The sequence below is a fragment of the Desulfocurvus sp. DL1XJH-121 genome, assembly GCF_054819825.1.
The window spans coordinates 1-55949 of record NZ_JBTVWW010000022.1 but is presented as its reverse complement, the minus strand read 5'-3'; the positions used below and the strand labels follow the sequence as shown (position 1 = coordinate 55949).

The 55949-nt window shown below is 64.9% G+C and carries 49 protein-coding genes, 1 tRNA gene and 2 pseudogenes (1 of these 52 running past the window's edge); 37 read left to right on the top strand and 15 right to left on the bottom strand.

Features of this window, described 5'->3' with window-relative positions:
• The 4 genes from ACYYG1_RS14155 to ACYYG1_RS14140 all read left to right on the top strand — a co-directional run.
• On the top strand, positions 1-314 hold the 3' portion of the coding sequence (locus ACYYG1_RS14155) for a hypothetical protein (protein WP_461210977.1). It extends 529 nt beyond the left edge of the window; the window shows 314 of its 843 coding nt (coding positions 530-843); the start codon falls outside the window, past its left edge; its stop codon occupies positions 312-314.
• A 19-nt stretch (positions 315-333) separates the two neighbouring features.
• Positions 334-1530 carry an S-layer homology domain-containing protein gene (locus ACYYG1_RS14150; protein ID WP_461210976.1) on the top strand — a complete coding sequence of 399 codons (1197 nt, stop codon included), beginning with the start codon at positions 334-336 and terminating at the stop codon, positions 1528-1530.
• A gap of 145 nt (positions 1531-1675) precedes the next feature.
• A complete protein-coding gene (locus tag ACYYG1_RS14145) occupies positions 1676-2734 on the top strand; it encodes a hypothetical protein (protein ID WP_461210975.1) in 1059 nt (352 codons plus the stop codon).
• A gap of 22 nt (positions 2735-2756) precedes the next feature.
• Positions 2757-3326 (top strand): CDP-alcohol phosphatidyltransferase family protein, encoded by a 570-nt coding sequence (locus tag ACYYG1_RS14140; protein ID WP_461210974.1) that lies wholly within the window; start codon positions 2757-2759, stop codon positions 3324-3326.
• A gap of 196 nt (positions 3327-3522) precedes the next feature.
• Here the strand turns inward: ACYYG1_RS14140 and ACYYG1_RS14135 are convergent, their stop codons facing one another.
• The gene (locus ACYYG1_RS14135) at positions 3523-4158 is read right to left on the bottom strand and encodes a cyclase family protein (RefSeq protein WP_461210973.1); all 636 of its coding nucleotides are present in this window, start codon (positions 4156-4158) and stop codon (positions 3523-3525) included.
• A 116-nt stretch (positions 4159-4274) separates the two neighbouring features.
• On the bottom strand, positions 4275-4757 hold the full coding sequence (locus ACYYG1_RS14130) for a hypothetical protein (protein WP_461210972.1): 483 nt from the start codon (positions 4755-4757) through the stop codon (positions 4275-4277).
• 161 nt (positions 4758-4918) lie between these two features.
• On the opposite strand from ACYYG1_RS14130, the gene uvrB reads away from it, so the two are divergent.
• Together uvrB and ACYYG1_RS14120 are read left to right on the top strand one after the other, a co-directional pair.
• Positions 4919-6940 carry an excinuclease ABC subunit UvrB gene (gene uvrB, locus ACYYG1_RS14125; protein WP_461210971.1) on the top strand — a complete coding sequence of 674 codons (2022 nt, stop codon included), beginning with the start codon at positions 4919-4921 and terminating at the stop codon, positions 6938-6940.
• 241 nt (positions 6941-7181) lie between these two features.
• The gene (locus ACYYG1_RS14120; protein ID WP_461210970.1) at positions 7182-8261 is read left to right on the top strand and encodes a potassium channel family protein; all 1080 of its coding nucleotides are present in this window, start codon (positions 7182-7184) and stop codon (positions 8259-8261) included.
• 93 nt (positions 8262-8354) lie between these two features.
• Here the strand turns inward: ACYYG1_RS14120 and ACYYG1_RS14115 are convergent, their stop codons facing one another.
• Positions 8355-9863, bottom strand: coding sequence for a glycosyltransferase family 2 protein (locus tag ACYYG1_RS14115; protein WP_461210969.1), 1509 nt, complete (start codon positions 9861-9863; stop codon positions 8355-8357).
• A 121-nt stretch (positions 9864-9984) separates the two neighbouring features.
• On the opposite strand from ACYYG1_RS14115, the gene ACYYG1_RS14110 reads away from it, so the two are divergent.
• The 3 genes from ACYYG1_RS14110 to dapB are packed head-to-tail and all read left to right on the top strand — an operon-like array spanning position 9985 to position 13604.
• A complete protein-coding gene (locus ACYYG1_RS14110; protein WP_461210968.1) occupies positions 9985-10716 on the top strand; it encodes a glycosyltransferase family protein in 732 nt (243 codons plus the stop codon).
• A complete protein-coding gene (gene ligA, locus ACYYG1_RS14105; RefSeq protein ID WP_461210967.1) occupies positions 10713-12806 on the top strand; it encodes an NAD-dependent DNA ligase LigA in 2094 nt (697 codons plus the stop codon). The genes ACYYG1_RS14110 and ligA overlap by 4 nt, the downstream gene beginning before the upstream one ends.
• Positions 12807-12824: 18 nt before the next feature.
• On the top strand, positions 12825-13604 hold the full coding sequence (gene dapB / locus ACYYG1_RS14100) for a 4-hydroxy-tetrahydrodipicolinate reductase (protein WP_461210966.1): 780 nt from the start codon (positions 12825-12827) through the stop codon (positions 13602-13604).
• 252 nt (positions 13605-13856) lie between these two features.
• Here the strand turns inward: dapB and ACYYG1_RS14095 are convergent, their stop codons facing one another.
• Positions 13857-15371: a GNAT family N-acetyltransferase gene (locus tag ACYYG1_RS14095; protein WP_461210965.1), complete on the bottom strand. Its 1515-nt coding sequence runs from the start codon at positions 15369-15371 to the stop codon at positions 13857-13859.
• The gene (locus ACYYG1_RS14090) at positions 15364-16554 is read right to left on the bottom strand and encodes an MFS transporter (protein ID WP_461210964.1); all 1191 of its coding nucleotides are present in this window, start codon (positions 16552-16554) and stop codon (positions 15364-15366) included. Before ACYYG1_RS14090 ends, ACYYG1_RS14095 begins: the two co-directional genes overlap by 8 nt.
• Before the next feature lie 332 nt (positions 16555-16886).
• Here ACYYG1_RS14090 and ACYYG1_RS14085 point away from each other — a divergent pair, with 332 nt between their 5' ends.
• From ACYYG1_RS14085 to ACYYG1_RS14075, 3 genes are all read left to right on the top strand, one after another.
• Positions 16887-18527, top strand: a complete 1641-nt coding sequence (locus tag ACYYG1_RS14085; protein ID WP_461210963.1) for a sensor domain-containing diguanylate cyclase — start codon at positions 16887-16889, stop codon at positions 18525-18527.
• 145 nt (positions 18528-18672) lie between these two features.
• Entirely contained in the window at positions 18673-19137 is a 465-nt protein-coding gene (locus ACYYG1_RS14080; protein ID WP_461210962.1) for a hypothetical protein, read from the top strand.
• Between the two features lie 18 nt (positions 19138-19155).
• Positions 19156-19716 carry a BON domain-containing protein gene (locus ACYYG1_RS14075; RefSeq protein ID WP_461210961.1) on the top strand — a complete coding sequence of 187 codons (561 nt, stop codon included), beginning with the start codon at positions 19156-19158 and terminating at the stop codon, positions 19714-19716.
• A 265-nt stretch (positions 19717-19981) separates the two neighbouring features.
• Here ACYYG1_RS14075 and ACYYG1_RS14070 read toward each other — a convergent pair whose 3' ends face one another.
• The 3 genes from ACYYG1_RS14070 to ACYYG1_RS14060 form a co-directional block, all read right to left on the bottom strand.
• Positions 19982-20710, bottom strand: a complete 729-nt coding sequence (locus tag ACYYG1_RS14070) for a hypothetical protein (protein ID WP_461210960.1) — start codon at positions 20708-20710, stop codon at positions 19982-19984.
• Positions 20711-20828: 118 nt separating this feature from the next.
• Positions 20829-21578: a DUF72 domain-containing protein gene (locus ACYYG1_RS14065; RefSeq protein WP_461210959.1), complete on the bottom strand. Its 750-nt coding sequence runs from the start codon at positions 21576-21578 to the stop codon at positions 20829-20831.
• A gap of 38 nt (positions 21579-21616) precedes the next feature.
• Positions 21617-23041 (bottom strand): RtcB family protein, encoded by a 1425-nt coding sequence (locus tag ACYYG1_RS14060; RefSeq protein ID WP_461210958.1) that lies wholly within the window; start codon positions 23039-23041, stop codon positions 21617-21619.
• 375 nt (positions 23042-23416) lie between these two features.
• Between ACYYG1_RS14060 and ACYYG1_RS14055 the strand changes: the two genes are divergently transcribed.
• The 9 genes from ACYYG1_RS14055 (at position 23417) to ACYYG1_RS14015 (ending at position 33757) form a co-directional block, all read left to right on the top strand.
• Complete coding sequence (locus ACYYG1_RS14055; RefSeq protein ID WP_461210957.1) at positions 23417-24814, top strand: TolC family protein; 1398 nt, start codon at positions 23417-23419, stop codon at positions 24812-24814.
• Between the two features lies 1 nt (position 24815).
• On the top strand, positions 24816-26174 hold the full coding sequence (locus ACYYG1_RS14050) for an efflux RND transporter periplasmic adaptor subunit (protein ID WP_461210956.1): 1359 nt from the start codon (positions 24816-24818) through the stop codon (positions 26172-26174).
• A gap of 15 nt (positions 26175-26189) precedes the next feature.
• Positions 26190-29378: an efflux RND transporter permease subunit gene (locus ACYYG1_RS14045; protein WP_461210955.1), complete on the top strand. Its 3189-nt coding sequence runs from the start codon at positions 26190-26192 to the stop codon at positions 29376-29378.
• 18 nt (positions 29379-29396) lie between these two features.
• Positions 29397-29834, top strand: a complete 438-nt coding sequence (locus ACYYG1_RS14040) for a hypothetical protein (protein WP_461210954.1) — start codon at positions 29397-29399, stop codon at positions 29832-29834.
• Between the two features lie 143 nt (positions 29835-29977).
• A complete protein-coding gene (locus ACYYG1_RS14035) occupies positions 29978-30745 on the top strand; it encodes a dimethylarginine dimethylaminohydrolase family protein (protein WP_461210953.1) in 768 nt (255 codons plus the stop codon).
• Between the two features lie 84 nt (positions 30746-30829).
• Entirely contained in the window at positions 30830-30994 is a 165-nt protein-coding gene (locus tag ACYYG1_RS14030) for a hypothetical protein (protein ID WP_461210952.1), read from the top strand.
• A gap of 62 nt (positions 30995-31056) precedes the next feature.
• The gene (locus ACYYG1_RS14025) at positions 31057-31881 is read left to right on the top strand and encodes a transporter substrate-binding domain-containing protein (protein WP_461210951.1); all 825 of its coding nucleotides are present in this window, start codon (positions 31057-31059) and stop codon (positions 31879-31881) included.
• A 133-nt stretch (positions 31882-32014) separates the two neighbouring features.
• Positions 32015-33019, top strand: coding sequence for an amino acid ABC transporter permease (locus tag ACYYG1_RS14020; RefSeq protein WP_461210950.1), 1005 nt, complete (start codon positions 32015-32017; stop codon positions 33017-33019).
• Positions 33020-33025: 6 nt separating this feature from the next.
• Positions 33026-33757 carry an amino acid ABC transporter ATP-binding protein gene (locus ACYYG1_RS14015; RefSeq protein WP_461210983.1) on the top strand — a complete coding sequence of 244 codons (732 nt, stop codon included), beginning with the start codon at positions 33026-33028 and terminating at the stop codon, positions 33755-33757.
• A 69-nt stretch (positions 33758-33826) separates the two neighbouring features.
• Here ACYYG1_RS14015 and ACYYG1_RS14010 read toward each other — a convergent pair whose 3' ends face one another.
• Positions 33827-34195, bottom strand: coding sequence for a PilZ domain-containing protein (locus ACYYG1_RS14010; RefSeq protein WP_461210949.1), 369 nt, complete (start codon positions 34193-34195; stop codon positions 33827-33829).
• Between the two features lie 161 nt (positions 34196-34356).
• On the opposite strand from ACYYG1_RS14010, the gene ACYYG1_RS14005 reads away from it, so the two are divergent.
• From ACYYG1_RS14005 to ACYYG1_RS13995, 3 genes are read left to right on the top strand one after another with little or no spacing between them, the layout of a single operon-like run.
• A complete protein-coding gene (locus ACYYG1_RS14005) occupies positions 34357-34602 on the top strand; it encodes a hypothetical protein (protein WP_461210948.1) in 246 nt (81 codons plus the stop codon).
• A 38-nt stretch (positions 34603-34640) separates the two neighbouring features.
• Positions 34641-34916, top strand: a complete 276-nt coding sequence (locus ACYYG1_RS14000; RefSeq protein WP_461210947.1) for a hypothetical protein — start codon at positions 34641-34643, stop codon at positions 34914-34916.
• Between the two features lie 58 nt (positions 34917-34974).
• Complete coding sequence (locus ACYYG1_RS13995) at positions 34975-35178, top strand: hypothetical protein (RefSeq protein ID WP_461210946.1); 204 nt, start codon at positions 34975-34977, stop codon at positions 35176-35178.
• Positions 35179-35255: 77 nt separating this feature from the next.
• On the opposite strand, the gene ACYYG1_RS13990 is transcribed toward ACYYG1_RS13995, so the two are convergent.
• Complete coding sequence (locus tag ACYYG1_RS13990) at positions 35256-36167, bottom strand: LysR substrate-binding domain-containing protein (protein WP_461210945.1); 912 nt, start codon at positions 36165-36167, stop codon at positions 35256-35258.
• Between the two features lie 106 nt (positions 36168-36273).
• Here ACYYG1_RS13990 and ACYYG1_RS13985 point away from each other — a divergent pair, with 106 nt between their 5' ends.
• From ACYYG1_RS13985 to ACYYG1_RS13965, 5 genes are all read left to right on the top strand, one after another.
• On the top strand, positions 36274-36654 hold the full coding sequence (locus ACYYG1_RS13985; RefSeq protein ID WP_461210944.1) for a carboxymuconolactone decarboxylase family protein: 381 nt from the start codon (positions 36274-36276) through the stop codon (positions 36652-36654).
• Between the two features lie 471 nt (positions 36655-37125).
• Entirely contained in the window at positions 37126-38874 is a 1749-nt protein-coding gene (locus ACYYG1_RS13980; RefSeq protein WP_461210943.1) for a YeiH family protein, read from the top strand.
• A gap of 59 nt (positions 38875-38933) precedes the next feature.
• Positions 38934-39194 (top strand): hypothetical protein, encoded by a 261-nt coding sequence (locus ACYYG1_RS13975; RefSeq protein WP_461210942.1) that lies wholly within the window; start codon positions 38934-38936, stop codon positions 39192-39194.
• A gap of 152 nt (positions 39195-39346) precedes the next feature.
• Positions 39347-41782, top strand: a complete 2436-nt coding sequence (locus ACYYG1_RS13970; RefSeq protein WP_461210941.1) for a c-type heme family protein — start codon at positions 39347-39349, stop codon at positions 41780-41782.
• Positions 41779-43176 carry a sigma-54-dependent transcriptional regulator gene (locus ACYYG1_RS13965; RefSeq protein WP_461210940.1) on the top strand — a complete coding sequence of 466 codons (1398 nt, stop codon included), beginning with the start codon at positions 41779-41781 and terminating at the stop codon, positions 43174-43176. The genes ACYYG1_RS13970 and ACYYG1_RS13965 overlap by 4 nt, the downstream gene beginning before the upstream one ends.
• Here the strand turns inward: ACYYG1_RS13965 and ACYYG1_RS13960 are convergent.
• A complete protein-coding gene (locus ACYYG1_RS13960) occupies positions 43173-43856 on the bottom strand; it encodes a class I SAM-dependent methyltransferase (protein WP_461210939.1) in 684 nt (227 codons plus the stop codon). The genes ACYYG1_RS13965 and ACYYG1_RS13960 overlap by 4 nt on opposite strands.
• 159 nt (positions 43857-44015) lie before the next feature.
• Entirely contained in the window at positions 44016-46205 is a 2190-nt protein-coding gene (locus ACYYG1_RS13955; protein WP_461210938.1) for a glutamine synthetase III family protein, read from the bottom strand.
• A 369-nt stretch (positions 46206-46574) separates the two neighbouring features.
• Between ACYYG1_RS13955 and msrB the strand changes: the two genes are divergently transcribed.
• The gene (gene msrB / locus ACYYG1_RS13950) at positions 46575-47036 is read left to right on the top strand and encodes a peptide-methionine (R)-S-oxide reductase MsrB (RefSeq protein ID WP_461210937.1); all 462 of its coding nucleotides are present in this window, start codon (positions 46575-46577) and stop codon (positions 47034-47036) included.
• 3 nt (positions 47037-47039) lie between these two features.
• Here msrB and ACYYG1_RS13945 read toward each other — a convergent pair whose 3' ends face one another.
• Both ACYYG1_RS13945 and ACYYG1_RS13940 read right to left on the bottom strand, forming a co-directional pair.
• A complete protein-coding gene (locus ACYYG1_RS13945) occupies positions 47040-47435 on the bottom strand; it encodes a hypothetical protein (protein ID WP_461210936.1) in 396 nt (131 codons plus the stop codon).
• 108 nt (positions 47436-47543) lie between these two features.
• Positions 47544-49649, bottom strand: a complete 2106-nt coding sequence (locus ACYYG1_RS13940) for a molybdopterin-dependent oxidoreductase (protein WP_461210935.1) — start codon at positions 49647-49649, stop codon at positions 47544-47546.
• 244 nt (positions 49650-49893) lie between these two features.
• Here ACYYG1_RS13940 and ACYYG1_RS13935 point away from each other — a divergent pair, with 244 nt between their 5' ends.
• Positions 49894-50340, top strand: a complete 447-nt coding sequence (locus tag ACYYG1_RS13935) for a 4Fe-4S dicluster domain-containing protein (RefSeq protein WP_461210934.1) — start codon at positions 49894-49896, stop codon at positions 50338-50340.
• A 193-nt stretch (positions 50341-50533) separates the two neighbouring features.
• A complete protein-coding gene (locus tag ACYYG1_RS13930; RefSeq protein WP_461210933.1) occupies positions 50534-51076 on the top strand; it encodes a GNAT family N-acetyltransferase in 543 nt (180 codons plus the stop codon).
• 18 nt (positions 51077-51094) lie between these two features.
• Here the strand turns inward: ACYYG1_RS13930 and ACYYG1_RS13925 are convergent.
• A pseudogene (locus tag ACYYG1_RS13925) lies at positions 51095-51961 on the bottom strand (LysR family transcriptional regulator).
• A gap of 128 nt (positions 51962-52089) precedes the next feature.
• Between ACYYG1_RS13925 and ACYYG1_RS13920 the strand changes: the two are divergent.
• The 5 genes and pseudogenes from ACYYG1_RS13920 to ACYYG1_RS13900 all read left to right on the top strand — a co-directional run bounded on the left by ACYYG1_RS13920 (position 52090) and on the right by ACYYG1_RS13900 (position 55886).
• On the top strand, positions 52090-52551 hold the full coding sequence (locus ACYYG1_RS13920; protein ID WP_461210932.1) for a C-GCAxxG-C-C family protein: 462 nt from the start codon (positions 52090-52092) through the stop codon (positions 52549-52551).
• 101 nt (positions 52552-52652) lie between these two features.
• Positions 52653-52748: transfer RNA gene (locus ACYYG1_RS13915), tRNA-Ser, on the top strand.
• Between the two features lie 121 nt (positions 52749-52869).
• Positions 52870-53214, top strand: a pseudogene (locus ACYYG1_RS13910) (response regulator); the annotation flags it as partial.
• Positions 53215-53454: 240 nt separating this feature from the next.
• A complete protein-coding gene (locus ACYYG1_RS13905; protein ID WP_461210982.1) occupies positions 53455-54309 on the top strand; it encodes a sensor histidine kinase in 855 nt (284 codons plus the stop codon).
• Entirely contained in the window at positions 54309-55886 is a 1578-nt protein-coding gene (locus ACYYG1_RS13900; protein WP_461210931.1) for a response regulator transcription factor, read from the top strand. The genes ACYYG1_RS13905 and ACYYG1_RS13900 overlap by 1 nt, the downstream gene beginning before the upstream one ends.
• Positions 55887-55949: the final 63 nt, after the last annotated feature.

Sequence of the window (55949 nt, the reverse complement as noted above, 5' to 3'; positions counted from 1 at the left end):
CGCGGGGGCTGGGCGTGCGCCCGGCCATGAGCCCGCGCATCGTGGACGAGGCGGGCGCGGAGATATACGGCACCGCCGTGGTGGACCGCGAATACGCCATCCGCCAGGGCATGGCCGGATACGCCAAGGACCCCCAGGCCGCTGCCGCCAACCCGCGCGTGGCGGGCAACCCGCTGACCGTGGCCGCCGTGGGCGTCACGGGCCGCGCCGCCACCGACCTGGTGATCCCCACGGCCAAGGCCGACGAGATCCGCGCCCGGGAGGAGAGCTCCCGGATACTGAGCCAGGCGCGGGTCATGATTTTGCTGGATTGATCCCTCACCGGAGGACGAGATGACGAATACCGTGATGGCGCGTCTGCGCCCCGTTCACCTTTTGCTGCTGGCCCTGGCCTTGGCCCTGGGCGGCTGCGCCGGGCAGCAGCCCCGCACGCCCTCGGGCGTCATGGACAGCCCGTCCCACCACTTCCACAACGGACTGGCCGCCCTGGACAAGGGCGACGCGGCCCAGGCCGAGGCGGAGTTCCAGTCCGCCCTGTCCACGGGCGTGGAGTATCCCCCGGCCCTGGCCGGCCTGGGCGTGGCCGCGGCCATGCGCGGCAGCGAGAATGCCGAGGACCAGGCCCTGGATCTGGTGGACGAGGCCCGCGACGCGGCCGACGACTGGGACCCCTCGGTGCGCATGTGGCCCGAGGTCATGGAGATCCGCGCCCTCACGGAACTGTACCGCCGGGGCAAGCTGCCGCGCGAGGACTTCCTGGAGGGGCTGGAGGGCCCGTACAAGGACGCCGTGGATTTCGCTCCCTCCGCGCCCGAGCCGCCGTTCTACCTGGCCGAGGCCTACGTGGCGGCCCTGGAGTTCGGCCCGGCCGAGGAGATGTACTATCGGGTCCTGACCCTGGGCCACGGCTACGAGGACCGCGCCGAGAAGCGTTGGCGCCTGGTGCAGGACGTGAACCGCGCGGCCCCGGGCAGCGCCGTGGGCAAGGAGATCGCCCTGGTGGAGGAGCTGACCCGCGCCGACCTGGCCGCCCTCATGGCCGTGGAGCTGGACGTGGACAAGTTCTACACCCGCACCAGCGACAGGATCGCCCCGGGCTTCGCCGCCCCCGGGCGGAACGTCGCCGTCCTGGAGCCCGAGCACGCGGTCACGGACATCGCCACGCACCCCATGCGCGCGGACATCGAGAAGGTCCTGCGCTACGGCGTGCGCGGCCTTGACCTCTATCCCGACCGCACCTTCCGCCCCGACGCGCCCGTGACCCGGGCCGAGGCGGCCATGATCTTCGAGGACGTGGTGGTGCGCGCCACGGGCCGGGCCGAACTGGGCACCCAGTACATCGGCCAGGACAGCCGCCTGCCCGACATGCGCGGCGACCATCCGGCCTACAACGCGGCCATGCTCTGCATCACGCGGGGCATCATGGACGCGGACATCCGCAGCGGCGCGTTTAGGCCCATGGACCCGGTGTCCGGCGTCGAGGCGCTCCTGGCGGTCAAGGCCCTGCGGCGGGAGTTGAGCCTGTTCTAAGGCCGGTCCGGATACGGTTTTCGCACCCTTGCCGGGGCGGCCTCCAGGGGCCGCCCCTTTTTACTTTGCGCGGGAAAAGGTGTATGCGCTGCTGATTATGACTCGCCCCATCCGCACCTCCGCATACGGCCCCGCAATCCGGGCCTTGCTCGTGGTTCCGCTGTTGCTCTGCGCCCTGTCCGCCGCCGCGCCCCAGGCCCTGGCCCGCGTGGTGGAAGTGCCCCTGGCCGCCCCCACGGAAACGCCCGCCGCCGCGCCCCTGACCCGCGACCAAGCCCGGGACGAGGGTTTCAGGCGCGCGGTGTTCGCCGAGGCCCTGGACATCCTGCCTGGGACCCTGGCCCCGCGCCGTGCCGAACTCCTGCGCGACCACCTGGCCCCCAAGGCGGGCGAATACGTGCTCAGTTATTCCGAGGCCCTGATCGCCGCTCCCGAGGCCGTCGCGCCCGAGACAGCCGCGCAGGAAGCGCCCGCCGCACCCGCCATGGGGGAGGGCGCCGCCGCCGGGACTCCGGCCATGGACCCGGGCGCCGCTTCGGCCCGGCCCGAGGCCCCGGCGCCCGGCATCCTGCGCCTGGACGTGGCCGTGAACCGCGCGGCCCTGAAGAAGGCCCTCAAGCTCGCGGGCGTGTACTACACCCTGTCCGCGTCCCAGCCCTGCGACCTGAGCCTCACGGGCCAGGCCTCCTGGGCCTGGGACGAGATGGGCCGCCTGCAGGCCTTCACGGGCGTGTCCGTGGTGCGCGGGGCCGAGCCGCTCCTGGAGATCGACTCCAGCGTCACCGAGACCACGCCCGAGGAGCGCAAGGCCGGGCTCGACGAGTCCGCGCCCATGTGGTCCGCCTCGCTCACGGGCGCTGGCAACCGGTGGACCGCCGCGGGCCGCGACCTGGAAGCCGTGTGGCTGCGGGTCTGGAGCGGGTGGTTCTCGCGCCCCGGGGCCGAGGCCGGGCTGGTGGACGTGCTGACCCTCTCCGTGTCCGGCTGGTACGCCAGCGACGGGGTCAAGGCCTTCGCCGAGACCCTGGGGTCCTGGGAGAACCTCGTGGAAGGGGCCGAGCTGCGCGAGGTGCGCATGCTGCCCGACGGGCTCACCGGCATCTTCAGCGTGCGCACCTTGGATCGCGCCGCTCTGGAGGCCCGCCTGGGCGAGGAGCTGCCCCCGCGTGGTTTGAGCTGGAGATTCGTGGAAACCAAAAACTGAGAGATTTCAACGGAGGGAAGCCATGCGGGGCAAATTGCGGGAGAACAATTGGACGATTCCCAATCTGCTCACCGTGGTCCGCATCCTGCTCACCCCCGTCATCGTCACCGCCTTCATCCACCAGCGCGTGAACCTCGCGCTGTTGACCTTCGCCGTGGCGGGCGTCACCGACGCCCTGGACGGAACCCTGGCGCGCGTCCTGCGCCAGCGCACCACCCTGGGGGCCATGCTCGACCCCTTGGCGGACAAGGTGCTCATCGTGGCCAGCTTCCTGTGCATGGGCGTGCTGGACTGGGCCCCGGCCTGGCTGGTGGTCCTGGTCATAAGCCGCGACCTGCTCATCGTGGGCGGGCTGATCCTGGTCAGCCTCCTGGGCGTGGACGTGCGCTCGCGCATCCGGCCGACCTTCGCCAGCAAGACCAACACCACCCTGCAGATCGTCTTCATCCTGCTGATCCTGGCCGAGCGCGGGGGCTGGCTGGACGCGCCCAGGCTGCTGTACACCGTGCTCTATCTCACCGCCGCCTTCACCATCTACACGGGCGTGGACTACACCCTGCGCGGCTTGGCCTTGATGCCCTCGGGCGAATAGCAGGCCGCCCACAAACAGCGATCTGCGGCGTTGCTGCGGAAAATGCAACCCCTCGCGTAGCGAAAGCGCGGGGAGTACGCGTCGGGCCTGCATTTCCCTTGCGCCTTGCATCTCACTATTTTTGAACGGCCTGCGATCGGTCCCTGTTTCTAGGCTTTCTTTCGTGGCTTGGTCAGAAAGCGTGAGGTGTTCGGTTTCAACCGGATAGTGCGAAGGCCCGCACGGGCGAACCGTCCCCGTCGGCGATGGGCAGGGGCGGGGCGCAGAAGGTGAATTCCCCGTCGGGCAGGGCGTCCAGGTTGGCGAGGTTCTCCACGATGACCAGCCCGGCGGCGAAGAGCGCCTTGTGCACGGGGGCGTCCTCGTCCTCCACGCGGTCCACGCCGGGCGCGTCCAGGCCCAGGCCCGAGAGGCCGAGCCCGGCCAGCAGCGTCGCGGCCCCGGGCGTGAGCACGGGATAGCCCCGGAAATATTCGTCCCGCCCCCAGTGGGCTTCCCATCCGGTCCTGAGGATCACGAAGGCCGCGCCTGAGAGCGTGGGCAAGAGCGGGCGCACGAAGTCCTCTCCGACCTCGCGCACCCCGCGCAAATCCAGCACGCGCGCCGGACCCACGAAGCGCGACGCGGGCAGGTCCGAAAGGCAGGGGCCGCCCGGCAGCATGTGCGCGGGCGCGTCCAGATGGGTGCCCGTGTGCGTGCCCAGGGTCAGAAGCTTCAGGGCGTAGCCGTTCCCGGCCACGGTGGCGGCCTGCTCGAAGCGCGGGGCCGGGTCGCCCGGATACACGGGCATGCCCGGGGCCAGGGGGTGGGAAAGATCGATGACGCGGGGCATGGCTGGGCCTGCTGCCGGACGCCGCATCGACGCGGCGTCCGGATGATGAGTCTTAGATTGTTGCGACATCCAATTTACGCGGGCCGTCCACGCAGGCTGTTTTTCGGGGCGACCAGCTATTCTTGGACTTCTACCAAAGGCTCCGCTCGTGACAAATCGTAGAGCCCGGACATGGGCATGCCCATGTCGTAGTTGGGCAGCTCGGAGAAGCGGATCAGGCCGATGGTCTTGCCCTCGGGGATGGCCGACAGGGGCGTCAGGCCCAGGGGGATGGGGAAGTTCATGGGCTGGGCGTTGACCTCGGTGACGCGGTCCTCGTAGTGGGCCTTGAGGTAGTCCAGGATGGCGTCCCGCTCGGCCTTGGTGAAGGCCTCCAGGAGCACCTTGCGGCTGCCCACGGGGTCGTCCAGGCCGGGCTCCACGGGGTCGCCCAGGAGGCGATTCCAGTCCAGGGCCGACTCTTCGGCCGCGTCGTATTCCGGGCGGAAGAGGTGGACCTCCACGTTGCGGCGGCCCTTGAAGCTGCGGATGACCATGGAGATGACGAAAGCCCTGTCCGTGGGCAGGGGCTGGCTGGAAGCGGTACAGTGTATGCGCATGCCGTGGCTCCTTTCCGGCGCGCGGGGCGTCGGGTTTTTGGAAGTTGGCTGGCGTGTGGCGAGAGATTTTTTGATACGCAAAAAGCGTGGCCCTGTGAACCCTGTTTCCGGGGCTCATGCCGGGTGTTTACCTGGGCGCGCCGAGCGGGTACAAACCGGGCATGCCATCCTTCGCCAACGTCGACACCGACGTCCGTTTTCAGCTTGAGAGCCCCTTCGAGCCTCGCGGCGACCAGCCCGGGGCCATCGCCGACATCGCCGACAACCTGCGCGCCGGGGTGCGCGACCAGGTGCTGCTCGGGGTCACGGGGTCGGGCAAGACCTTCACCATGGCCAAGGTGGTGGAGGCCGTGCAACGGCCCACCCTGGTGCTCGCGCCCAACAAGACCCTGGCCGCCCAGCTCTACAACGAGTTCCGGGGCCTGTTCCCGCACAATGCGGTGGAATATTTCGTCAGCTATTACGACTATTACCAGCCCGAGGCCTACCTCCCGCACACGGACCTGTACATAGAGAAGGACTCGTCCATCAACGACGAGATCGACAAGCTGCGCCACGCCGCCACCCACGCGCTGCTCACGCGGCGCGACGTGCTCATCGTGGCCAGCGTGTCCTGCATCTACGGCCTGGGCTCGCCGGAATACTATTCGCGCATGGTGGTGCCCCTGGAGCCCGGCCAGCGACTGTCCCGCGACAAGCTGGTGGAGCGCCTGGTGGAGGTGCACTACGAGCGCAACGACTACGATTTCCACCGGGGCACCTTCCGCGTGCGCGGGGACGTCTTGGAGATCATCCCGGCCTATTCCAATCAGCAGGCCCTGCGCGTGGAGTTCTTCGGCGACGAGGTGGACTCCGTCACCGAGACCGACCCCGTCACCGGCGAGGTCCTGGCGCGCCTGGCCAAGACCATCGTCTTCCCGGCCAGCCATTACGTGTCCGACCGCGAGAACCTGGACCGGGCCGCGAGCGAGATCCGCGAGGAGCTGCGCGAGCGCCTGACGTACTTCAAGAACAAGAACATGCTCGTGGAGGCCCAGCGCCTGGAGCAGCGCACCCAGCTGGACCTGGAGACCATCGAGGAGCTGGGCTACTGCAACGGCATCGAGAACTACTCGCGCTTCCTGGACGGCCGCGCGCCCGGCGAGCCGCCGCACACGCTGTTGGACTATTTCCCCGACGACTTCATCCTCTTCGTGGACGAGTCCCACGTCACCGTGTCCCAGGTGGGCGGCATGTTCAACGGCGACCGCTCGCGCAAGACCACCCTGGTGGACTTCGGCTTCCGCCTTCCCTCGGCCCTGGACAACAGGCCGCTGAATTTCGAGGAGTTCCTCACGCGCCGGGGTCAGACCGTGTACGTCTCGGCCACTCCCGGCCCCTGGGAGCTGGACCGGGCCCAGGGCCTGGTGGTGGAGCAGATCATCCGGCCCACCTGGCTTCTGGACCCGGAGGTGGAGGTGCGCCCCACCACGGGGCAGGTGGACGACCTGATGACCGAGTGCCGCGCCCGGCGCGACGCGGGCGAGCGCGTGCTGGTCACCACGCTGACCAAGCGCATGGCCGAGGACCTCACGGAATATCTGCAGAACATGGGCATCGAGACCCGCTACCTGCATTCGGACATCGACACCCTGGAGCGGGTCTCCATCATCCAGGCCCTGCGCAAGGGCGAGTTCCACGTGCTGGTGGGCATCAACCTGCTGCGCGAGGGCCTGGACATCCCCGAGGTCTCCCTGGTGGCCGTGCTGGACGCGGACAAGGAGGGCTTTCTGCGCTCCACGCGCTCCCTGGTGCAGACCTTCGGCCGCGCCGCGCGCAACGTGCGCGGCAGGGTGATCCTATACGCCGACCAGGTCACGCGCTCCATGAACGAGGCCATGGAAGAAACCGCGCGCCGCAGGGAAAAACAGCAGGCCTTCAACCAGGAGCACGGCCACGAGCCCGAGACCGTGCATAAGGATTTGAACAATATACTGGATTCGTTGTATAGCCGTGCGGAAGAAGGCAAGGACGCGCTGCCCCCGGGCGACGCGGAGCTGGCCAGCGACCCCAAGGCCGCGGCCGCCGAGATCAAGCGCCTGGAGCGCGAGATGCGCGCGGCGGCCAAGGACCTGGAGTTCGAACGCGCGGCCGGGCTGCGGGACAGGATATCGCTGTTGCGGGAACTCTTGCGCTCCGTGTGACGTTCGGCTTGGGGTCCGAACGGCTGCGGCCCCAACGATCTGTGGATTTGGGCCGTTTGTTGAAACAGCTCTTTTGAGCAGGCCGTTCAAAAATAGTGAGATGCAAGGCGCAAGGAAAATTCAAGACCGAAGCGTACTCCCCGCGCTTGCGCTACGTGAGGGTTTGAATTTTTCGAAGCAACGCGGCAGATCGCTGTTTTTCAACGGCCTGTAGCGGGAAAACCTACTACTCGGGAAGCCGATGCACATCTGCAAGCTGGGCTCGGGCAAGAACGACAAGATAGGCCTGTGCGGCCTGCCCAAGATGAATCAGCTCCAGAGGCGCTACGGCAGCTTCTGGCCTCTGATCATGGGCTTCGTGTCCCTGATGGCGATCTTCTTCGCCGGGGTCTACGGCTACATGGTCGTGGAGGGTTGGACCTACCTCGAAAGCTTCTACATGGTGCTCATCACCCTGGCCACCGTGGGTTTCGAGGAGGTGCGCCCGCTTTCGGATAACGGCATGATCCTGACCAGCGTCCTGATCATCATGGGCGTGGGCAACTTTGCGTTTCTCGTGGGCGCGTTCTCCCAGATTCTGGTGGAGGGCCGCCTGCAAACCGTTTGGGGGAGGCACAGATTGCAGAAGTCCATCGACAAGCTGACCAATCATACCATCGTCTGCGGATACGGGCGCATCGGCTCCATCGCCGTGCGCGAGATCCGGCGCGAGGGCCTGCCCGTGGTGGTCATCGAGACCAACGAGGAATTGCTGCCCAGGATGGAGGAGGACGGGGTCCTGTACGTGTTCGGCGACGCCACGGACGACGAGATCCTGGAGCGCGCGGGCATCGATCGGGCCAAGTCGCTGATCACGGCCCTGTCCCACGAGGCGGCCAACGTCTACGTCTCCCTCACCGCGCGCCAGATCCGCTCGGACCTGACCATCGTGGCCCGGGCCAACGAGGAGGCCCACATCCCCAGGCTCAAGCGCGCCGGGGCCGATCGGGTCATGCTGCCGCACACCATCGGCGGCATCCGCATGGCCCAGTCCGTGCTGCGGCCCACGGTGACCAGCTTCCTGGAGCTCACGGTCACGGGCGAGGGCATGGAACTGTCCATGGAGGAGCTGACCGTCTCCGAGCGCTCGGAGCTCTGCGGCCTGAACCTCATCGACTCCAAGATCCGCCAGCGCTTCAACGTGATCATCATCACCATCAAGCGCGAGGACGGCGAGGTCATCTTCAACCCCGACGCGCGCACCGAGCTCAAGGCCGGCGACACGCTCATCGTGGTCGGGGGCAAGGATAATTTGGCCAAGCTGTGGGAGATCGTGGAGTAGGTAGACCGCCATCGGCTTCAGGCGCACGGGCAGGTGAGCCGAGGAAGTCTTTCAATCCCCGGGGCGCGGTCGCGTTCCGGGGCTTTTCATTGGCTACAGCCCCAGGTTTTCCTCTTTGGCCAACACGTCGTCCAGCGCGCGGCGCGCGGCCAGGCGGCGCAGGGCCGGGGCCGCGTCGGGGCCGTAGAGGAATTGCAGCTTCAGGAGGTTGCCTAGGGCGTTGCCCCCGGCCTGGGCGCTCGTGCCCGTGCCCGTGCGCCGGGCGTGGCGCACCGTGAGGTGCCCGGTGTACACGGCCCCGCCCCCGGCCCCGAGCATGCGCAGGTCGTGCTCAAGGTCGTCGAATTGGGTGGGGGAGAAGCGGATGTCAAACTCCCCGGCGGCCAGGAGCCGCTCCGTGGAGAACAGATGGCAGCAGCCCGTGACCGAGGCGCAGGGCCGCGTGTACGCGAACTGGCCCAGGTCCGGGGTCTGCAGGTGCAGGTCCGAGACGTCCAGGCCCGGGGCCTGCACGGTGCGCAGGGGATGCGCCTCGCGCGGTTCGCGCAGGTGCAGGTCCACGTTTTGCACGCGGCCGGGCGCGTCCCGGTCCACCACCTTGCAGCCCCAGGCCGAGGCCTCGGGGTACGCGGCCGCCGCCGCGCCCAGGCGGGCCAGCCAGTCGTGGGGCAGCTCGATGTCGTCGTCCAGGTACGCGGTCCAGCGCGAGGCGCGCACCTCGGGCCGGGACATGAGCCAGTTGCGCGCGGCCGGGGCCCCCACGTTGCAGGGCAGGGTCAGGGGCGTGAAGCGCTCGCCCAGGCGGTGGGCCCAGGCCGAAAGCACCGAGGGCGTGTCGTCGGTGCTGCCGTTGTCCAGGGCCAGGATCCGCGCGTCGTCCGTGTCCGAGGCCGCGAGGCTGGCCAGGGCCGCGTCCAGGTCCGCCGCCTTGTTCCAGGAATAGAGCAGGACGGCTATGGGCCCGCGCGGCATGGACAGGGCCATGTCCGCGCCCGAGGCCAGGTCGGCCAGGCGCAACAGCGCCCCGGCCTGCCAGGGCCGGGCCGCCAGGGACGCGCGCAGGGCGTCCATTGCCCGCTGCCGGTCTCCGGCGGCCAGGGCGCAGGCCGCGTGCAGGTTGGTCATGGTGGTGAGCGGCGCTTGCGCCTCCAGGGCCGCGCAGGCCTCCTCGCCGCGCGCCGCGCGCCCGGCCAGGAAGTGCGCCCGGGCCAGGAGCATGTCCGCGCCCAGGGGGAAGGCCTCGCGCACGGGCGCGGCGGCCCGCGCCAGGGCGTCGGCGTCGGCGTCGGCCAGGGCGGCATCCGCGTCGAGGCGCAGCGGGGCCAAGCGGGGCTTGGCCTTGGCGCAGGCCTGGAGCTGGGCCTTGAGGGCGTCGGGCAACAGCCGCATCCTGGCGTCCAGCCCTAGGATTTGCGCGGCCAGGTCCGCGTCCAGGGGATCGTGTTCCCAGGCGGCGGCCAAGAGGTCCAGGCCCAGGTCCGCGGCCCGGGCCTCCGGGGCCAGGGCCAGGCGGGCGCAGCGCGCGAGGTGCGCCTTTCCCGTGCTTCCGGCCAACAGCGCTTCCAGCAGCTCCGGGGGCAGGGCGGTCCAGGGAAAGGGCATGGGCGGTCCTCGTTCTGTTGCGGTTTCTGCGGCATGCACGTAGAGTGCTGGGTCAACGAAGTGTAGGGCCGCGCAGGCCAAAACGCAAAGAAAAACGGGCCCGCGCCCGCCCAAGGAACCCATGCCGTCCACGCCCCTGGCCGTCGTCATCCTGCACTACGGTGACCCGGACCTGACCCGCCGTCTGGCGGATCAGATCGAGGCCGGGGACCGGGCCGCGGCCCTGGTGCTGGACAACGCCGCGCCCGAGCCGTACCCGGGGGCCTGGGAGCGCCTGCCCGAGAACCTCTACTGGGCCGGGGCCTTCCAGTGGGCCATGGAGCGGCTGGCGGGCGAGGGCTGCGAGCGGGTCTGGTTCCTGAACAACGACCTGTATTTTGTGTCAAGGCCGCCCTTCGGGCCGCGCATCCTGGGGCGGCTGGCGCGCATGGAGCGCAGCCTGGGCCGGGTGGGGATCTGCTCCCCGGCGGTCACGGCCAGCCCCTACCATCCGCAGATGGTGCGCCGAGCGGGTGTGCAGTTCTCGCGCGTGGGGCTTTTGGACGGCATCGCGCCCCTGGTGCATGTGGATGCCTGGCGCGAGGCCGGGGGCCTGGACTTCGCGGACAACCCCTTCGGCTACGGGGTGGATCTGGACTTTTCCCTGCGCGTTGCCCGCGCCGGGTGGGCGCTGGCCGTGGACCACGAGGTCTGCGTGCGCCACGTCTACCACAGCACGGCGGGCGCGGTGGACGGCTTCATGAACCGGGCGGCCCACGCCCAGGACGCGTACCTGGCCGCGCGCCACGGCGAGGACTGGCGCGCCGCGATGGACGTCCTGAAAACCGAGACCACGGACTACGAGATTCCATGACCGAGACTACCGAGAGCGTCCGGGAGCGCGTGCGCGAACTGCGTGGGCTCCTGGAATACCATAACCGCCGCTACTACGTGCTGGACGACCCGGAGATCACCGACGCCCAGTACGACGAGCTGTTCCGCGAGCTGCGCTCCCTGGAGGAGGCGCACCCCGAGCTGGACGACCCCAACTCCCCCACGCGCCGCGTGGGCGGGGCCGTGCGCGAGGGCTTCGAGAAGCGCGCCCATACCATCGCCATGTACAGCCTGGACAACGCCTTCGACCTCGAGGAGTGGGCGGCGTTCATTGAGCGCATCCGCCGCGAGGAGCCCCACGCGCCCCTGGCCTTCTGGGCGGACCCCAAGCTGGACGGGCTGGCCGTGGAGCTGATCTACGAGCACGGCAAGCTCGCTGCGGCGCTGACGCGCGGCGACGGGAGCGTGGGCGAGGTGGTCACGGAGAACGCGCGCACCGTGCGCAACCTGCCGCTGGTCCTGACCCCGCCCGACGGCGAGGAGCCCCCGGCGCTGCTGGAGGTGCGCGGCGAGACCGTGATGCTCAAGGACGATTTCCACGCCCTGAACCAGCGCCAGGAGGAGGAGGGCGGCAAGGTCTTCGCCAACCCGCGCAACGCGGCGGCCGGTTCCCTGCGCCAGCTGGACTCCAAGGTCACGGCCGGGCGTCCCCTGCGCTTCATGGCCTACGGCGTGGGCGCGGCGCGTTGGGACGGCGGGCCCCAGGCCCCGGGCGAGAAGTGGGGCAAGCATTCCGAGGTCATGGGCTATCTGGCGGCCTGCGGCCTGCCCGTGCCGCCCCAGGCGGAGATCTGCGCGGGCCCGGAGCAGGTGGCCGCCAAGTACCAGGGGCTTTCCCAGGGTCGCGACGCGTTGCCCTTCGAGATCGACGGGCTGGTGGCCAAGCTGGACGACTTGCAGCTCCAGGAGGCCCTGGGCTTCACCGCGCGTTTCCCCAAGTGGGCCCTGGCCCTGAAATTCCCGGCGCACCAGGCCGAGACCGAATTGTTGGCCATCGAGGTCCAGGTGGGGCGCACGGGCGTGCTGACCCCGGTGGCGCACCTCGCGCCCGTGTCCGTGGGCGGGGTCACCGTGTCCCGCGCCACCCTGCACAACGAGGACGAGATCCGCGCCAAGGGCCTCAAGGTGGGCGACATCGTGCTGGTGCAGCGCGCCGGGGACGTGATCCCCGAGGTGGTGCGGCCGCTGGAGGAGCGGCGCACGGGCCGGGAGCGGGAGTTCGAGTTCCCCCACGTCTGCCCGGCCTGCGGGTCCGAGGCCGTGCGTCTGCCCGGCGAGGTTGCCTGGCGCTGCGTCAACGCCACCTGTCCGGCGGTGGTGCGCCAGCGCGTGGTGCATTTCGTGTCCAAGGCCGGGCTGGACATGCAGGGCGTGGGCAAGAAGCTGGTGGAGCAGCTGGTGGCCTCGGGCCGGGTCAAGACCCCGGCGGACCTCTTCACCCTGGGCGTGGGCGAGCTGTCGCTGATGGAGCGCATGGGCGTGAAGAGCGCCCAGAACGTGGTGGCGGCCATCACGGCGGCCAAGGGCGCGCCCCTGGACAGGCTGCTGGCCGCCCTGGGCATCCGCCACGTGGGCGAGCGCACCGCCTCAACCCTGGCCGGGGCCTTCCGCGATCTGGACAAATTGGCCGGGGCCGCGCAGGACGAACTCACGGCCCTGCCGGACGTGGGGCCCGAGGTGGCCCAGTCCGTGGGCGCGTTCTTCGGCAACCCGGACAACCGGGCGCTTCTCGCGTCCCTGCGGAACGCCGGGCTGTGGCCCGTGGCCGAGGAGAAGGCGAACGCCGGGGACGGGCCCCTCGCGGGCCTGACCATGCTCTTCACGGGCACCCTGTCCATGCCCCGGCCCCGGGCCGCCAAGCTGGCCGAGGCCGCCGGGGCCAAGGTGGTCAAGGCCGTCTCGCGCAACGTGGACTACCTCGTGGCCGGGGACAAGGCCGGGAGCAAGCTGGCCAAGGCCGAGTCCCTGGGCGTGAATGTCTTGACTGAACAGCAATTCATGGACCTGCTGGCGGGCGGAGCGGCCAAGGCCGCGCCCGCACCGACGCAGGATTCGTTACTGGATTCATAAGATTACCGGAGGGATATAATGAGTACTTCGATCATCGTCATGGGCGCCAAGGGGCGCATGGGCGGCATCATCGCCAATATGGTCAAGGCCGACCCGGAGCTGGAGCTGGCCGGGGTGGTGGAGCGCGCGGGCTGCGAGGACGGCCTGGACATGTTCGGCTGCCTGTGCAGCACGGACCTTGCCGCGCTGCTGCCCAAATGCCCGGGGGCCGTGGTCATCGACTTCACGGCCCCGGCCGTGTCCGTGGCCGACGCCAGGGCCTGCGCCCGGGCCGGGCACCCCATCGTCATCGGCACCACGGGCCTGGATGACGGGCAGAAGGCCGAGTTGGAGGAGATCGCCAAGACCGGCCCGGTGTTCTGGGCCCCGAACATGAGCGTGGGCGTGAACGTGCTCCTGAAGGTGCTGCCCCAGCTGGTGCAGCTCCTGGGCGAGAGCTACGACCTGGAGATGGTGGAGCTGCACCACAACCAGAAGAAGGACGCGCCCAGCGGCACGGCCCTCAAAATTGCCGAATGCCTGGCCCAGGCCCGGGACTGGGACCTCAAGGAGACCGGGACTTACTGCCGCGAGGGCATCATCGGCGCGCGCCCCAAGAAGGAGATCGGCGTGCAGACCATCCGCGGCGGCGACGTGGTGGGCGTGCACACCGTGTACATGATGGGCCCGGGCGAACGCATCGAGGTCACCCACCAGGCCCACTCCCGCGACACCTTCGCCGCCGGTTCCCTGCGCGCGGCCAAGTGGCTGGCCGGGCAGAAGGCCGGGAAGCTCTACACCATGGCCGACGTCTTCTAGCGCAAGCCGTCCACAAGGCGCCGTCTGCTTCGTTGCTGCAAACAAAACAGGCCCTCGCGTATGCCCTGATACGCGAGGGCCTGTTTTGTTTTTTGCGACTTGCATCCGACGCCTTCCGAACGGTTTGCGGGGTGTTTTACCATCCAAGCATTTTTTTGAGTTTGGGAAATGATAAAGTTCATTACGACCGCCGCTTCGTGGACGTGGCCAGGCTGTTCGTGGCGACCTCCTCCTGGGGGCGGTTCGAGCCCGCTATCGCAAGTCCTGCACGCGCTGTTGCTCTTTCATGACGTAGGCCTTGAGCTGGCGGGACATGTCGCCATACACCCTGATCGCATCCATATCGAGCGGTATGTCCACATACTGCATCAGCACCCTGTCGTGCCCGTCGTGGATGTGGGGCATGACTCCGGCAAAGAAGAACCGCAGGCGCTCGCACTGCTCGACCAGGTACGCCGCCGCCTTGTCGTTGGCCGGGAGGAAGAGGTAGACGGCGTCCATTCGATCCTTCCGGCATTGCCGCAACCCGTCGGCTATTTCCTTTACGGTGTCCGCCCCGATGGCGTGGACCACGATGAAGGCGACGTTGAGTTCGTCGGGCAGGGGAAACAGGCTGATCGACGACGCGCCCGAGGGCGGCTCCATGTCCGGCACGCCGAATTCCCTGGGGACTTCCATCCAGCGGTATATGTCGGCGACCATCTCCTGGTGATGCGCGGGGATGAAGATCGTTTCCGGCGACCGGTCGAAGGCGTAATAGTGGTTCACCACCGAGCCTTTTTCCTGCTTCGACGTGGCCAGCTCCTTGACCTGCATGCCGGAGGCGGCAATGCCCAGCATGAGGCAGCATGGCCTGGAGCCCATTACCTCCTGCAAGGCCTTTTGCGAAAAGGTATGCGTTGTGACCGAACAGTCGAAAACGCCTCTGTCTCCTTCGTCCCTGGCCATGTCGAAAAGCAATTGCGCCATCATCGGGGCAAGGTGCGGGGAGCGGTAGGCCGGATCGACAAAGGCAAGCCCCAATTCCGGGACCTTGACCGAAGGATCGTGGTATTTGAAGCCGGAGTGGCCGATTATGTTGCCGCTTTCGGGGTCGATGCCGATGACCGACTTGAATTCCCCGCTCTCGACCTTTTTGGTCAGTGCGTCGAGGTCGTAGAGGAAATCCTCCTGGGTGAAGCCGTAGCACCGCCAGGCAAGGCGGCACACTTCCGCCAGTTCATCGGGGCGGGTCAGGCGCACTTCCGGTTTTGCGACCGTGGGCCTCTTGGTTCGCCGCACGACGGGCTTGGTGTCCAGCACCTCGGCGGGCAGCGAGCCGTAGCGGATTTTTTTGGTCATGCGGACTTCCTTGCCCTCCCGCCCGTGCACGAAACGCTCTACCGAATCCATGCTCTGTTGCATCAGCAATGATCCCAGCCCCGGCATGTCCGCGCTATCCAGATCGGTTGGCATGAACCGCTGTGCCTGGGGATGGTCGAACGGGATGCCCCTTTCCCTGATGGAAATGACCAGGCGGTCCCCCTCGACATAGAATTCGAGATGGATTCGTTCGTCTTCTTTGGCAATGCCGGAGAAATGATCGACCGCATTGCAGAAGGCTTCCTCGACCGCCAGCTTGATGCCGCCTGTCTCACTGCTGTCGAAGGAAAGGGTTTCGGCCACCTGGCTGGCGCACTCGACCGCGGTCCGGACCATGATTTTGCGGACCGGGAGCATGAGCTGGGCAAGAAAAAAACGGACGGGGATTTCAGGTGTTTCAGTCATGACTTTGTGGTGTGTTGGAGTTTTTGAGAAGGCCCATCAGGCCGGCTGAAAGAACCAGGGCCGCAACGCAGGCGCCCCAAATGGACGTGAAGCCGAAACCGGCGGCCAGGGCCAAGCCGCATGCGGTGGGGCCGATGACGAATCCGGCGTCGACCATTTCGATCATCAGGTTGGTGTTGAGGCCGCGGTATTGCGGCGGGGAAATGGTGAACATCAAGGCGTTCATGAGCGGTGAGGCGGAGCCGACCCCCACGCCGAACAGGACGGCGGCGGCATAGAAAACCGCGAGGGAATTCATGGACCGGAGCATGAGCATGCCCCCGGCGAACAGCAGCAGGCTGGCCGCGCCCAGTATTCCCTTGTCGAATCTGTCGAAAAGCGGGCCGAGGAAGAGCCGGGTGGCGATCATCACACAGGTCGCGGCGGAAAAAAAGAGGCCGGGATCGCCGAGGCCGGCCGTGGCGCAAAAGGTTTTGAGAAAGAAGAACATGGAGGAAAAAACGCAGAAGACCAGTCCGTTGGCCAGCAGCAGCACAAGGATTTTCGGTCGGCGCAGGTTCGCAAGCAAGGGTCCCCGGGACAGGGGCTGTCGTGCTTCGGCGGTTTCGGTCCTGGCCTTTTGCACGTGTTTCGACAGCAGCGGAAGCAGGCAGCCCGGGACCAGCATCAGCAAGGCGGTGTACGTGTATATGGCGCCGCCGGCCACCGAGGACAGGCCGTGCCCCAGCATGTAGGGGATCACGGCGTAGGGGAGCAGGGTCATGATGGTGACGATGCCGAAGCCCTGTCCGCTCTTTTCCTCGGGCATGAAGATCGTCAGGAGCGCCACCGCAGCCGACATCATGATCACGTAGGCCGTTCCATGCACTATCCGCAACAGCAGCATGGGCACCAGGGAGGCGGCGTGCGCATAGAGCAGCAGCGAGGCCATCGTCAGGGCGAGACCCGCGGCGATGGCCCGGATCGCGTTATCCGCATCGAGCCAGGGGCTGATGAGGGGCCGGACGATCAGGGCGCTGCCCGAGAAGGCGCCGATGAGCACGCCATGCCATTGCGGGGAGATGGGAAGCTGGTTGAGGAAACTGTAAAAACTGAAAAAGACGGCCAGGTTGCTGAATGCGAACAGGACGAAGACGTTGAGGGTGGCGAAACCGAAATTGCAGAGCGTGCGGGGTATGGCCATGGTGTGAATTAGCTACCTCTCTGAGAGGAGAGAACGCAATGAAAAATTGTGTTTTTTTCTGATGCATGGACCAGGGAAGCATGATGAAACGGACTTCCGGCAGCGCCATGATCCTGCCGAAATGTCGCGTGGTCCCCGGGAGGGGCGTCGCAGCCCGCCTCGCGTGCGCCGCGTGCAAAAAATGCGGGGGCGGCCGCTTGGTCGCCCCCGGCGCTTCTCAATTACCTGCCGCTGTGCTAGATGTTGAACAATGGCCTCTCTTCCGTTCTGGCCCTGGCGGGGATGATGCGTTGTGCGAATCGGGTGAAGCGTAGCCGGGAAAGCAGCGATCCATGCAGAAAATAGCCTTGCGAAAAAGAATACCCTTCAGGTTGTCGTTCATCCTGGTTGGGTTGCTCCTGATGCTGTCCGCGCTGATCGAGGTCTTCATCTATCAGTCCGACATCTTGCGAATAAAGAATGAAATAAACCGCGTGCAAATGGCCAGCGCCCAGCACCTGGCCAGGAGCATCGACAGGAAGCTCACGCAGCGGACCAAGTCCCTTGCGGCCATCGCCGAGTTGTTGGCCGAATCGCATCTCCGGGATTTGGCCCTGCTGGATGGGTACCTGCAGAACTCCATGGACCTGGTGGAGTATTTCTCCCACGGGTTCGGCGTTGTGCGGCCAGACGGGAAGAGCCTGATGGCCGAGAGATTCTCCCTGCCTGCCAAGGACATCCTGCCCGCCGACCTTGAGCGGTGGTGTCGCCTTGCCGGGCGGGAGAAGGGGGTCGTCATCGGCAAGGCCTACCGGGCCCGGGGGACCGGCATCGCCATGTTGTTGTTCGCGGCGGCGATCCGCGACGCCTCGGGGGGGCTCCTGGGGGTGCTCGTCGCTCCCGTCACGCTGGATTCCCCCGATTTCCTCGGGTTCCTGCATGACGACAGCGTGGATTTTCCCAGCGATGTGCTGATAATTTCACGGCGGGATCGTCTGATAGTCGCCTCGTCCCGGGTCGACATGATCCTGAAGCCTGCGCTGGCGCCGGGGGTGATGCCCCTGCGCGACAGGGCCATGGAAGGCTATTCCGGCGTGGGGATCGCCGACGACAACCGCAACATCAGGAACATCGTCGCCATCGAAGGCATGCAATCCGCTGACTGGTTCGTCGTGGTCCATGCCCCCCTCGAAGCCGTCCTCAGGCCCGCGAAAGCCGAAACGATCAGGGATCTTTTCACGCACATCGTGTTCATCGCGCTGGTGGTGGTCGTCATCTTCGGCACCTTGACCATCTATTTCCGCCCCCTCAACAGCGCCGCCGAACAGGTCAGGAGGATGGAGGGGGGCAAGGCCCTGCCGCGTCTTCCGCAGACCACGGACGACGAGATCGGGTATTTGATCGCGGGGTTCAACACCCTTGTGGGCGTCGTCAACGAGCGCACCAGCGCCCTTGAGAGGGCCAACAAACGGCTGCAGGAGCTTTCCCATACCGACGGGCTGACGAAGGTCTTCAACCGGCGCAACTTCGACCGCCGTTTGCGGCAGTATTGGCGCGCGCACCAGCGAAGCGGCCAGCCCCTGTCGCTCATCATCTTGGACATAGATCATTTCAAAAAATACAACGACACGTATGGGCATCAGCAGGGCGACGCGGCCCTGGTTTCCGTGGCCTCGGCGTTGCACGGCATGCTCAAGCGGCCCACGGACGTCTTCGCCCGGTACGGGGGCGAGGAGTTCGCGGCCATCGTGGAAAACGACGAGGCCGGGGCCGTGGACCTCGCGGAGTCCATGCGCCTGGCGGTGGAGAACCTCGCCCTGGAGCATGCGAAATCGCCGCACGGCGTCGTCACCATCAGCCTCGGCGTGGCCTCCCTCGTCCCCGGCCGCGAGGCGACCGAAGACGTCCTGATCCGATACGCGGACGAAGCCCTGTATGCGGGCAAGGAAAACGGGCGCAACCGCGTGGAGGTGTCCAGGGCGGGGAACGGGTAGGATTCGACCGGTCGTCCTGTGTCGAGAGCGTACGGCCCCCGCGCATGCGCGGGGGCCGTGTTTTTCCGCTTCCTCATTGCTTCAAGGCGATGGCGGTGGCATAATCGTAGGGCTTGGAAACCGTTTTGGACAAAGGAGCGAAGATATGGGTTGCGACACATCGCGGCGCAGGGCCTTGAAACAGTTGGCGGGGTGCTCGGTCGTGGCGGCGGCGGGCTTGTTCGCGCCCCTGGCCTGGGCCGACGAGGACGACGCGGACGGCGGCGATGGCGCGAAGCTGGGCAAGGAGGAGCGTGAACGCCGGCGCGAGCTGCGCCAGGAAGAAGAGGAAAGCAAGCGCGCGTTGCGCAAGGACGAGGCCGAGGCGGAGCGCGAAGCCGCCAAGGACGAGCGCGAACTCCGCAAGGAGGAGATGGCGGATGAACGCGAGGCCGCCAAGGAGGAACGCGAACAGCGCAAGGAAGAAATGGCGCGCGAGCGCGAAGAGCGCAAGATCGAGCGTGAACAGGAGCGCGAAGAGGCCGAGCAGGAGCGCGAAGAGGCCAAGAAGATGCGCGAGGCCGAGCGCGAGAAGAAGCTCAAGGGCAAGAACAAGGGCAAGAAGAAGTAGAAGCCCAGGGAGGACCCCATGTACATCCGCATGATCGGGTGCGCGCTGATCGTCGCGCTGGCCATGGCCGCCGCGGGCTGCGGCACCATCTACAAGGCCGCCGTGGACGAGCGCAGCCTGAGCCGACAGGCCTCGGACAAGACTATCTCGGCCACCATCATGAAACGCTATTACGACGACGCGGACATGTCCGTGCTGGGCATCGAGCCCTACACGTACACCGGGCATGTCTATCTCGTGGGCGAGTACGAGAACGCGACGCAGAAGGCCAAGGCCGTGTCCATCGCCAAGGCCGTGGAGGGCGTGGCCGGGGTGACCACGTACCTGCTTCCGGCCAAGGACGATCCCGCCTGCGGCACAACGGAGAATCTGGACATCCTGGCCGGGGTCAAGGCCGCGCTCATCGGCGACGGCGACATCTGGTCCACCAATGTCGAGGTCAAGGTGGTCCAGTGTCAGGTGGTGCTTCTGGGGCTGGTGGGCTCCGAGGCCGAGGTGGGCAAGTCCATCGCCCACGCCAAGGCCGAGGAGGGCGTGCGCGCGGTCAAGTCCTACCTGCGGGTGGCCAACAAGCCCTGACGGACGTTGGCGCCGCCCAGTTCCACAGCCACGTGGACAACGCCCTGCTGAAGTACATCAAAGCGCGTACGTGCGTGCGAAACGAGCCCCAGCCGCGCAGGCGTCCCCGCCATTGCTGCGGAGAAACCGAGCCCACGCGTATCGAATGTTGAATACGCGAGGGGTGTTGCCATTGCCGGCGTCCCGTGCCCGGAGGGAAAACGAAAGGGGACGGCGCAAGTGAACCATCCCCGTCTTTTCCCAATGCATGGTGCCCGCAGCCCGGCTAGACCGAAATATCGACCTCCGCGCCTAAGGTGCTGGACAAGTCAAGGTCGCCGATCAAGGGAGCCGTGTACGCGGAAAGCGCCTGGGCGGCCGCTTGGCCGGTTGTTTGCGGATCGACCTGTGCAGCGGATGACGCATCCGCCACTGTGTTTTGAGGCCTATCAAGCGTCTGATCCAAGGCATCTGGCGGCGCGAGCGCCTCTACTCCATCCGAGGAGCCATCCGTTGTTCCGGGAAGCGGTTCGCCGTTCGCGTCGGTCGGCGCGGTGGCCTCTTGAGCCGCATCCTCGATCTGGTCCCGGCTTTCCTCCAAAACAGGCTCGGAATGTTCGATAGCCTCTTTGTTTTTTTGATTCTTCGCCAGGCGATCGACCTTCAGCTTGTGCAAAACGCCTTCGACATACTTACGGTCTCCGCCGCCCCCACCGTCATCCTTGAGGAAGAAAAGGCCTCCCGCGGCATCAAGCAGAGAGCTCGCGCTGCTGGCCTGAGCGTTTTCAATGCTGTTTTGGATTTGGAATGCGCCCAGCCGCGCCTCGATGTATTTGGAGGTTTCGGAGGCGGCGTTCACAAAGTTTCCGGCCAGCAGGTTGCTGCTGCCGGAGGTCGACGAAGCGGATGTCGTTGCGGCGGAAGCCGTCGAGACGGAAGCGGACGCGGCGCTGGCCAGCGAACTGATGTCCGATGCGAGCCCAAGGTTTGAGGTGCTTCCGATGTACATCTTCATCCCCCGATGACCATCGTTTACCGGCAAATGAATCCCACCAGACCCCTTATCGGCAGTCACGCGTAACTCTTTATGATGCTGTGCGATTTGAATCCGGGTGGGCCACGCTCGCTCGTCCTCAGTCTTCCCCCAGCATCCCCAACAGCCGCATGGCGTCCCCTGGAGCCCGCTGTTCGGCGGTGTTGTCGAAGTAGACCTGCACGTCCGTACCAGCCATGTTCCAGGCCGTGATTCGCACGGCCAGGTCTTCCAGGAATTCCTCGTCATATGCGCTGTAGTAGGTCTGCGGGCTGCCGTGTAGGCGCAGGTAGGCGAGGTTTGCGCAGACCGCGTCCCAGCGGGGCCAGGTGCCGGAGTCGGAGATGCAGTTGGCCACCCGATGTTTTTCCAGAACGTCCCGCGTCTCGTCCGTGAACCAGGTGGGGTGGCGGAATTCCATGACTTGGGGCGTGTGCGGGAAATGCTCGCGCAGCACCGCGCAGAAGCGGTCCAGGCGCTCCACGTTGGCGCGGCAGTGGGCCGGGAGCTGCCAGAGCAGGGCGGCCAGCTTGTCACCCAACTCATCCACGGCCGGGGCGCGGCGGGGGATCGTGGTTTCGGGGTCGAGGAGCCGCTTCATGTGCGTCACGTACTTGTGGCCCTTGACGCTGAAGCGGAAATTCGTGGGCGTGGCTTCGCGCCAGGCGGCGAAGGTCTCGGGGCTCTGCTCGCGGTAGAAGGTGGCGTTGACCTCCACGGCTTGGAACCGCGTGGCGTAGTGCTTGAGCCAGTCCTTTTTCTTCACCCCGGCGTAGAAACCGTTCTTCCAATCCGCGTAGTTCCAGCCCGAAAGGCCGATGAGGCGCTGGGGCGAGGGTGTCGTGTGCATGTGTCCTTGATCCATGGGGTGTGTACGCTGATCCGGCCTCAACCCTTGACGCAGATGAGCGGAGCGAGCCGCGCCACGCGCCGGGCCAGCCCGGCGCAACAGGTGGCGTCCACCACGGCCTCGATGTTCTTGTACGCCCCCGGGGCCTCCTCGGCGGCCCCGCGCATGCTCGCGGTGCGCACCAGGATGCCGCGCCCGCGCAGTTCCTCCAGCACTTGGCCCCCGCGAAAGGCCTTTTTGGCCCTGGCCCGGCTCATGGCCCGGCCCGCGCCGTGGCACACCGAGCCCAGAGAGAGTCCCTCGTTGCCCGCTTCGCCAGCCAGGATGTAGGACGGCGCGCCCATGGACCCGCCGATGAACGCGGGCTGGCCCGTCTCCGCGTAGCGCGCGGGCAGGCCCGGGTGCCCCGGGCCCCAGGCGCGGGTGGCGCCTTTGCGGTGCACCAACAGGTCCCGCTCGCGCCCGTCCACGCGGTGGCGCTCAAGTTTGCAGGTGTTGTGGGACACGTCGTAGATCAGGCCCAGGCGCGCCCCGGGCAGCACGCGGGAGAACGCCTCGCGCGCCAGATGGGTGATGGCCTGGCGGTTGGCCAGGGCGCAGTTCACGCCCGCGCGCATGGCCGCCAGATAGGCGCGGCCGAGGTTGCTGTCCGCCGGGGCGTTGGCCAGCTCCCGGTCCGGGGGCAGGGTGCCCGCGCGCGCCGCATCGTCCAGCATCAGGGCCATGTAGTCCTTGCCTATCTGGTGGCCCAGGCCGCGCGAGCCGCAGTGGATGCTGAGCACCGCGTCCCCGGGCGCGATGCCGCAGGCGTCCGCGGCCCGGGCGTCGAAGACCTCCTCCACGGCCTGGATTTCCAGGTAGTGGTTGCCCGAGCCCAGAGTGCCCAACTGGTCGCGCATGCGCTGCTTGGCCGTGTCGGACACGGCCACGGGGTCGGCCCTGGGCATGCGGCCGCGTTCCTCCATCCAGTCCAGGTCCGTGGTGCTGCCGTAGCCCTGTTTCACCGCCCAGGCCGCGCCTCCGGCCAGCATGGCGTCCAGCTCCCTGGCGGACAGGCGGATGCCGCCCGTGGACCCGACCCCCGAGGGCACGGCCGCGAACAGGGCGTCGGCCAGCTCCAACTGTGCGCCGAGCACGTCCGCAACGGACAGCCCCGTGCGCAGGCAGCGCACCCCGCAGGCGATGTCGAAGCCCACGCCCCCGGCGCAGACCACGCCCTCGTGCGCATCGAAGGCCGCCACCCCGCCGATGGGAAAGCCGTAGCCCACGTGGGCGTCGGGCATGGCCAGGGCCGGGCCCGCGATGCCGGGCAGGGCGGCCACGCCCCGCAGCTGGCGGCCCACGTCCTCCTCCATGTCCCGCAGCAGGTCCGTGGAGGCGAAGACCACGGCCCTGGCCGCGCCCTTGCCCACGGACAACTCGAAGCGGCACGGTCCGCGCTCTGTGAAGGCTGAAAGGCGCATCGCCATCTCCTTGCTCCTGGGTGCCCTGGTTCCGGTCCGTTGGCAAGGCGCATCGGCGTCTCCCCGGTTGTGCAGAATCTTGCCCGGCCGCCTTTGCACATGTGCAGGTGGCGGGGACACATCTTGCACAAGTGCAGGGGAGGGCCTTGCGGCGGCCGGAGGCCCTGCCGCGCAGGGCGGGGATGCAATACGCCGATAAATCAAGCCAAAATAAACACGACTAAAACAGTGTGGTTTTGGAACGGTTCTTGAGATGCGCCTGAGGTCGCGGACTTCGTGCTGTCCATTTCCGTGGAACGTAGTATGGATATAGGGTGAAAAATTCCATCGTGGAGGCGCCCGGACGCGACGAAGAACCGATTCAGGAGAAGCATCATGCGGAAATCGAATACAACGGCACTGGCCATGCGGCCTCCTGCGCCAGGCCTGGCGCTGGCCTGCCTGGGCCTGCTGATGGGAGTCCTCATCTGGTCCACGGCGGCGCGGGGACAGGAGACGGCCCGGCAGGACCCGGCGCTGCGGTCGCTGGTGGAGGAGGCCCTGGCCAACAACCAGGACCTCCTGGCCCTGGAGGACCAGGTCCGCGCCCTGCGCGAGGAGGCCCCCTTCGCGGGCTCCCTGCCGGACCCGGGATTCAGCCTGGGGCTGTCCAACGTGCCCGTGGACTCCTTTGAATTGGACCAGGAGGCCATGACCCAGAAGCAGATCGGCGTCTCGCAGCAGATGCCCTGGTTCGGGACCCTGGGCCTGGCGGAAAAGGCCGCGGTGCTCAAGGCCGACGTGCAGGACCGCCTGGTCCGCGCCAAGCGGCTGGAGCTGGCCCGGCAGGTGGCCGAGGCCTGGTACGATCTGGGCTTCACGGCCCGGAGCCTGAAGGTCAACGCGCAGCTCCAGGCCATGGTGGGCCAGATGCTGCGCGTGGCCGAGACCCGCTATGCCACGGGCAAGGGCCTGCAGCAGGACATCCTTTCCGGCCAGGTCCGCCTGTCGGAACTGCTGGACGAGCAGGCCGATCTGGAGCGCAAGCGCCGCGTGCTCGCGGACCGCATCAACGCCCTGCTGAACCGCGAGGATCTGGTGGACGTCGAGCCCCCCGTCCTGCCGGAGGACGAGGAGGGGGAGCCCCTGGCGGCCGCGACCCTGGCGACGGGGGCGCTGCGCCTGAATCCCGTGGTCCTCTCGCGCAGGACGGCCGTGGACAAGGCCGCCCTGGACGTGGACCTGGCCCGCAAGGACTATTACCCGGACATGAATTTCCGCCTGGGCTACGGACAGCGCGACGAGGACCCGTCCACGGGCAGGGACCGTTCGGATTTCGTTTCCGCCTCCGTGACCTTCAGCATTCCCCTCTGGCAGGCCACGCGGCAGGACAGCAAGCTCGCCGCCGCCCAGTCCCGCCTTTCCTCGGCGCGCAGGTCCCTGGCCGCCCTGGAGCGCGAATTGCCTCACAGGATCGACGCCCTGGTGGCGGAGATCGCGACGGCGCGCGAGAACAGGCGGCTGTTCGACACGGCCCTCACCAAGCAGGCGGAGCAGGCCGCGGATTCCTCCCTGGCCGCCTATTCCGTGGGCCGTGTGGGCTTCGACTCCATGGTCGAGGCTCGCCTGCGCCTGGTGCGCTTCGAATTGCGGTCCGAGCAGTATGGCTTCGAGGCCCGCAAGATGATGGCCCGACTGGAAGAGACCCTGGGCGGCCCCGTGGCCGCAGCCCTGGCCGTAGCGCGGGCCTCCGCACCCCGTCCCCCCGATACCGATTCTTTCCCGGAGAAATAGAATGCATACCCTTCGCCTTTCCCTTTTTGCCTTTTCCCTTTTCCTCGCTCTGGCCGCGGTTCCGGCCCGGGCCGCCGACGGCCCCCGCGCAGGCGAGGTCGACCCCGCCACGGGCAAGACCATCAAATACTGGGTCGCGCCCATGGACCCCACCTACATCCGCGAAGAGCCCGGCCAGTCGCCCATGGGCATGGACCTCGTGCCCGTGTACGTGGAGGAAGGCCCCGGGGAAAAGGAACCCACCTCCACCATCCGCATCGACCCCGTGACCATCCAGAACATGGGCGTGCGCATCGCCCCCGTGCGGCGCGATACCCTGTCCCGCTCCATCCGCGCCTTGGGCACGGTGACTTACGACGAGCGGCGCATGTACACCGTGACCAGCAAGTTCGACGGCTGGGTGGAGCGGCTGTACGTGTCCTTCGTGGGCGAGGGCGTGAAGAAGGGGCAGCCCCTCATGGACATCTACAGCCCCGACCTGGTCACGGCGCAGGAGGAGTACCTCCTGGCCCTTCGGCAGGTCCGCGAACTGGGCGGGAGCGACTACCAACAGGTGCGCGAGGGCGCGCGCAGGCTCCTGGACGCGGCGCACAGGCGGCTGCTGAACTGGGACATGAGCGAGGCGCAGATCGCCCGGCTGGCCAGGGAAGGCAAGGCCCGCAGGACGTTGACTGTCTATTCTCCGGCCACCGGGGTGGTCACCAAGAAGGACGCCTACGAGGGGCATTTCGTCAAGGCGGGCATGCACCAGTACGAGATCGCGGACATCTCCCGGGTCTGGGTGGACGCCGAGATCTACGAGTACGAGCTGCCCTTCGTGAGCCTGGGGATGACCGCGCGCATGGAGCTTTCTTACCTCCCGGGCAAGAACTTCCAGGGCAAGGTGTTCTTCGTCTACCCCTACCTGAACCCCAAGACCCGCACGGCGACCCTGCGTCTGACCTTCGACAACTCCGGCGGCGAGCTCAAGCCCGCCATGTACGCCAACGTCTACCTGGAATCCGAGGTGGGCGGCGAGGTCCTGGTGGTGCCCCAGGAAGCGGTCATCGATTCGGGCGAGCGGACCCTGGTCTTCGTGGACCGGGGCCGGGGCAGGTTCGAGCCGCGCGAGGTGCGCCTCGGCGCCGAGGGGGCCGACAACACCTACCAGGTGCTTTCGGGCCTCTCCGAGGGCGAGAACATCGTGGTCTCGGCCCAGTTCATGCTCGATTCGGAATCGCGCCTGCGCGAGGCCGTGGCCAAGCTCCTGGAGGCCCGTTCCGGCGGCTCCGACGCGGCCGGGGACCCGGACCTGAACATGGACGATCTGAAGATGGACGATCTGAAGATGGACGGGCCCGCCGGGCCGGACGCCGGATAGGGCGGGGAGGCGAACATGATCCGCAAACTCATCGAACTCTCCCTGCGCAACCGTTTCCTGGTGCTTCTGCTCACGGTCTTCCTGGTGGCCGGCGGCATCTGGGCCATGCTCAGGACGCCCCTGGACGCCATCCCGGACCTCTCGGACGTGCAGGTCATCGTGTACACCAACTATGCGGGCCAAGCCCCGCAAGTGGTGGAGGACCAGGTCACCTATCCCCTGACCACGGCCATGCTCTCGGTGCCCTACGCCAAGACCGTGCGCGGGTATTCCTTTTTCGGCCTGAGCTTCGTGTACGTCATCTTCGAGGACGGCACGGACATGTACTGGGCCCGCAGCCGAGTCATGGAGGCCCTGAACTACGTCTCGGGCCGCCTGCCCCCGGCCGCGACCCCGGCCCTGGGGCCCGACGCCACGGGCGTTGGCTGGGTCTACGAGTACGTCCTGGAGAGCAAGAACCACGACCTGGCACAGCTGCGCAGCATCCAGGACTGGTTTTTGCGCTACGAGCTGACCAGCGTGCCCGGCGTGTCCGAGGTGGCCTCCATCGGCGGATTCGTGAAGCAGTATCAGGTCCATGTCGATCCCAACAAGCTGACCGCCTACGGCATCCCCCTGAAAAAGGTCTCCGAGGCCATCCGCCGCAGCAACAACGACGTGGGCGGACGCCTGGTGGAGATGGGCGAGACCGAGTTCATGGTCCGGGGGCTGGGCTACATCCAGAGCCTTGAGGATCTGGAGGACATTCCCCTGGGCGTGGACGACCGGGGCTCGCCCATCCTGCTGCGCAACGTGGCCGACGTGCGCATCGGCCCGGAGCTCAGGCGCGGCGTCCTGGACGTGGACGGGCAGGGCGAGGCCGTGGGCGGCGTGGTGGTCATGCGCTACGGCGAGAACGCCCTGGCCGTGATCAACGGGGTCAAAGCGCGCCTGGCCGAGCTGCAAAAAAGCCTGCCCGAGGGCGTGACCATTCGTCCTGTGTACGACCGGTCGGGGCTTATCGAGAGGGCCGTGGACAACCTGAAGCACACCCTCCTGGAGGAGGTGGCCATCGTGGCCCTGGTCTGCCTGCTCTTCCTCTTCCACGTGCGCAGCGCCCTGGTGGGGGTCCTGACCCTGCCCATCGCCGTGCTGGTCAGCTTTCTGATCATGAAGTGGCAGGGCATCAACTCCAACATCATGAGCCTGGGCGGCATCGCCATCGCCGTGGGCGCCATGGTGGACGCGGCCATCGTGATGATCGAGAACGCCCACAAGCACCTGGAGCATCACCAGGGCCGGGAGCGCTGGGAGATCATCCGCGACGCGGCCGTGGAGGTGGGGCCGTCCCTGTTCTCGTCCCTCTTGATCATCGCCGTGAGCTTCCTGCCCGTGTTCACCCTGGAGGCCCAGGAAGGGCGCATGTTCCGGCCCCTGGCCTACACCAAGACCTACGCCATGGCGGGCTCGGCCTTCCTGGCCGTGACCCTGGTGCCCGTGCTCATGGGCTATCTTATCCGCGGCCGCATCCTGGCCGAGGACAAAAACCCCGTGAACCGCCTGCTGATCTGGCTCTACAGGCCGGTGATCAACGTGGTGCTCCGGTTCAAGTACCTGGTGGTGGGCGCGGCCGTGGTCATCCTGGCCCTGACCTGGATCCCCTGGCAGCGCATGGGCTCGGAGTTCATGCCCCCCCTCACCGAGGGCGATCTGCTGTACATGCCCACGACCCTGCCGGGCATCTCCGTGACCAAGGCCAAGGAGCTGCTGCAGCAGACGGACAGGATCATCAAAACTTTCCCCGAGGTGGACACGGTCATGGGCAAGGTGGGCCGCGCGGACACGGCCACGGACCCCGCGCCCCTGACCATGCTGGAGACCACAATCACCCTGAGGCCCAAGGCCGAATGGCGGCCGGGCATGACCATGGACCAGCTGGTCAAGGAGATGGACCAGGCCATCCAGTTCCCCGGCCTGACCAACGCCTGGACCATGCCCATCAAGACGCGCACGGACATGCTGGCCACGGGCATCAAGACCCCCGTGGGCCTGAAGCTCATGGGCGACGATCTCGGGCAGTTGTCGGATCTGGGAGCCGAGGTGGAGGCCGTGCTGCGTGACGTGCCGGGAACGGCCAGCGTGTACGCCGAGCGCGTCACGGGCGGCAACTACCTGGACTACAAGATAAACCGCCGGGAAGCCGCGCGCTACGGGCTCACCGTGGGCGACGTGCAGGACGTGATCCAGTCCGCCGTGGGCGGCATGAACGTGACCTCCACAGTGGAGGGGCTGGAACGCTATCCCGTGAACCTGCGCTACGGCTCGGAACTGCGCGACAGCCTGGATAAGCTCCGGCGCATCCTGGTGCCCACGCCCATGGGCGCGCAAATCCCCATCGCCCAGGTGGCGGAGATATCCATCCACAAGGGCCCGGCGGCCATCAAGAGCGAGAACGCGCGCAAGAGCGCCTGGGTCTACGTGGACATCTCGGGCATGGACGTGGGCCGCTACGTGCAGGCCGCCCAGAAGGCCGTGGCCGAGAAGATCGAGCTGCCCCCGGGAGTGAGCATCGTCTGGAGCGGACAGTACGAATACATGATGCGCGCCAAGCAGAAGCTCCTGCTGGTGGTCCCGGCCACCCTGATCATCATCCTGCTGCTCTTGTACCTCAACTTCGGCAACGTGACCCAGAGCCTCATCGTGATGCTTTCGGTGCCCTTCGCCCTCACGGGCGGGCTGTGGCTGATGGACGTGCTGGGCTACAACCTGAGCGTGGCCGTGGCCGTGGGCTTCATCGCCCTGGCGGGCGTGGCCGCCGAGACCGGGGTGGTCATGCTCGTGTACCTGGACATCGCCTACCGCAAGTACCGCGATCTCTACGGCGACGCCTTTTCGCGCCGCCATCTGAACCTGGCCATCATCGAGGGCGCGGTGCTCCGCGTGCGGCCCAAGATGATGACCGTGGTCTCCACCATGGTCGGGCTGGCGCCCATCATGTGGAGCAGCGGCACGGGGTCCCAGGTCATGAAACGCATCGCCGCGCCCATGGTGGGCGGCATGGTCAGCGCCACGGTGCTGACCCTGGTGGTGGTGCCCGCCATCTACGGCATCTGGAAGGGCCGGGGCCTGCCCCGCGAGCCCGAGGAGCTCCCCGGGGATGTCCCGGCGGGGCAACCGGAACGAACCACCGGCCCCGCCGAGCGGACCGGGAGTGAAAACCTCTAGGAAAAAAGGAGAAGAGAGATGAAGAAATACGTTATGCTGGCGGCCGTTTGCGCCGTGCTGGCCCTGGCTCTGCCGGCCCTGGCCATGGAAGGCATGGAGAAAGGCGGCTCCGCCGCAGGCGGCACCTTCAAACAGGCAGTGGACGTGGACGGCGTGCACGCCGAGTTCCAGATCATGGAACTGGCGGCCATGAACATGCAGGATCCCGAGGGGCACACCCACCACGTCATGGCCGGGTTCACCAAGGACGGCCAGAAGCTCGTCGACCTGGCGGGCAAGGTTAAGCTCATCGCGCCCTCGGGCAAGGAGCAGACCGCCGGACTCAAGAACTACGGCGGCGGCGCGTTCGCGGCCAACTTCACCATCGATGAGCCCGGCAAGTGGGGCGTGATCTGCATGTTCAAGGAGAACGGCGCCACGCACGTGGCCAGGTTATGGTACCACTTCGGCGGGTAGCGCTGCTCGCATCACCCGATTCAGGGCTCCGGGCTGCGGTCCGGGGCCTTTTTATTTGCCGCGTGGCGGGGACGCGGCGGGGCGCTTTACAAGGCCGCCCGGCGAGGCTAAGGAATGCCCTTCGTTTTTGTAAGGAGGCATCCATGTTCACCCACGCCATTCTGCGCACCCCCGGCCCGGACTTCGCCTCGGGCCTGACCACTTCTTCCCATCTCGGCCCTGCGGACCACCCTCTGATGTTGGCGCAGCACGCGGCCTACGCCGACGCCCTGCGCGGCCTGGGGCTGGCCGTGGAGGTCCTGCCCGCCGCCCCGGGATTCCCGGACGCCCATTTCGTGGAGGACGCCGCCGTGGTGGCCCGCGAGGTGGCCGTCATCACCCGCCCGGGCGCGCCCGAGCGCAGGGGGGAGGAGGACAGCGTGGCCCCGGCCCTGGCCGCGTACAAGCCCACGGCCCGCATCCAGGCCCCGGGCACCCTGGACGGCGGCGACGTGCTCCTGGTGGGCAAACGCTTTTTCGTGGGCCTGTCCGAGCGCACCAATGCCGAAGGCGCGCGCCAGTTCGCCGCGATCATGGAGCCCCACGGCTACACGGTCACGGCCGTGCCCGTGGGCGCGGGCCTGCACTTCAAGTCCGGGGTCAACCACCTGGGCGGGAACACGCTCCTGGTCACGCCGGGGTTCGCGTCCCTGCCGGAGCTTTCCGGCTTCGACCTGCTGGTCACGCCCGAGGACGAAGAGTACGCGGCCAACACCCTGTTCGTGAACGGCAGCCTGCTGACGCCCGCCGGGTTCCCCGGGGTGCGCGGGCTGCTGGACGGCCTGGGCCTGCCCGTCATCGAGCTGGACATGAGCGAGACGCGCAAGATGGACGGCGGCCTGACCTGCCTGTCCCTGCGTTTCGCGGTGTGATATTTTCCAGGGAAGATCCCATTGCCTCTTGTGCCGGGGCTCTGGGCAGGCTATCCATGGCGATCCCAAACCCGGAGGTGGGCCATGACCGCGATGAAGGACAGATACAAGCGCGAGGCCGTGGAGGTGCACTGCCCGGTGCACAAGATTTCCCGGATCATCTACCTGCCCGAGGAAAAGATGCCCAACTGCCCGGTGTGCGGCAAGAAAATGATCATCAAGGAAGTGCTCACCGAGGGCAAATACTGACATCCGGCCGGGGCGCGCGGTGCGTCCGGCCTTGCAGACCTTCAATCGAGGAGAAGAGAGTCATGAATATCGCACGCAAGCTGCTTTTGGCCGCCTTCTTCGTGGCCGTGCTGGCGTCCCAGGGCTTTACCGCGGACTTCGAGCTGGCCCAGAAATCCACCCTGAACAAGATCCTCGCGGCCGGCGAGCTGCGCATCGGCCTGGATCCCGGCTACCCGCCCTTCGAGCTCACGGACAAGAAGGGTCAGGTCATCGGCTTCGACGTGGACTTGGCCAAGGAGCTGGCCAAGTCCATGGGCGTCAAGCTCACCGTGGTCAACACCGATTACGACGGCATCATCCCCGCGCTTCTGGCCGACAAGTTCGACCTGATCATGTCCGGCATGACCCTGACCCAGGAGCGCAACCTGCAGATCAACTTCGCCGACCCCTACATCGTGGTGGGCCAAGCCATCCTGCTCAACGAGAAGCACAAGAGCACGATCAAGTCCTACAAGGACCTGAACGATCCCAAGTACACCGTGGCCGCGCGCCTGGGCACCACCAGCGAGATCGCCACCAAGCGCATGATCGGCAAGGCCAAGTACAAGTCCTTCGACAAGGAAGCCGACGGCGCCCTGGACGTGGTCAACGGCCAGTCCGACGCCTTTGTCTACGACCTGCCCTTCCTGGTGGTCTTCGTGGCCCAGCAGGGCGGCAAGAACGTCGTGCTCCTGGACAAGCCCTTCACCTACGAGCCCCTGGCCATCGGCCTGAAGAAGGGCGACCCGGACTTCCTGAACTTCCTGAACAACTTCATGAAGCAGATCAGGGCCGACGGCCGCTACGACCGCATCTACGACAAGTGGATCAAGTCCACCGGCTGGATCAAGAACGCGGCCGAGTAGCCCGGCTCTTCCCCATTCGACTTCCGGCGCGCCCCGCACACGCGGGGCGCGCTTCGGGCCCCGCGCGGGCCGCCCCCTGCGGCGGCCGCGCCCGGCCCGCCGTTTTTTCCGACGATCCAAGGAGAACTCAGCCATGTCGTTGTATCCCGGTCTGGACAAGCCCAGGGGGCCCCTTTACCGGAAAGCCTGGGGTTCGGTCTTCGCCGTGGCCCTGGTCCTGGTCCTGATGGGCGTGTACGGCGCCACGCAGTACGTGGACTACATCTGGCGCTGGAACCGCGTGCCGCAATATTTCGCCTACCAGGCCGAGGTGAAGGTCGGCTCGGAGATCGAGGGCGAGGTCTCGGCCGTCGAGGACAAGGGCGGCCAGATCCTGGTCACGGTCACCGGGGCGGACGGCAGCGAGACATACACCGTGCCCGCCAAGGGGCTGCGCGTGTCCGAGGGCGACTTCATCTATCCCGGCGACGTGCTCGGCGCGAGCAAGGAGTGGAAGGCGGGCCTGTTCCTCACGGGCCTGTGGATGACGCTGAAGGTCAGCTTCGTGGCCATCATCCTGGGCATGGCCCTGGGCGTGGCCACGGGCCTGGCGCGCATCTCGGACAACCCGGCCTTCAAATGGGCGTCCATCGGCTACATCGAGCTGGTGCGCGGCTCGCCGTTGCTCGTTCAGCTGATGATCTGGTACTACGTCATCGGCACCCTGGTGAACCAGATCCTGGCCCACACCGGCCTGCCCCAGGTGGAGAATTTCTGGTACGGCGTGGCCGGGCTGGCCGTGTTCACCGGGGCCTACACCGCGGAGATAGTGCGCGCGGGCATCCAGAGCGTGGACATCGGCCAGATGGAGGCCGCGCGGTCGCTGGGCATGTCCTATTCCCAGTCCATGGCCAAGGTGGTCATGCCCCAGGCCATCCGGCGCATTCTGCCCGCCCTGGCCGGGCAGTTCATCAGCCTGATCAAGGACTCGTCGCTCTTAGGCGTCATCGCCATCCGCGAGCTGACCAAGGTCACCCGCGAGATGGCCAGCGCGTCCCTCATGAACTACGAGATGTGGATCGTGTGCGCGGTCCTGTACCTGGTGATGACCTTCGCATTCTCCGTGCTGGTCCAGTATCTCGAACGCAAGGCGGTGTAGGCCATGATGATTCGCGCGAAAAACGTCTGCAAGTACTTCTACGTGCCCGAGAAGCTCGTGGCCCTGGACAACGTCTCCCTGGACGTGGCCCAGGGCGAGGTGGTGGTGGTTATCGGCCCGTCCGGGTCGGGCAAGTCCACGTTCCTGCGCTGCCTGAACCGTCTGGAGTTCGCCGACGAGGGCGAGATCACCATCGACGGCAAGAGCGTGCTGGATGCGGCCAGCGACATCAACGCCATCCGCGCCGAGGCGGGCATGGTCTTCCAGAGCTTCAACCTCTTCCCGCACAAGTCCGTCCTTGACAACCTGACCATGGCCCAGATGGCCGTGCGCAAGCGCGGCAAGAAGGAGAGCGAGGAAAAGGGCATGGCCCTGCTCAAGAAGGTGGGCATCGCCGAGAAGTGGAACGTGGGCCCGGACCAGCTCTCAGGCGGCCAGCAGCAGCGCGTGGCCATCGCCCGCGCCCTGGCCATGGACCCCAAGGTGATGCTCTTCGACGAGCCCACCAGCGCCCTGGACCCGGAGATGGTGGGCGAGGTGCTGGACGTGATGAAGGACCTGGCCCGGGGCGGCATGACCATGGTGGTGGTGACCCACGAGATGGGCTTCGCCCGCGAGGTGGCCGACCGCGTGGTCTTCATGGACCAGGGCCGGGTCATGGAGACGGGCACGCCCGAGCATTTCTTCGTCAATCCCGAGAACGAGCGCACCAAGCTCTTCCTGAGCCAGATATTGTAGCGCGCCGCGCCTCCCGGAAACAAACAAGGCCGCCCGAGGGCGGCCTTTTCGTTTCCGGGGTCGGAGAAGCTAATCCGTTCCCTCGGTCTCCAACCATGGCAGGAGGTCCGTTTCCTCCAGGCGGCGCAGGAGCTCGCGGCTGTCGGCCTGCAGGGGATGGTCGAAAGTCACTCCCAGACCGTCGTCGTTGATCCAGGCCACACGCCCGGCCAGCTCGCCCAGCAGCGGGTTCAGGACCTTGGGGCCGGACAGGACCGCGACCTCGTCGCCCGGGACGGGGCGGGCCGCAGGGCTTGCGGGGAACATGGCCAGGAGGATGCCCCCCGTGCTCAGGTTCTCGATGGTCCCGAACAGTTCGTATTTTCCCTTCACGAGCAGGCAGGCGAAATCGGTGCTGGCAAGTGCGAAGCGTTCGTTGTTGCGTCTTTCGTCGGTCATGGTAGCATCTCAGTAGTGGACATTCAGGACATGACGAACGCATGATACATCCTGGTTCGGTTTCCGGTCAACGCACCCAGGCAAAATGAGGAGATCCCCCATGGGCGGCGGATGTTGCATGGGAATGACCCATGGGGTAGGATCCCGGCAAGGAGGACCCCGTGTCCGCAGAACAGGTGGCCGAAGTCAGCCGGCGCAGCGGCGAAGCCCTGATGCGCTGGAACATAGAGATGGACAAGACGCTGTTGCGTCGTGATCCGGTGACCACGAACTGGGGGGAGATGCTCCGGGGCAAGCGCCTGTCCGACGACATCGGCCTCCCGGACTACGGAGATCCGCACCCCACGCCCGGCGCGAACAAGGTCCCGGAGATCATCAAGGGATTCCTCCTGCAGAGCAGGATTTGACGGCTCGCCCCGCGCGACGGGGGGCCGGGAGGTATGGAATGAGACGGACTGTGTGCGCCCTGGCCGCGGCGCTGGCCCTGGCGGCGGTCCTGGCCGCTCCGGCCCTGGCCCGCGACGTGGACGAGGGGGCCAGGACCCGGATCAAGAAGCTTCAGGCCCAGGTGGACGAGCTGGAGAAGAAGGTCACGGCCCTGCAACTGCTGATGCAGAAGCTGGAGGACAAGAACGCGTCCCTGGAAAAGGACGTGCGCGAGAACCAGGCCCTGATCCGCCTGCTCATCAAAGCCACCAAGAACGAGAAAGTGGAGCCCTAGGGGCTGAAAAGGATGATTTCCCGCGCGGGATCGGTCCGCGCGGAGGGGGAGGTTGCCCATGTCGGTCGAGAATGTGAACGTCCTGACTATGGCCAGCGAGATGTCCGTGGCCAGCCACAGCAGCACCTCGCGCAATTTGCGGGAATATGTGGACATCGTGCGCGAGAAGGTCGACCGCTACCCCGGCATGCTGACGGACCTGCGCGACAAGAAGACCCTGGCCGAGGAGGCCACGGGCAAAGTGTTCACGGTCTCGGCCTGAGCCGGGGCCGAACGGGTTTTTCCGGGGCCTCGCGGCCCCGTCTCAGGGCGCGTCCGCGCCCTTGTCTTTTTTTTCCCTCATTCCGTTTTCAGACTGCCCGCGCAGGCGTCTCTTTCGGCGGCCATGACCTCCCGGAAACGCCGCACCAGAGGCGAATCGTCGCCGCGCCGCCAGGCCAGCCGGTACTGGACCAGGGGCAGGCCATCTTCCAGGGGGCGGTAGGCCACCCCCGGTCTCGGGGCCAGGGACATGGACTCGGGCAGCAGGGCCAGGCCCAGGCCCGCGGCCACCAGGGCCACGGAGGCGTGTTTCAAGAGGCCCGCGTGCAGCAGTTCGGGCACGGCTCCGGCCCGGTGCAGGGCGGTCAGCATGGAATCATAGAGCCGGGCGTGGTATTCCCGGGGGTAGAAGATCAGGGTCTGGCCGTTGAGGTCCGCCAGCCGGAGTTTCGCCTTGCCCGCCAGGGCGTGCCCTTGGGGCAGGGCCGCCACATAGGGCTCCGTATGCCAGTGCATGCTCTCCAGGCCCTCGAATTCCTGGCCGTGGGGCCGCATGACCCCCAGATCCAGCTCGCCGGTCCGGATCAGGCGCGCCTGCTCCTGCGTCCCCCGCTGCTCCAGGGTGACGCGCACCAGGGGATGGTTCCGCCGGAATAGGGCCACGGCGCAGGGCAGGGCTCCCTCCAGGGCCGGGCCCACGACCCCCAGGCGCAGCATCCCCTGTTCCCCGCGCCCCATGCGCCCTACGGCGCGGGCCGCCTCCCGGGCGCGCTCCAGGATGGTCCGCGCCTCCCCAAGCAGGTATTCCCCTTCGCCGGTCAGGGCCACGCTGCGGCTGGTGCGCACGAACAGGGCGGTCCCCAGCTCATCCTCCAATTTCCGGATGCCCTGGGACAGGGGCGGCTGGGACATGTTCAGCCGCTGGGCGGCCCGCCCGAAGTGCAGCTCCTCGGCCACGGCCACGAAGCAGCGCAATTGCCTGAGCTCCATGATCGATATTCTCCGTGTATCAATTCCTATTCAAAAATATATTGGATATATCCATAGCCCCTCCCTATCGTCTGCGCATCGGCAACGCAAGCCCAAGGAGGGCGACATGGACGAACGATATGAACGGGGCCTGGCGCTCCTGAACGAGGTGGACGGGGAGGGCGGCCGCAAGGTGGTGGACGCCCTGGCGGATCTGGCCCCGGACATGGGGCGCTACATCATCGAGTTCGGGTTCGGAGAGATCATGGCCCGCCCCGGCCTGGACCTGCGCACGCGCGAGCTGTGCACCGTGGCGGCGCTCACCGCCCTGGGGCATGCGGCTCCGCAGCTGGACGTGCACATCAACGGGGCCCTGAACGTGGGCTGCACCCGGGAAGAGGTCGTGGAAGCCATCATCCAGATGGGGCTGTACGCGGGATTCCCCGCCGCCCTGAACGGCCTGTTCCTGGCCGGGGAGATATTCAAGCGGCGCGGCCCCGGGCGCTGAGGCGTCGGATTCGTCAAAGGGCGAGGATCATCCCCGCTGCATCGGCCCCGCCACGGCGGGGCTTTTTTGCGCCTTGGGCCGCGCGCGGCGGGTATTGAGAGGCTTGCGCCTTGTTTCCCATGACCGTGTTCGGGGCGTTGCGGCGCGCGCGGCGGCCGGATCGGGCAACGGGTTGCGAAACAGGGGGGAAGCCCCTTGTGGCGGCGTTTCCCGCGATTTCCGGACCCGGCATCCATTCACGGGGCTGCGTTTCTCGACATGGCGAGCGCAAACTTTTGTTTGCTTAAAAAATAACCAAGGTTTGCGATATGCTTTTTGTCTGTGTAAATAAAAATAATAAAATCAGTGTGTTGATTCATGTGAAAAGCTGGAACAACCTTTGCTTTGTACTGGGGTGTCCGGCATTGGGGTGTGCGGCGGGGAGGGCCCGCCGCAGGGCCGGAAATCATCATCAATACCAAGGAGAGCGCTATGGCGGAGAACACTGAGCAGAACAGCAACGTGGTGGTGGACAAGGCATCGAGCGCCTGGTCCGATCTGTGGAAGAAGGAGGACTACTGGGCCATCTGGCTGGGCCTGGCCCTGCTGGTGGTTGGTTTCCTGATCTTTCTCCCGCGTCAGCCCGAGAACATGAAGGAGACCTTCGCCAAGGCCAACGCCATCATGGAAGCCGAGGCCGCGCGCGCGCCTTTCAAGACCGTGGCCTACTACAAGGCCCAGGACACCAAGTCCAAGCTCAAGGCCAAGGACTCGTCCATCGGCAAGGCCATCGCGTCCTTCACCCACAAGCCCCACGGCTGGAAGACCAATCCCCTGGACGCCTTCATGATGAACCAGGCCCAGGCGGACGCGCTCAACGCCAAGAACATGCCCAAGTACGAGGCCGCCAAGGCCACGGAAAAGGAGGCTCTGGCAGCCGCCCTGGTAGCCGAGGAAGCCGCCGCTGCCGCGAGCTTCAAGAACGCCCAGCTGAACCAGGCTGCCGACGACCAGATCGGCCAATGGCGCAAGGCCAAGACCAAGACGGGCAAGGCCAAGAAGAAGGCGCATAACAAGCCCTACAACCTGTTCCCGTCCCTGTTCGGGCTGATGATCGCCGTGGGCCTGTTCTTTTCCTTCGCCATCAAGTTCATGGGCAAGGACCCCGTGGCTTTCTTCAAGGGCTACATCGTGGTCTTCCTCGTGGGCGTGCTGTCCTACCTCATGGCCGGACAGGCGACCATGAAGCACTACGGCATCGGCGACGCCGCCTGGGCCATCTTCTTCGGCATGCTCATCTCCAACACCGTGGGCACCCCCAAGTGGGTCAAGCCCGGCCTGGAGGTCGAGTACTACATCAAGACCGGCCTGGTGCTGCTGGGCGCCGAGGTGCTCTTCAACAAGATCATCTCCATCGGCGTGCCCGGCATCTTCGTGGCCTGGGTGGTCACGCCCATCGTACTCATCTCCACCTTCATCTTCGGCCAGAAGGTCCTGAAGATTCCGTCCAAGACCCTGAACATGGTCATCTCCGCGGACATGAGCGTGTGCGGCACCTCCGCGGCCATCGCCACGGCCGCGGCCTGCCGCGCCAAGAAGGAGGAGCTGACCCTGTCCATCGGCCTGTCCCTGGTCTTCACCTCCATCATGATGATCGCCATGCCGGCCTTCATCAAGGCCGTGGGCATGCCCTACATCCTGGGCGGCGCCTGGATGGGCGGCACCATCGACGCCACGGGCGCCGTGGCCGCTGCGGGCGCGTTCCTGTCCGAGAAGGCCCTGTACGTGGCCGCCACCATCAAGATGATCCAGAACGTGCTCATCGGCGTCACCGCCTTCGGCGTGGCCGTGTACTGGTGCGCCAAGGTCGAGTGCCAGGAAGGCCAGTCCGTGGGCTGGATCGAGATCTGGCACCGCTTCCCCAAGTTCGTGCTGGGCTTCCTGGCCGCCTCCATCCTGATGTCCGTGCTGTCCTCCGGCATGGGCTCCGACGCCGGCTACACCATGATCGACCAGGGCGTCATCCGCGGTTGGACCAAGATCTTCCGCGGCTGGTTCTTCTGCCTGAGCTTCGCCGCCATCGGCCTGGCCACGAACTTCCGTGAGCTGAGCTCCTACTTCAAGGGCGGCAAGCCCCTGATCCTGTACGTCTGCGGTCAGAGCCTGAACCTGATCCTGACCCTGACCATGGCCTACGTCATGTTCTACCTGGTGTTCCCCGAGATCACCGCCCAGATCTAGCCTCCGCAAGATACCGGCCCGGGGCCTCGCCCCGGGCCGGACACCGGAGAAGGAGAGACATGATGCAGGATAAAAGCGCGGCAAAGCGGTGGGGAGCCCTGATCCTGGGCCTGGCCCTGACCTGGGCCGCGGTCTTTGTGGTCTGCCCCGCGGCCGTCCGCATGTCCCCGGCCATGACCCACATGGCCAACGCCCTGGACGACTGGGGCATCGAGAGCGGCGCGTGGTACTACACCGACGTGGAGGCCTGCGCCCTGGGCAACGTGTACACCCGCAACACCATCGAGCATCTTCCCGGAAGGCTGGCCGCCGCCAAATAGCGCGGACGAAACCTTCACGGGCGGACGCCGTCCCGGAGCACATTCTCCGGGGCGGCCGTCCCCCCCCGACGCCGCTTGACATGAGCCTCCACCCCGATACTGTGAAGCCGGTCCGGCACCAGGCCACACACAGTCCTTCCCGGCGGCGAACGATGCAGATTACCCGTCCCTACACTCTTCAGACGAAATTCCTGCTGGGGCTCACCGCGGCCAGCCTGGTCATCGGCGTGCTCATCGCCACGGGCTTCTATTTCCAGATGCGCCAGCTCCTCAACGAGGAGGTCCACGGCCGGGCCGCCCTGATCCTGGCCCAGGCCGACGCGGTCAAGGGCTACGTGCAGAAGACCCTGCGCCCCACCATGTACGAGGTGGTGCCCGACACCTTCGTGATCCAGGCCATGAGTTCGTCCTTCGTCACCCGCAGCGTCATGGAAAAGGCGGCCAAGGACGGCGGCGGCCACGTGTTCAGGCGGGTGGCCCTGTCCTCGCGCAATCCGCGCTTCGAGGCCAACGAGTTCGAGCGCGGGCTCATCCAGCGTTTCCGCAGGAAGCCGTCCCTGACCCTCTGGCAGGGCTACGAGAAGATCGGCGGGGTCATGCACTACGTGCTGGCCCGGCCCGTGACCTACAGCGCGGGCTGCATGCGCTGCCACGGCGACCCCAAGGACGCGCCCGCCGAGCTGGCCGCGGCCTACGGCAACCGGGGATTCGGGCACCAGCTGGGCAGCATCGGGGCCCTGGACTTCGTGAGCGTGCCCGTGTCCGCCTCCGTGGCCCACCTGCGCGGGGCCACCGTGACCTTCATGATCATGTTCGGCATGGCCGTGCTGCTGCTGTTCGGCACGGCGAACCTGATTTTCAAGCAGGTGGTGGTCAACAACCTGCGCACCCTGGTCAGCGTGTTCCAGCGCAATTTCACCGACGACAAGGGTACGGCGCTGCTCCGCGAGGTGGAGCGGGGCGACGAGCTGAACGACATGATCAGCGGCATGGAGAAGCTCGGGGACCATCTCTACGACACCCGGCTGCAGCTGCAGGACTACGCCGCCAACCTGGAGAACAAGGTCCGCGAGCGCACCGAGGAGCTGTCCGTGGAGGCCGGGGAGCGCCGCGCGGACGTGCGCCTGTTCGTGGACCTGTTGGGCGGCTTCTCCCACAGCCATTCGCGGCCCGAGCTGTGGCGCCAGTCCCTGCCCTTCGTGGGGCTGCGCTTCGACCTGGCCTACGTGACCTTCATCTGCGGCCAGGGCATGCACAGGCATTATTCCTGGCCCCGCGAGGAGCAGACTCCGGACCTGCCCGAGAACTGGCTGGAGCTGCTGGCCGAGGCCAAGCCCCTGTACGAGGACCACAGGGCCATCGTGCCCGTGGAGTCGCCCCACGGCACGGCCGAGGGGCTGCTGTGCATGTACCAGAAGCCCGGGCGCTCCTTCCGGCCCCAGGACCGGGCCGTGCTGCGCGCCATCGGCCGCCAGCTGGGCATCGCCTCGGAGAATCTCGCGGCCCTGGACAGCATCCTGCGCCACAGCGCCAACCTGCAGTCCATCTTCGAGGGCATCACGGACCCGTTGCTCCTGGTGGACGACACGGGCGATCCCGTGATGGTCAACAGCGCCGCCCGCCGCCTGTCCGCAGACCTTTCCGGCGGGGCCACCGAGGGCGGCCAGGTCATCCCCTTCCTCTGCGAGAGCCTGGGCGATAATTCCGATTGCGACATCTCCGAGGCCATCCGCCGCGACAGCTTCGTTTTCCGCGAGGTGACCCTGGCCGGGGGCCGGTCCTTCGCCCTGTCCATCTATCCGGTGCGCGACGACGGAGGGGAGCGGGGCCAGGTGGTGGTCAGCGTGCGCGAGACCACGGGCGAGAAGCGCATGCTGGCCCAGGTCACCCAGTCCGAGAAGATGGCCACCGTGGGCAAGCTGGCCGCCGGCCTGGCCCACGAGATCAACAACCCCCTGGGCGTGATCCTGTGCTACGCCGAGCTGCTCAAGAACGGCATCACCGGGGACCAGCAGCGCGACGACGTGGACGTCATCGTGCGCCACACCCGCCAGGCCCAGAACGTGCTCCGGGACCTGCTCAATTTCGCCCGGCCCAAGCTCTCCACCTCCGTGGCGGTGGACATGCCCACGGCCGTGGAGGCCGTGGCCGACGTGTTCCGCATCCAGGCCGAGAAAAAGGGCGCGGTCATCCATTTCCACGCCGAAGCGGGCATGCCCCCGGTGCTCATGGAGCCCCAGGTGGTGGAGCACGTCACCGCCAACCTGCTCATCAACGCTCTGGACGCGGTGCCCGAGAGCGGGGGCGAGGTGCGGGTGGAGCTTTCCTACGACGCATCCGACGGCATGGTGCTGTTCACCGTGGCCGACAACGGGCCGGGCATTCCCGAGGACGTAATGCCCTTCATCTTCGACCCCTTCTTCACCACCAAGGAGGTCAACAAGGGCTCGGGCCTGGGGCTGGCCGTGATCTACGGCTTCGTCACCGACCTGGGCGGGCGCATCAGGGCCGTGAACCGCGAGGGAGGCGGAGCCGAGTTCCGCATCCGCCTTCCCGTGGCCGACGGAGCAAAGGAGGACAAGGCATGAGCGGACCCGACACCATCCTGGTGGTGGACGACCAATATGATTTCGCCCAGGGCATCCGGCGGCTCCTGGCCGGGCGTTTCCCGGCCGTGGACGTGCTGGCCGCGGGCAGCGGCGCCGAGGCCCTGGACATCCTCTCCGAGCGCCGCGTGCTCCTGATGCTCACGGACCTGCGCATGCCCGCCATGAACGGCCTGAGCCTCCTGTCCCAGGCCCTGGAGACGATGCCCGCCCTGTCCGCCGTGATGCTCACGGCCCACGGGTCCATCGAGACGGCCGTGGAGGCCTTGAAGGCCGGGGCCTACGATTTTCTGACCAAGCCCGTGGACACGGAGACCCTGTTCCGCGTGGCCGAGAAGGGCCTGGAGCGCAGCCGCCTGTTGGACGAGAACCGCCAGCTGCGCGGCCTCCTGGAGCGGCGCGGGGAGACGCTCATCGGCGACGGCCAGCGCATGCGCCAGGTGCGCGAGACCATCGCGGCCGTGGCGCGCACGGACTACACCGTGCTCATCACCGGCGAGTCGGGCACGGGCAAGGAACTGGTGGCGCGCATGCTCCACGACCTGAGCGCGCGGGCCAAGAAGCCCTACGTGGCCGTGAACTGTCCGGCCATCCCCGAGAACCTCCTGGAGAGCGAGCTCTTCGGCCACGTGCGCGGGGCCTTCACCGGGGCCAACAAGGACCGCGAGGGCCTGTTCGCCGAGGCCGACGGCGGCACCATCCACCTGGACGAGATCGGGGACATCCCCCCGGGCACCCAGACCAAGCTGCTGCGCGTGCTCCAGGAGGGCGAGATCAGGCCCGTGGGCTCGGACCGCACCCGCAAGGTGGACGTGCGCGTGGTGGCCTCCACCAACCGCGACCTCCCGGCCCTCATCGCCGACAACCGCTTCCGCGAGGATCTCTACTACCGCCTGAACGTGCTCATGGTCTCCATGCCGCCGCTGCGCGAGCGCATCGAGGACATCCCGGCCCTGGCCCGGTTCTTCCTGCTCAAGGCCTGGCACGAGCTGGGGCTGAAGGACAAGGGCGTGGACACGGCCCTGCTCTCGGCCCTGGCCGGGCGGGACTGGCCGGGCAACGTGCGCGAGCTGCAGAACTACATGCGCAAGCTGGCCGTGTTCGGCACCGGCGACACGGTGACCATGGCCGCCATGCGCATGGTGGACAACGGCGAGGGCACGGCCTGCCCCGGCCTGGGCGGCGGCCAGGAGCTGCCGCTCTACAAGGAGGCCAAGAACCGCGTCCTGGACAGTTTCACCCGGGACTACGTGGGCGAGATCCTGGCCCAGGCCAAGGGCAACGTGACCAAGGCCGCCAAGCTGGCCGGGCTGTCGCGCGTGGCCCTGCAGAAGATCCTGGCGCGCTTCGACCTGGACGCCTCCTCCTATCGTTAGGGAAGCCGCGCCCCGGCCTTGCGGGCGAGTATCTGGACGATGCGCGACGGGTTGCCGTTCATGGTCGGGACGTCGAGGGTCTCCCGGCGCAGGACGGCGAACCCGGCCAGCAGGCCGAGGATGTGCTCCATCCGGTGGTGCCGCACGACCGCGCCGTCGGCCAGGCGGAACACGCCGTAGTTTCCGAATTCCTCTTCAAACTCCGCATAGCGTCGGCGGTTCCGCTGGTCCTGCTGCAGGGGGTAGTCGCTGAGGTAGAGGACGCCTCCGGGGCGCAGGACCCGGTGGATTTCCTCCTGCACGGCCCGCTGCCCCGCATCCCCGGGCACGCAGGTCAGCATCGCCAACAGGGTGCAGGCGGCAAAGGACTCCCCGGGGAAGGGCAGGCGGGGATGCTCCATGAGCCGCAGGTCCAGCCCGGGGTGACGTTGTGCGCCCAGTTCGATCATCCGCTGGGAGATGTCCACGCCCACGACGTGCGCGTAGCCGTGGTCCCGGAGGTGCGCGCAGGTGCGGCCGTAGCCGCATCCGTAGTCCAGCACGGGTTCCGTGGCCGGGACCAGCTCCTGGAATCCTTCCATGCGCAGCGGGTGGCTGAAGGTCTTGGATTCGGCCGCGCGGTCCCAGTACGCGGCCTGTCGGTCGAGATCGCGGCCCGGATTTTCAACTGGCCTGGGCATGGGGGCTCCGTACGAGGGGTTGGCGGCGGCGCGGGTTGCGCAGGGGATCCGTATATCCCGGGCCCGGGCCGGGAGGCAAGGCCTGCGCATGGCGGGCGCAATGAAAAAGGCCCCCGGAAAACCGGGGGCCTTTGCTTGTGTCGTACTCGGAAGGCGCCGTTACTTGATGAACAGCATCTCCTGGTAGGAGGGCAGCGGCCACTCGTCGTCGGCCACCACTTCCTCCAGGGCGTCGGCGTACTCGCGCACTTCCAGCATGCCGCCGAGGATCTCCTTGCACGTGAAGGCGGCCTGGGCCTTGGCGTCGGCCTTCTCCACCTTGACCTGCTCCTCCAGCTTGGCCACGGCGACCTTGATGCCGCGCAGCTTGGCGGTGACCAGCTCCAGGACGTCCATGCGGTAGTCGTGGCCGATGGCCTTGAGGCTGGCGCAGGTGGCGGCCAGCTCGCCCATGTAGCGGACGGCCGCCGGGATGATCATGGTCTTGGCCATGCGGATGCAGCACAGGGCTTCGGTCAGGACGTGCTGGTTGTACTGCTCGAAGAAGACTTCCTCGCGGCTTTCCAGCTCGCGGGCGGAGAGCACGCTGTACTTCTCGAACATCTTCACCACAGCGGGGGTGGTCAGCACGGGCAGGGCCTCCACGGAGGTCTTCAGGTTGGGCAGCTTGCGCTTCTTGGCTTCCTTCTGCCAGGCGTCGGCGTAGCCGTCGCCGTTGAAGACCACGGAGCCGTGCTTGGTGATGATGTCCTGAAGGAGCTTCTGCACGGCCTCGCTGAGCTTGGCCTTGGTGCGGGGGCCGCCCTTGAGGTCCTGTTCCAGCTCGGTGGCGATGTAGTCCAGGGACTCGGCCATCATGGTGTTCAGGGCCACCTGGGGACCGGCGATGGACAGGTTGGAGCCCACGGCGCGGAACTCGAAGCGGTTGCCCGTGAAGGCGAAGGGGCTGGTGCGGTTGCGGTCGCCGGCGTCCATGGGCAGCGGGGGCAGGGTGTCCACGCCCACGGTGAGCATGCCCTTGGTCTTGGAGGACTTGCAGGCGCCGCACTTGATCTGCTCGAAGATGTCGGCCAGCTGCTCGCCCAGGTAGACGGACATGATGGCCGGCGGGGCCTCGTTGGCGCCCAGGCGGTGATCGTTGCCCGCGGTGGCCACCACGGCGCGCATCAGGTCGCCGTGCAGATGGACGGCGCGGATGGCGGCGGCGCAGAACACCAGGAACTGCATGTTCTCGTGCGGGGTGTCGCCGGGATCAAAGAGGCTGCCCAGGCTCTTGGTGCCAATGGAGTAGTTGAGGTGCTTGCCCGAGCCGTTGATGCCGGCGAACGGCTTCTCGTGCAGCAGGCAGACCATGCCGTAGCGCTTGGCGACCTTCTTCAGGGTGGTCATGACCATCTGGTTGTGGTCGGTGGCCAGGTTGGACTGCTCGTACACGGGAGCGATCTCGAACTGGCCGGGGGCCACCTCGTTGTGGCGGGTCTTGACGGGCACGCCCAGCTTGAACAGTTCGCGCTCGACCTCGAACATGTAGGACAGGACGCGGTTCGGGATGGCGCCGAAGTAGTGGTCGTCCAGCTCCTGTCCCTTGGCGGGCTTGGCGCCGAACAGGGTCCGGCCGGTGAGCTGCAGGTCGGGGCGGGCGAAGAAGAAGTTGCGGTCGATGAGGAAGTATTCCTGCTCGGGGCCGGCGAAGGAGTTCACGCGGTCGCCATTGGCGTGTCCGAAGATCTTCAGCACGCGCTGGGCCTGGGTGTTCAGGGCTTGGTTGGAGCGGAGCAGGGGGGTCTTCTTGTCCAGGGCCTCGCCGGTCCAGGACACGAAGGCCGTGGGGATGCACAGGAAGGTGCCGTTGGGGTTCTCCATGATGTAGGCCGGGTTGGTCACGTCCCAGGCGGTGTAGCCGCGGGCTTCGAAGGTGGCGCGCAGGCCGCCGGAGGGGAAGCTGGAGGCGTCGGGTTCGCCCTGGATCAGGAGCTTGCCGGAGAACTCGGCGATAGCGCCGCCCTCACCGTCGGGGGACAGGAAGCTGTCGTGCTTCTCGGCGGTCAGGCCCGTCAGGGGGTAGAAAACGTGGGTGTAGTGGGTGGCGCCCTTGGACACGGCCCAGTCCTTCATGGCGGCGGCCACGGTGTCGGCGACGGAGGGGTCGAGGTGCTCGCCGCGTTCGATGGTCTTCTTGATGGACTTGAAGACACTTTTGGGAAGCCGCTCCTCCATGACCTTCATGTTGAAGACGTTGCTGCCGAATATCTCGCTGGCGCTGGTCTCGGCGAAATTCAGGGGGGCGGATTCGGGCTTGTAGGTGGTGACCGCCTTGATGGCGTCCCTGCGGGACATGTTGCCGCTCATGATCATCTCACTCCTTGAAAGGTGTTGACGGCCGCCTGTGGCGGCGTGTGTACCGGGTGCGGACGGGCCGCTTAAGTGCTCCGCAGAACCTACCAAATTGCGTGCCATAGGAAATAAGTACCGCAATTCCAGGCAAGTAACTTTTACGGGCCTAGTTGAAAACGTTCAGAATTACGAAAAATGTGAAAAATAAATACGGAAAAAGCAGATTGAGTTGCAAAAATGTAAATCTGGAATTGTCGCACGGGGCGGGGACGGGAGAGGCCTTGGGCGCAATGCGCTTGGAGTTGACTTCTTCTGCGTGAACGTGGTCAGTCTAGCCAGGAATAGACCCGAATACAACCCGATGATGATCCGTCCGGAGGGAGCATGAGCAAGGATTCCCATTGGCGCGAGTATGTGAAGCCGGCCGAAGGCGAGATTCGCGGCATCCTGACCCCGCTGCAGTTCGAGGTCACGCAGCAGCGCGGCACCGAGAGGGCCTTTGAGAACGAATTCTGGGACAGCGGCGGCCTGGGCATCTACGTGGACGTGCTCTCGGGCGAGCCCCTGTTCAGCTCCGCGGACAAGTTCGACTCGGGAACGGGCTGGCCCAGCTTTGCGCGGCCTCTGGAAGAGGGCAACATCACCCTGCGCGAGGACCCCGCCCTGGCCGCCCCGCGCACCGAGGTGCGCTCCTTGCGCGGCGACAACCACCTCGGCCATGTGTTCGAGGACGGCCCCGCGTCCACTGGCCTTCGATTCTGCATCAATTCCGCAGCATTGCGCTTCGTTCCCCGCGAGCGCATGCGCGAGGAGGGCTACGGGGAGTTCCTGGCGTTCGTGGATTGACGCCTACGGGTTGCAGGGCGCATGGTGCGCGGCCAGCAGGTCCAGCATCGCGTCCCGGCGTTCGTCTTCGCCCGCGCCCGTGGCCAGGGCGCAAACGCAGTTCCAGCACTGCGCGCGCAGGCAGTCCCCGTGCGGGGGCGCGGCCAGGGTGCGGGCCAGGTCCGACGTCTGGCCCACGTACAGCGGGTGCAGGACGAACCCGGCCAGATGGCCCCTGGGGTGCAGGTAGCCCAGGACGAACACCGCGCCCACGGCCCTGAAGCGCGCGCCGCGCCCGTGGACAGTAAAGGCGTAGTCCCGCCCCGAGGCCCCGGCCAGGGTCCAGGCCGTCACGCCCGCCATGCCCGGGGGACGGGAGGGCTGCGCGGCCGCGTGCGATTGCGAGGCGTTCGGTTCCATGCTTTGGAAGTCTTGCCCGTATCGCCCGGCTTGTCCAGGCGGGCGAATGGAAAACGGCCCCGCGAGTTCCCGCGGGACCGTTTTTTGTTCTTCGGTCTGAGTGCTGCGCTAGGCCTTTTCCACGCTCACGAAGTGTTCCTGCATGGAGATGGCTCCGCCGGAACGATCCCATTTGCGGATGCCCTTGGGCATCAGCTGGTTGTCCGCCACGCCCCGGCCCAGGGCGCGGGACTCGCAGGGCAGGGTGTGGCCGAAGCCGTGGATCATGAACACGGCCTCGGGATGGATGAAGTCCGTGACCAGGGCCTTGATCTGTCCCGAGTGCCCGTTGGCGCTCACGCGCACCGTGTCGCCGCTCTGGACGCCCAGGCGCTTGGCCTCGGCCGTGTTGATCCAGAGTTCGTTCTCCGGGCGCTGCTCGTGGAGCAGGGGGTTGTTCACGGTGTGGCCCTGGGTGTGCAGGCCGCAGCGCCCGAAGGTGATGCGGTAGCGCCCCTGCGGCGGGCGCTCGGGGGACTGGTAGGGCGGCAGGGACGGCTGGCCGTCGGCCTCCAGCTTGTCGCTCAGGATCTCGATCTTGCCCGAGGGGGTCTTGAACTCGAACGTGTCCATGTCGCGGTACAGGGGCTTGTCGGCCAGGGAGACCAGGCCCGTGGCCGCGAAGTCCTCGAGGGTCACGCCCGTGCCCTCCAGCTGGAAGTTCCAGACGTCCTCGATGCGCTCATAGGCCAGTTCCTTGATGCCCATGGCCTTGGCCAGGCCCGCGTAGATCTCCCAGTCGGCCTTGGTGTCGTACACCGGCTCCATGGCCCGGGCGCGGCGGATGAAGGACGGCTTGAGGCCGTTCTTGGTTGCCAGCACCGAGTCGCGTTCCAGGTACGGGGACAGGGGCAGGACCACGTCGGCGTTCCAGGCCGTGTCCGACCAGGAGAAGGTCACGGCAACCAGCAGCTCCAGCTTTTCCCAGAGCTTCAGGACGTCTTCCTTGTCCGGGAAGGCCATGAGCGGGTCGTGGCGGTGCGCGATGTAGGCCCGGATGGGGTAGGGCTCGCCCGTGTCGATGGCCTCGTAGGCCAGGTGCACCAGCCCGGGCCCGGCGTCGAAGTGCGTGCGCCCGGGCATCCAGCCCACGCCGTCCACGCGCTTGGCCTCGGGCTTGGGGAAGAGGTTCATGAAGGACTTGAGGCCCTTGGCCCCAACGTCCCCGGGCTTGTTCATGATCGGCAGCCCGCCCTTGGCCCCGACGGCCCCGAGCATGGCGTTGATGATGTAGATGGTGCGCGACATGTAGAAGGAGTCGGAGTAGCGGGCGGTCATCCAACCCGGGTGCCAGAGCACCGAGGGCGCGGCCTCGGCCAGCTCATGGCAGAAGGCCACCAGCGCGTCCTTGTCCACCCCGGTCTCCAGGGCGGCCCAGGACGCGGAATAGGGCTCCACGAATTCGACCAGGGCGTCGAACTCCTTGAAATGCTTGTCCACGTAAGCCTTGTCGTAGAGATTTTCGTGGATCAGGGTGTGGATCACGCCCAGGTTGAAGGCGTAGTCCGTGCCCGGGCGGACCAGGAAGAAATTGTCGGACTTGGCCGCGGTGACCGAGGCGCGCACGTCGATGCTGGTCAGCCGACAGCCCGCGTCGCGCGCGTCCAGCACATTGTTGACCTCGGCCACGTTGATGGCCTCGAAGATGTTGCGCGTCTGAAGCACCAGGTGTTTGCAGTTCTTGAAGTCGTAGGCCATGCCCTTGCGGCCGAATCCGAACAGGGACAGGGCGGAGTTCTGCACGTTGCGAGCGCAGGCCGAGTCGTGGTTGTTGTAGTTGGGCGTGCCGATGGCCCTGAGCCACGCGCGGTGGAAGTCGCGGAACGGGCCGCCCCTATCCGAGAAGAGCACGGACTCCTTGCCGTGGCGGGCCTGGATGTCCGCGAGCTTGTCGGCCACGTGGCGGAAGGCCTCGTCCCAGCCGACCCTGCGCCATTTGCCCGAGCCGCGTTCGCCGTCGCGGATCATGGGGTACTGGGGGCGCTCGGGGTCCTCGGTGAGGGCGATGCCCGCCGCGCCCCGGCCGCACAGGGATCCGGCGATGCCGGCCGCGTGGGGGTTGCCCTGCACGAACACGGCCTTGCCGTCCTTGACGTCCACCTGGATGGGGCAGCGCACCGTGCACATGCCGCAGATGCTCATGACCTTGTCGCTATGGGGGGCCTTGTCCTGCATGGTTTTCCTCCGTTCCGGCTGGTTTTGGGCTTAGATACCCTAGCACGAAACTGGTCTTTTTTGTACAGCAAAGAAGGAAAAGATTGGCCTCCAGGATTCAGTATATGCTATGAAAGCGATGGTGAATTGAAATACGGGCTTTGTGATTTAAATCACAAGTATCGCGTTGGGTGTTCCACCCCGGGGCCGGGGCTGATACCAGGGACGTGATACCGGTTCATACCAGCACCGAGGGAGGAGCGACATGGCCAACAAATACCGCATCAAGTTCAACAAGGACCGTTGCATAAGCTGCCACGCCTGCCTTGTGCACTGCAAGCAGAAGAACCGCATCCCCGTGGGCGTGAGCCTGAACAAGCTCTTCTCGGAGGTGGTGGAGAAGGACGGCCGTCCGGTGCTGAAGAACAAATACCAGCCCTGCTTGATGTGCAAGAAGCCCGAGTGCGTGGCCGCCTGCCCCACGGGCGCGCTGGCCAAGCGCCCGGACGACGGGCTCGTGCTCCTGAACCTGGAGCTGTGCGACGGCTGCGGCGCGTGCGTGGAGGCCTGTCCCTTCGGGGCCATGGTCATGCATCCGGGCACAGGCAAGGCCGTGAAGTGCGACTACTGTCTGGACCGCCTGGAGGCGGGCCTGGACCCGGCCTGCGTCACGGGCTGCACGGGCAAGGCCCTGCGCCTGGAGCGGGACTGAGGCGGGATATTCGATTTTCCATTCCGGTGGGAGACGGGGCGTGATGAAAGGGGCCGGGTCGCAAGACCCGGCCCCGATTCGTGCGGGGCGGGGAGGTTTCGCATCGGACGGGACGCTCTCCTGTTGGAATGCGGGCGCATAAGGAGTAGAGGTTGTCCGTCGCCGGGCCATGGACCCGCACAGGAGGAACGCGATGCCTGCTTTGGACCCCCGTCGCTTGATCACGGACCGTCTCGAACTGGTGCCCGCCGGGCTGGACCATCTGGCCGCCGAGCTGGAATCGACGCAACGCCTGGCCGACCTGTTGCGCGCGCGGGTCGAGCCGGGTTGGCCGCCCGGGGAATACGACAGGGACGCCCAGGAGTATTTCCAGCGCTGTCTGCGCGACGGCGGCCCGGAGGCCGAGGGCTGGTACGGTTGGTACGCCCTGGCTCCGGACGGAGGCGAAGGGGCCCTGCTCGTGGGGGGCTGCGGGTATTTCGGGCCGCCCGATTGCGCGGGCGAGGTGGAGATCGGCTTTTCCGTGATGCCGGGCAGCCGGGGCCTGGGCTACGCCACGGAGATGGCCGGGGCCCTGGTCCGCAATGCCTTTGCCGACCCCCGGGTCGCCAGGGTCCGGGCCCGGGCGTCGGAGGACAATGCCGCCTCTATCCGCGTCCTGGAGAAATGCCTGTTCCGGTCCGCCGGGCCGGATGCGGACGGGCTCCGCTGTTTCGAGATCGTGCGGGGGGCGTAGGGCGGCGCGGCGCGGCGTTCACTCCGCGACCATCTCGTGTGCCAGGGCCATGAAGGCGCGCATCAGGGGCGAATGCCAGCGCTCGGCCTGGGAGATCATCAGCAGCATGGTTTCGGCGGGGGCGGGGGGCCAGTCCAGCTCCACCAGCCGCCCGGCGGCCACGTCCTCCCGGACGGCGCGGCGCGGCAGCAACGCCAGGCCGAGCCCGCGCAGCAGGCATTGGCGCTGGCCGGTTCCGCTGGAAAAAACCAGGGTGCGCGCCGTCACATGTTCCTCTTCGAGCGACCGCCCGAACGCACGGCGGTAGCTTCAATCCACCCGCAGGTGCAGGAGCGTCTGCCCGTTCAGGTCGTCCGAGCCGATGCGCCCCTTGGCGGCCAGGGGGTGCCCCGGCGCGGCCAGCAGGGCCAGGGGCTCGGCCCGCAGCATGTCCACGGTCACGTTGGACTGGTTGACCGAATCCGTGAGCAGGAAGGCTAGGTCGATGCGCCCGGAGTTGAGTTCCTCACGCAGGCGCACGTCGTCGCAGTTGATGAAGTTGAGCTCCACCCGGGGATGCTCGGCCAGGAACCGCTCGACGACCTCGGGCATGTACTGCGAGGCCACGGTCTCCGGGGTGCGGATGGTCAGCGCGCCCGCAAGCTCGTCGGACTCCGACAGTTCCGCGCGGATTTCCTCGCTCATGCTCTGCATGCGCAGGGCGTAGCGCAGGAGCTTCTCGCCAGCTTCGGTGAGCAGGGTGCGCTTGCCTATGCGGTCGAAAAGCCGCACGCCGAGTTCCTCCTCCAGGGACGAAATCTGCGCGGACACGGAGGACTGCGCCAGATGCAGGTCCTCGGCCGCGCGGGTGAAGTTCAACCGCTCGGCCACGGCCTTGAAGGTCATCAGACGCCGCATTTCCATGGTTTTCCCTCCTGATCGCGTCGGGCGATGATGCCCATCGGGATTAATCGTTGGACACGATTGATAGACGTAAATAATAGCCTGAGCAAATTCTATTTGGAGGTGCCGACATGGCCATGAATGGAAAGGGAAGCGCAGCCGCGAACCTGGCCGGGAATTTGTTCGGAGCGGGCTATCATTGCGCCGAGGCGGTGGCCAGGGCGGTTTTGGAAACCTTGGGCCAGGATTCGGCCGAGGCCGTGGCCCACGCCACGGCGTTCGGCGGCGGGTTCGGCAACAGCAGCCAGGAGGCCTGCGGCGCGTTGAGCGGGGCGTTCATCGTCATCGGCCACCTGTACCGCAGGCCCGAGCCCGGGGCGAGCTGGGAGCGCCCGGCCGCGCTGGGGGCTGGGTTGCGGGACTGGTTCCTGGCGGAGCATGGCACGACCAATTGCGCGGCGCTGTGCAAAGGGTTCGGCGAGAAGGACCAGATGGGTGAATGCCGCAGGATCGTGTGCGCCACGGCGCGGGCCTTGACTGCGGAGCTTGAGGAGGCCCCGGGCGAAGCCGTGGAGCGGGGCGGGGCGGCGTAGAAACGCGTCCGTCGGAGGGGAGGGCGCGCGGGTTCGATCTTGCCCCTTGCAACCCGTCGCGTTTTCCCCTAAATAATGCCCTCGCCTCCGGGCGTCCAAGCGGAGAGGTAGCGAAGTCCGGCCGTAACGCGCTCGACTCGAAATCGAGTTATGGGTTCATAGCCCATACGTGGGTTCGAATCCCACCCTCTCCGCCACAGAAAACTAAAGGGTTTCAGCTTGTTAGCTGAAGCCCTTTTTCTTTTTCCTAACCCATTCCTAACACTAATGGCACTAATATCTACTTGAAAACGTGAATAAACATGCCTATAAAAAACTATGCGTAAAACAAAAATACTGGTCGTTGACGACGAAAAACATTGTCGAATGCTTTACAGAGAAGAACTTGAAAGCCTTGGCTATCAAGTTCAAACGAACGATGGAGCCAATGCACTAGAAAGCTTCAACATTTATGATCCAGATGTAGTAATACTCGACATTAAACTTGGAGTGGAAATATCAGGGCTGGACATCCTTCGATATATAAGAGATGCAGGCCATGATACTCCAATTATTTTAAATACTGCGTATGATTCATTTCAGCATGATATGAAGTCTATAGCCGCAGATGCATATGTAGTAAAAGACGTAGACCTCAAAGAATTATTCGACAAAGTCGAAATACTATCTAAGAATTCAAACGATAAAACTAGACATAGGACAAATAATATCACGTCATCACGAGAGCAGCAAGCAAAAGAAGCTTTCGATGATTTTATTAGATACATAAAAAAATCAAATATACCAAATTCAATTTTAAAAGACTATATACATGACTTTCATAACTATATTTTAAAGCTATCTGAGATCGAATTACTAAAACTAAGAGCATCGTTATCGACAAATCAATTGAATAAAGACTTTATGTCTATAAAAGACAGATTGCTATCTATGGGTCCATCTCGAAATAATCATGGTGTTATTGAATCAGAATTCGAAAAAACAACATTCTTGTCTAGAAATACTATCTTCAATATTATTATGCACTACGAGAGAGAAATATCTGATAACATCAATAAATCAGAAGTAAATTTTTTAGATTTAATAAATAAGCTTAAGAAAGGGGATTGGGATTATGTAATTTACAAGAACGTTACACAATACATGAACAAAATTAACAGAACTATTCAATCACTGATGACTCCTGAAACGACGAATATCTTACTTAAAGACATTAGGCATGATTTAAAAAACCTTACTTTTTCGATTGCGAACAGCAAGGGGTCACGCCATGCCCTTGACAGGGCTATTAACAAGATAGAATCACTATCTAAAATGAAGTACAATCCTGAAGTACAGCAAATTAAAATCAATTTGCTTATAAGTAATACATTAGATTTATACGACAATAAGAATATAGTATTTATAGAAGACAAAGACGACAGAAGTATATTGACAGAAACAACATTATTCAAATCTATAATAACACAAATAATTGAAAATGCTATTGATGCATCACAAGAAGAATCAAAAATTGTAATTCAGGCTAAAAGTGACGAGTCTGATTTCACAATTGCGATAACAGACAATGGTCCTGGCATCCAAAAAGAAATATTAAACTCAGTATTTGACGAAGGAACGACAACAAAAAAAAATCATGAAGGGTCAGGTCTATACATTGCAAAGCAGATATCGAAGAAATTAAATCTCAAAATAAATATCTATAATAATGAAAAATCAGGAGCGACAGCGACTATAAGCGGTAGTAGGGAGATCTAATGACTTTTAATATAATGATTGCTGACGACAATAAAGACTTCGTAGAGAAGTGTAGAAAACAGCTGTTGGAATTGTCAAGCAGCATAGATATACACTATGACGCAAACACAGCAATACTTCAGATGCAATCGATGCAACATGATATTTACATCATTGACATCAAGATTCCATACGTTAATGCAAAAAAAATTATCAATAACAAAGGAGGATTTATCCTAAGTAAATTTGTCAAAGATAACTACCCAGACTCTCACATACTGTTCATTTCTGGAAACGCAGACATGGAAGACATAAATAAAGTAGCACAAAACTATAGCGAATATTTATATATAAACAAAGGGTCTGAAGAAGACCCTATAGAAGAAATTGCTGACAAAGTAGAAATCATATCTAAAATTATTGAAAAAACAAATCAAGAATATGAATCAAGCCCTTTCGCATCAAGTCCAGGAGCTTCACCATCTCAAACCATCACAGACAGAACTCCTGTCCTCAAAAAAATACTAGCAGCACAAGAGATAACACACAAAAGTACTCCGCAATGTCATCTTATTGCTGGTGACTATTGCCAAGGAAAGACGATCCATCTACGGGATATAGCTAAATCTCTTGCCAAGAGAGAGAGGTTTGCAATCTCTTACAACACTTTGCATAGCATTTCCGACGAGCAGGATATTAATGGAATAATCAACAAAATGATATTGGGATTTGACAAAAGCAAGCCACAAATTAAAGAAATAATTGTCAACACTCTTAAAAAATCTGGATTAAAGATAAAGTTTCCATTTATTGAAGCAAGTGTACCATTAGATCAGATATTTACAAATGACAACAGCTCTATTTTAATTAAAACAATAAAGGCGTTAAATACAAAAGGAATCATCCCGGTCATTATCATTGATGATTTCCATATCGCTTACTCGTCTGAATCCATTCCTAAAAATTTAATGGAATTTATCATTCCGCCAGAAGTCACAGCAAAATACCACTTCATAGCATCACTAAGTAAACCCTCGCTACGAACATGGAACTCTAACACAGACTATATAACAAAAGCATCAAGCTCTAATATTTTTGAGCTACAGAATTTTAGCAAAACGCAATTAAAGGAGCTTGTTGCATCCTGCCTCATGGACTCTCATGTCTCGTTTACAACCAAAACGATTAATAAAATTCACGCACTCACAAATGGGCAGCCATACCTATCAACACTTTTATGCCACCATATTTACGAAATAATTAAGCTTGATGGGGAAAAAGAAAGCCTGATCAATGAAGCCATTCGCAGGTCTGTAAACGAGTCTGGTATTTTCTTTGAACATTTATATGAAGACTTATCTAATGAAGAGAAAATAATATTTGAAGCAATCTCTCTGTGTAGTATTAGTTCAAATATAAAAGAAATAATGTGTCAACTAGTATACATGGATAGAATAGATTTGATTGGAGCATCGCAAAGCATGCTAAACAGCCTTATAAAAAAAGATATTATCGATAACAACAACGGGGCCGTACGCGTTAAGGATAGGCTATTCAGAGAAATCACAAGAATTAAATTACAAGATGTACAGAGATAGTATTCACCTGACACTGCCGCCCCTGGCGGGGTGATTTCTAGGCGGCCGCCTCGGCCGCCTTTT

What these genes read in the sequence shown, in the direction of transcription:
- ACYYG1_RS14130 (WP_461210972.1), bottom strand. Translation starts at nt 4,757, where the DNA reads ATGCGCATACACTGTACCGCTTCCAGCCAGCCCCTGCCCACGGACAGG.
- ACYYG1_RS14140 (WP_461210974.1), top strand. Translation starts at nt 2,757, where the DNA reads ATGCGGGGCAAATTGCGGGAGAACAATTGGACGATTCCCAATCTGCTC.
- ACYYG1_RS14055 (WP_461210957.1), top strand. Translation starts at nt 23,417, where the DNA reads ATGCGGAAATCGAATACAACGGCACTGGCCATGCGGCCTCCTGCGCCA.
- ACYYG1_RS14085 (WP_461210963.1), top strand. Translation starts at nt 16,887, where the DNA reads ATGCAGAAAATAGCCTTGCGAAAAAGAATACCCTTCAGGTTGTCGTTC.
- ACYYG1_RS14045 (WP_461210955.1), top strand. Translation starts at nt 26,190, where the DNA reads ATGATCCGCAAACTCATCGAACTCTCCCTGCGCAACCGTTTCCTGGTG.
- ACYYG1_RS13990 (WP_461210945.1), bottom strand. Translation starts at nt 36,167, where the DNA reads ATGGAGCTCAGGCAATTGCGCTGCTTCGTGGCCGTGGCCGAGGAGCTG.
- ACYYG1_RS14110 (WP_461210968.1), top strand. Translation starts at nt 9,985, where the DNA reads ATGCCGTCCACGCCCCTGGCCGTCGTCATCCTGCACTACGGTGACCCG.
- ACYYG1_RS14115 (WP_461210969.1), bottom strand. Translation starts at nt 9,863, where the DNA reads ATGCCCTTTCCCTGGACCGCCCTGCCCCCGGAGCTGCTGGAAGCGCTG.
- ACYYG1_RS14150 (WP_461210976.1), top strand. Translation starts at nt 334, where the DNA reads ATGACGAATACCGTGATGGCGCGTCTGCGCCCCGTTCACCTTTTGCTG.
- ACYYG1_RS14010 (WP_461210949.1), bottom strand. Translation starts at nt 34,195, where the DNA reads ATGACCGACGAAAGACGCAACAACGAACGCTTCGCACTTGCCAGCACC.
- ACYYG1_RS13985 (WP_461210944.1), top strand. Translation starts at nt 36,274, where the DNA reads ATGGACGAACGATATGAACGGGGCCTGGCGCTCCTGAACGAGGTGGAC.
- ACYYG1_RS13960 (WP_461210939.1), bottom strand. Translation starts at nt 43,856, where the DNA reads ATGCCCAGGCCAGTTGAAAATCCGGGCCGCGATCTCGACCGACAGGCC.
- ACYYG1_RS14080 (WP_461210962.1), top strand. Translation starts at nt 18,673, where the DNA reads ATGGGTTGCGACACATCGCGGCGCAGGGCCTTGAAACAGTTGGCGGGG.
- ACYYG1_RS14065 (WP_461210959.1), bottom strand. Translation starts at nt 21,578, where the DNA reads ATGCACACGACACCCTCGCCCCAGCGCCTCATCGGCCTTTCGGGCTGG.
- uvrB (WP_461210971.1), top strand. Translation starts at nt 4,919, where the DNA reads ATGCCATCCTTCGCCAACGTCGACACCGACGTCCGTTTTCAGCTTGAG.
- ACYYG1_RS14120 (WP_461210970.1), top strand. Translation starts at nt 7,182, where the DNA reads ATGCACATCTGCAAGCTGGGCTCGGGCAAGAACGACAAGATAGGCCTG.
- ACYYG1_RS13955 (WP_461210938.1), bottom strand. Translation starts at nt 46,205, where the DNA reads ATGAGCGGCAACATGTCCCGCAGGGACGCCATCAAGGCGGTCACCACC.
- ACYYG1_RS13930 (WP_461210933.1), top strand. Translation starts at nt 50,534, where the DNA reads ATGCCTGCTTTGGACCCCCGTCGCTTGATCACGGACCGTCTCGAACTG.
- ACYYG1_RS14020 (WP_461210950.1), top strand. Translation starts at nt 32,015, where the DNA reads ATGTCGTTGTATCCCGGTCTGGACAAGCCCAGGGGGCCCCTTTACCGG.
- ACYYG1_RS14015 (WP_461210983.1), top strand. Translation starts at nt 33,026, where the DNA reads ATGATTCGCGCGAAAAACGTCTGCAAGTACTTCTACGTGCCCGAGAAG.
- ACYYG1_RS13920 (WP_461210932.1), top strand. Translation starts at nt 52,090, where the DNA reads ATGGCCATGAATGGAAAGGGAAGCGCAGCCGCGAACCTGGCCGGGAAT.
- ACYYG1_RS14050 (WP_461210956.1), top strand. Translation starts at nt 24,816, where the DNA reads ATGCATACCCTTCGCCTTTCCCTTTTTGCCTTTTCCCTTTTCCTCGCT.
- ACYYG1_RS13975 (WP_461210942.1), top strand. Translation starts at nt 38,934, where the DNA reads ATGATGCAGGATAAAAGCGCGGCAAAGCGGTGGGGAGCCCTGATCCTG.
- ACYYG1_RS14095 (WP_461210965.1), bottom strand. Translation starts at nt 15,371, where the DNA reads ATGACTGAAACACCTGAAATCCCCGTCCGTTTTTTTCTTGCCCAGCTC.
- ACYYG1_RS13965 (WP_461210940.1), top strand. Translation starts at nt 41,779, where the DNA reads ATGAGCGGACCCGACACCATCCTGGTGGTGGACGACCAATATGATTTC.
- ACYYG1_RS14025 (WP_461210951.1), top strand. Translation starts at nt 31,057, where the DNA reads ATGAATATCGCACGCAAGCTGCTTTTGGCCGCCTTCTTCGTGGCCGTG.
- dapB (WP_461210966.1), top strand. Translation starts at nt 12,825, where the DNA reads ATGAGTACTTCGATCATCGTCATGGGCGCCAAGGGGCGCATGGGCGGC.
- ACYYG1_RS14000 (WP_461210947.1), top strand. Translation starts at nt 34,641, where the DNA reads ATGAGACGGACTGTGTGCGCCCTGGCCGCGGCGCTGGCCCTGGCGGCG.
- ACYYG1_RS13970 (WP_461210941.1), top strand. Translation starts at nt 39,347, where the DNA reads ATGCAGATTACCCGTCCCTACACTCTTCAGACGAAATTCCTGCTGGGG.
- ligA (WP_461210967.1), top strand. Translation starts at nt 10,713, where the DNA reads ATGACCGAGACTACCGAGAGCGTCCGGGAGCGCGTGCGCGAACTGCGT.
- ACYYG1_RS14090 (WP_461210964.1), bottom strand. Translation starts at nt 16,554, where the DNA reads ATGGCCATACCCCGCACGCTCTGCAATTTCGGTTTCGCCACCCTCAAC.
- ACYYG1_RS13940 (WP_461210935.1), bottom strand. Translation starts at nt 49,649, where the DNA reads ATGCAGGACAAGGCCCCCCATAGCGACAAGGTCATGAGCATCTGCGGC.
- ACYYG1_RS14030 (WP_461210952.1), top strand. Translation starts at nt 30,830, where the DNA reads ATGACCGCGATGAAGGACAGATACAAGCGCGAGGCCGTGGAGGTGCAC.
- ACYYG1_RS14060 (WP_461210958.1), bottom strand. Translation starts at nt 23,041, where the DNA reads ATGCGCCTTTCAGCCTTCACAGAGCGCGGACCGTGCCGCTTCGAGTTG.
- ACYYG1_RS13900 (WP_461210931.1), top strand. Translation starts at nt 54,309, where the DNA reads ATGACTTTTAATATAATGATTGCTGACGACAATAAAGACTTCGTAGAG.
- ACYYG1_RS13935 (WP_461210934.1), top strand. Translation starts at nt 49,894, where the DNA reads ATGGCCAACAAATACCGCATCAAGTTCAACAAGGACCGTTGCATAAGC.
- ACYYG1_RS14135 (WP_461210973.1), bottom strand. Translation starts at nt 4,158, where the DNA reads ATGCCCCGCGTCATCGATCTTTCCCACCCCCTGGCCCCGGGCATGCCC.
- ACYYG1_RS13905 (WP_461210982.1), top strand. Translation starts at nt 53,455, where the DNA reads ATGTCTATAAAAGACAGATTGCTATCTATGGGTCCATCTCGAAATAAT.
- msrB (WP_461210937.1), top strand. Translation starts at nt 46,575, where the DNA reads ATGAGCAAGGATTCCCATTGGCGCGAGTATGTGAAGCCGGCCGAAGGC.
- ACYYG1_RS13945 (WP_461210936.1), bottom strand. Translation starts at nt 47,435, where the DNA reads ATGGAACCGAACGCCTCGCAATCGCACGCGGCCGCGCAGCCCTCCCGT.
- ACYYG1_RS13980 (WP_461210943.1), top strand. Translation starts at nt 37,126, where the DNA reads ATGGCGGAGAACACTGAGCAGAACAGCAACGTGGTGGTGGACAAGGCA.
- ACYYG1_RS14075 (WP_461210961.1), top strand. Translation starts at nt 19,156, where the DNA reads ATGTACATCCGCATGATCGGGTGCGCGCTGATCGTCGCGCTGGCCATG.
- ACYYG1_RS14035 (WP_461210953.1), top strand. Translation starts at nt 29,978, where the DNA reads ATGTTCACCCACGCCATTCTGCGCACCCCCGGCCCGGACTTCGCCTCG.
- ACYYG1_RS14040 (WP_461210954.1), top strand. Translation starts at nt 29,397, where the DNA reads ATGAAGAAATACGTTATGCTGGCGGCCGTTTGCGCCGTGCTGGCCCTG.
- ACYYG1_RS14070 (WP_461210960.1), bottom strand. Translation starts at nt 20,710, where the DNA reads ATGAAGATGTACATCGGAAGCACCTCAAACCTTGGGCTCGCATCGGAC.
- ACYYG1_RS13995 (WP_461210946.1), top strand. Translation starts at nt 34,975, where the DNA reads ATGTCGGTCGAGAATGTGAACGTCCTGACTATGGCCAGCGAGATGTCC.